The following is a 57671-nucleotide window of genomic DNA, read 5'->3' as shown; positions in this document are numbered from 1 at the left end:
AGCGACAATCCAATCAGCCCAGTGGCGCTACCTTTAACACCCGGTACTTTGGATTCGATAAAATGCTTTTTGTATCTTAGCTTCTCCTGAGACCGAAACTAATTTAGTTGCTTGTATATAATCTAGATAACAACCATCATTTTTAAAGGGATCTAAATATAAACGCAAGACTCCCGGGCTTTGGCTAACAGAAAAGTGATATAAGCCAACCTCTAAAAAACGTTTTAAATCCTCTTCCTGTGCACGTAACTCGCCATATACTAAATAGCCCCCAGCATCTTTTTCGCCTAACACTTCTGTTTTTAATAACGGTTCATCTTGTAACCCTTTAATGACGGCACGACTATATAATATACGATTAACCGCATCTAAGTTTAGCGCGGTCGCATTCAACGTTTTGATACGTGCCTCTACACCGACACCCACAAATTTAGGTAGTGCAAAAACAGCCAAAATAAACAATAAGATAATGATGACAATCAATTCAAACAGTGGAAATTCGATACGCTTTTTCACTAATTACTCAACCTCTAAACCTGCTATGAATACACACTTACCTTTTTATTATGCGCTGAAATAAAGCTTTTACCATCATTCAAAAAAACAATATCTCTACCTCAGTCAATAAACCCTAATTTTATTACGCTTTTTTATTGGCTCATATGTTGAAAATGAGAGATTTATGCTAAATTACAGCGCATAAATTACCTACCATTTTGGAGCTTTCATGGATCAGTACGCTGTTTTTGGTAACCCGATAAAGCAAAGTAAATCACCTTTTATCCACACACTTTTTGCAACACAAACTGCACAACAACTTGTTTATCGTGCAATAGAGCCTTCAGATGAAGACTTTAAAGTCACCCTAGGCAACTTTTTTTCCAATGGTGGTAAAGGTTGTAACATTACCATGCCCTATAAAGAGCAAGCTTTTCAATTCGCACAACAACTTACCGATCGCGCAACGCTCGCAGGTGCAGTTAATACATTAAAGCTAACCGATGATAATGTAGTTATTGGCGATAATACTGATGGTGCAGGGTTAGTCTTAGACCTTAAAAACAACCATGTTGACCTCAGTGGCGCACGTATTTTATTACTCGGAGCAGGTGGTGCAGCAAGAGGTGTGTGTGGGCCATTGTTGGCAGAATCACCTAAAGAGTTAGTAATTGCTAACAGAACTTTTAGCAAAGCACAGACCTTAGTGTCTATTTTCCAAGGGCTGGGTAATGTTTGTGCCAGTGAGCTTTCGCAATTAGAGGGTGAGTTCGACCTTATCATTAATTCAACGGCATGTAGTATCAATGGCGAGCTTCCCGCAATTAATGATGCGCTTATCCGCCCAGAAACAGCGATATATGACATGATGTATAGTGCACAAGCAACCCCTTTTAATGCATGGGCTAAACAGTTAGGCGCACGCTTAACCATTGATGGTTTAGGCATGTTAGTAGGCCAAGCAGCTGAAAGTTTTGCGATGTGGCGAGGAATCAAGCCCGGTGCAAAACAGGTGTTAACCGAGCTACGACATAATTTATCATAAATAATATTTAACAACAGGAGATACTTATGCAATGCCATCGCGTCAATGAAGTGTTGGAATTACTGAAACCATACTGGTTAAAAAACAAAGAGCTAAGCCTACTTGAAGTATTAGCTTTATTAAGTAAAGAAGCTGGCTTTAAAGAACCTATCGACAAGCTCAGTGATGAAGTGATCATTTACCAACTTAAAATGGATCAAACCGAAGAGGGCGAGATGATTCCGGGCATTAAAAAAGATTGCGAAGATGACTTTCAAACAGCATTGCTAAAGGCACGTGGACTTATTTAAATAGCTCGTTAGACAATCAGCGCTAAGCTAATCAACTGAAGTGGTAAGCGCTATATAACCTCAACCCTGATGAATGCAAGCGTGATAATATTTTGAATCAGACAGCTATGATTTTTTAATATAAAGCGCCATGAGTGTTGCGTAACTGAAGACGAGTTATGGTCACAATAACGGGTTATTATTAGATAATTTACACCAATCGAATTGAGGATGATATCTAAATGTTGCGCAGGAAAAATGACTTAACTCAAGACTAAATTCGACGTATATAGTTGTTTTTTAGAAAACTTCAACGAAGAGATAAGTTACTTTAAGGCGTACAATAGGTCAGCTATTTATTTCATTTGGTATTAACGCAGAAGCCCGCCTAAATAGCGGTGTTGTATCGCTTTGCTTATCCAGAAAAGGGATTATTGACAAAGGTAGATATGATTAAACAAGGAATGAATATGATCTATCCATTAACGCTATTACCGCTAATTGGTGCAACCTTACTCCTCACGGCTTGTAAAGACTCAACCGCTCCCGTTAATAACAATGCAACCGACTTAGACCATATCTATACCTACATAGAACAAACATACCAAGAGCCATTGCAAGATCCTGCTAGTTGCGTCAACTACACCCGTTCTTGCCATGTTGAAGCATTACCTTTTATCGCGATGAGCTACCCTGAAACACAAATCCCGCAGATCATGTCACGTGTTGTTGTCTCACATGATTGGATGGGAGAGCGCTTCGAAGCTCTATTGACTCATCTTCCCAAAGAGATACTCACCTTGCTTGGCTCCGTCACAGCGATAGTCATTGCAGATAATATTCGCCCCTCTTTTTACTGGACAGGCTCTGGTGCTATCTATCTTGATCCAGCTTCGTTATGGTTAACCAATGAGGAAAAGCTCACTATTGACCAAACTTCCGATTACCGAGACGAATTAGGCGCAAATCTGAGCTATGATTTTTTCCATCGCTTCGTTAAACAGGGGCAAGCAGCCTACCGCACGTACTCATTAAGCAACAGCGAAGAGCGAACTCTTGATGATATTATTATTCCAATGGCGAGCTTACTCTTTCATGAATTAGCACATGCTAATGATTTTATGCCCGCTTCATTAATGGTTTCGCTACATTTAGATCAAACAACACGATCCGAAATTGCACGTTTTTCTGTGTTGCGGTTAAATCAACAATTAAAGCAACGCTATCCAATTGTCGATAGCACTCTCATATCACAGGCAAAAATATTATATACCGGGACAACGGCTACTGAAGAGGAAACACAGCACAGTGCTAGCTATCTTGGTGACTTAATGTCACAGGAGGGGGCAAATCATCTTTATGCCTACTCGCATCAAGCCGAAGATGTCGCAATGTTATTTCAAGCAACCATGCTCAACTATTATTATGGTATTGAGATGGACAGCGCCTTTGTAATAAAACCACAGAACGACAGTAATTATTGTGAAGACTATATTGTGGGCTGGGGGCAACGTAACCGTATCGCCGATCCAATGAGTAAACAACGAGCACAATTTGTGAGTGAGCAGTTATTAACAGATTTAGATTTATCACCTTTTTTTGCACAACTCACTCCACCACAAACATTTCCTGATTTAACCAATTGGTGCAATATTAGCCTTTCCTCAACCGATGAAAGCAACTCATTTAGCGAATCCACTTTAACCGACAATGACAGCAACTCAATAAAAGCAAAATCAAGTCGTCAGCAGGTAAATAGTGAACTGCTTAGACATCATCATCACGGTGTGATCACATCCTTTAACTAATTACTTTAGAATTTCCTAATATAAACTTATAATAATCATTCAATCGCTTGTTAGGTATCGAAAAATGACTGAACGCATCAAAGTAAAAGAGATCAAAACATCGACACAATCAAATGTTGATCGCTATAACCCAAGTAATCGAATCTATGTTCGTGCTGTTTATGGTTTATATCAAAAACTCCGCCGTTATACTGGCTGGGGACTGATTATTCTTTTTTTAGCCTTACCCATGATTCGTTGGAATGGGCACCAAGCCGTATTGTTTGATATTGCCAAACAACAGTATCATATTTTTAACCTCACTCTTTTCCCACAAGACTTAACGCTCTTAGCATGGATATTTATTATCGCAGCCTTTGGGTTGTTCTTCATTACCACCTACTTAGGTCGAGTTTGGTGCGGTTATACATGCCCACAAACTGTCTGGACCTTTATCTTTATCTGGTTTGAAGAACGTTTTGAGGGCACTGCAAATAAACGTAAACGACTTGATCAAATGCCTTGGAATGCCAACAAAATATGGCGAAAAGCAGCCAAGCATACGGGCTGGATAACTGTTTCTTTACTAACCGGTCTGGCATTTAGCTCTTACTTTGTCCCGGTTAACGAGCTTTATTTCGACTTTTTAACCTTTAATGCCGGTTTTGCAACAACAGCAAGCGTACTCTTTTTTGCAACCATTACTTATGCAAATGCAGGTTGGATGCGTTCAATCGTATGTACTCATATGTGCCCTTACGCGCGTTTCCAGTCCACTATGTTTGATAAAAATACGTTTATTGTTGGTTACGATGCAACACGTGGTGAAAAACGTGGTCCGCGTCGTCGCAAAGCAGATCCAAAAGAGCTTGGATTAGGCGACTGTGTTGACTGTGACCTATGTGTACAAGTTTGCCCAACAGGTATTGATATACGTGATGGCTTGCAATATGAGTGTATCAACTGTGGCGCATGTATTGATGCTTGTGATGAAACGATGGAGAAAATGGGGTATGAAAAAGGTCTAATCTCTTATACTTCTGAACAAAAACTAGAAGGCAAAGAAACTCACGTGTTACGCCCTAAGATTATCGGTTACGGTTTAATGTTACTGGTAATGGTCGGTATGTTTATCACTAATTTGGTGAACCTAAGTAGCGCAGAATTGGAGATTTTACGTGATCGTACAGCCCTTTATCGTGAAAATAGTGAAGGTTTAATAGAGAATACCTACACACTTAAAGTTCTCAATAAAACCGTTGAAACACAAACATATGATCTTTCTTTCTCAGGCCTTGAAGATGCACAATTAATTGGCCCTAAACAAATCATTATCAAATCGGGAGAGATATTAACGCAGCCAATCTCTATTGCAGTCGATGCTTATGGGATGAAAGAGAAAAAAGTAATGCTGACAATTAAACTCACCAGTAGCACAGGCGATGTAGAAGAGATTGAGCAACAAAGTCCTTTCTTTACTGGCTCCTAATTTACAAATCATTTGCGCAATATCAAAATGGAGCTTAGGCTCCATTTTCTTTTTTAGGATACTCTATGACCGACTCAAATTTTAGTTACCTCTCCCTTACCCCTGAATTACAGCTCGATGCACTTGCAAGTATCGGTATTTATCCAGAAACAGGCCTGATGCAACTCAACTCTTATGAAAACCGTGTGTCACTCTTTACCGATGAAAATAGAATTAGATATGTGGTTAAGTTTTACCGCCCGAAACGTTGGAGTGAAGCACAATTACTAGAGGATCATAGTTTTAGCTTGGCATTAAAAGAACAAGGAAATTGCTTATCGGCACCCGTATCTATCGAGGGAAAAACGCTGTTTCTGTTTGAAGGCTATTACTTTGCGTTATTTAAAAGTCTTTCTGCACGTAGTCTGGAGGGGGATAACCTTGATCACCTTTATGAAGTGGGCGTTACACTTGGAAAATTACACCGAAGTAGTAGTGAGCAATCAAACTTCACATCACGAGAAATATTGGATGTCGACACCCTGCTAACTCAGCCTATTAAACAACTTAAACAAAGCGAACTCATTCCAGCTATGATTCGTGATGACTTATTTATTGCGCTTGATAACGTGGCACAACAAGCTGCAGATTTATATGAAAAGCAATCGTTTAACGCTATTCGTTTACATGGAGATTGCCATGCAAGTAATATTTTAATGGATAACGATACCCCCTACTTAGTTGACTTTGACGATTGCAAAATGGGCCCTGCTGTACAGGATATTTGGATGTTGTTAAGTGGAACAACACAGGAAAAACAGCTTCAATTGTCCACTGTTTTAGAAGGTTACGAACAAGAATTTTCATTTAATGCTACAGAATTAGCCCTCATCGAACCTCTTCGCAGTATGCGTATCATCCATTACGTGAGCTGGATCAACAAACGTTGGTCAGATCCTGCTTTTCCATTGAACTTTCCATGGTTTACCACTGACCAATACTGGCAGGAATTGTTACAATCACTGCAACAACAGATCATTAATATGCAAGCACCATCATTATCCACTCAGCCTGCTTATTAACATTACTTATTAAAGGGAATAAAAATGAAAAAGTTTTTCGCAATTTTCGTAGCATTAGTATTGCTACCACTTTCAATTCAAGCGGCTGATTTTGAAGAGGGAAAGCACTACACCGTTGTTAAAGAGACAGCCACAGCAAAGCCTGAAGTACTTGAGTTTTTCTCATTTTATTGCCCGCACTGTTTTAAATTTGAACCACTAATGGCGCAAATAGAAGCAAAAGTTGGTGATAATGTTGAAGTCAGCAAAAACCATGTTAACTTTTTAGGTAAAGAGATGGGCGCGCAGTTAACAACCGCCTATGCAGCAGCTGATTTATTAGATGTGAAAGAGAAAGTAGCTAGCCTTATTTTTGATCGACTTCATACACAAAAGAAAGCAATTAATGGCGAAAAAGACATTCTTGCAATCTTTGAAAAAGCAGGCATCTCTAATCCAGAAGCAAAAGGAGCAATGGCAAGCTTTCCAGCGGCTGGCATTGCGTCACAGATGAAGCGTAATACAGAAACCTTTAAAATTCGTGGTGTACCTGCCATCATTGTTAATGGTAAATACCAAGTAATTAATAACTCAGTTAAAAGCACTGATGAATTTGTTGAACTAGTCGATTTTTTAACCAAAAAAACGGACTAAAGTAGTGACGCCAATCAGTGATGACATAAAACTGACTGGCGCATTCCTTCAAAAATGATATAAAGCAATAGGGTCACTTCGGTGGCCATTTTTGTGCCCACTGATATTTAAAGTTATAATGCGTGCACATCGATAAATGGAGTATTGTCTTTGAAAACCGTATTTAATACTGCCGCGCAAATCAAATCAGAGTTGCGCGATTTACATGCTAGAAAAGGCTCTAATAAAGCACAGATTGTTGCTATTAGTGGCATTGAAGGTGGCGGTAAACGAGCATTAACACAAAAAATTGCTAATGCCTTACAATTAGATGGAATTTCCGTTGCTATCGTACATAGCGATGACTGGGAAGCGGCTGCGAATGTACGTTTTAACGTAATGAATAGCCCTGAGCAATATTACCTTAATGCTTATCGTTTAGATGAAATGGTTGAAGAACTTATTTTGCCATTAAAGTTGTTTGGTAGTATTAAAGCTTCGGTGACACTGGATGATGTAATGAATCCACGTACAGTGGATTATGACTTTGAAAAAATTGATATCATTCTTATCGAAGGCGTTTACCTTCTACAAAGTGCTTATTTAGAGTTATACGACTATAGCATTTGGGTCAAAAGTGATTTTGACGCGGCCTTTGCGAGATTAGACAGTCAAGTCGACATAGAGCAATCACAAGAAGCATTGGTAAATTTGTTTGAAGGATTAATCAAACCCGCAGCCCAATACCATATATTTACCGATGATCCGCAGGGATGTGCGCAAGCGATTTATATCGAAGAAGAAAAAGCAGATAATGACAACCAAGCAAAAACTTAACCACACTGCCTATATGCAATTTGAACGTGCGCAATGGTCTGCATTGCGCAATAATGTCGCATTGACCCTTTCCGAACAAGATCTCGAACAGCTACAAGGTATAAATGAATCGCTCTCCCTTGATGAGGTAGTAGATATCTATTTACCATTATCTCGGTTATTAAACCTATATGTAGAAACACAACAATATCGACATACTGTCCGTGATAAGTTTTTAAATAGCAGTAACGATCAAGCCCCTTATATCATTGGTATTGCTGGCAGTGTAGCGGTAGGAAAAAGTACCACTGCTCGTATATTACAAGCACTACTGTCGCGTTGGCCACAACACCCAAAAGTCGCATTGGTCACCACAGATGGTTTTTTACGCCCCAATCAAGAATTAGTCGCGCGTAATTTAATGCATAAAAAAGGGTTTCCCGAGAGCTTTGATATCAAAGCGTTAGTGAATTTTGTAGCCGCATTAAAATCAGGCAAAGAATCAGTAACAGCCCCTATCTATTCACACTTAACTTACGATATTCTACCCGATAAAAAGCTTGCTGTAGAAAAGCCTGATATCGTTATTTTAGAGGGGTTAAACGTATTACAAACAGCGATCAATTACCCCAAACACCCACACCGTGTCTTTGTCTCTGATTTTGTTGATTTCTCTATTTTTGTAGATGCAGATACTGATCTACTCAAAAGATGGTATATACAACGTTTTCTTAAGTTTCGCGAAGGTGCTTTTACTGATCCTAACGCCTACTTCCATAGTTACTCAAAAATGAGTGAGTCGGAAGCAATTGAAATAGCGGGAAAGATTTGGGATGAAATCAATGGATTAAATTTACAAGAGAACATTCGCCCCACTCGCGATCGCGCCAATCTTATTCTAAAAAAAGCGACAAGCCACCAAGTATCAAGTGTCAAATTGCGCAAGTAACAGCGACCTCCCCCTTTTATTCAAGGCGTCATCAGTTGCGCCTAACCTTAACTGCTTCTGGTGATGTTACAGCACTTCTATAAGCCATATACGCCACAAATTGTATGACAATATAAAAAATGCTATTATCGGCGCCTTTCATGAAAATAATAAATTACACGGATTTAATATTTATTTTCCCTTAGTCAAACATACTCATTTATAAATCTTAGTGAACAACTTACTTCTTTTTATAAATGGGCATATAGGAAAATTTATGCTCACTCTATTTAATAGTATTAACGGCGTTCTTTGGGGGCAAATACTTGTCTACCTACTCATTGGAACCGGTATCTACTTTACTGTTCGTTTAGGTTTCATTCAATTCCGCCACTTTTTACACACCTTCACAGTAATGCGCAGTAGTCGCAAATCAGATAAAGAAGGTATCTCTTCTTTTCAAGCACTTAGTACCAGTTTAGCGGCACGTGTCGGTACAGGTAATTTAGCTGGTGTTGCCATTGCAATAACCGTTGGTGGCCCAGGTGCAATCTTCTGGATGTGGCTGATTGCACTGCTCGGTATGGCAACAAGCTTTGCAGAGAGCACACTCGCACAGGCTTATAAAGTACATGATAAAGAAGGAAGTTTCCGCGGAGGACCAGCTTATTACATGGAGCGAGGCTTAAATGCACGCTGGATGGGAAGCTTATTTGCTATCTTACTTATTATCGCCTTCGGTTTAGTATTTAATGCTGTACAAGCAAATTCAATAACCGCCGCTCTGCATGAGTCATTTCAATTCGATAAAGTGATCATCACCATCACATTAGTCATTATTTCAGCATTAGTTATTTTTACTGGTATTCGAGGTATTGCTAAAGTAGCTGAAAAGATTGTCCCCACTATGGCCTTTGCATACCTTTTAGTCGCAGTGATAGTTGTGCTCATGAATATCACTGAAATACCCGCCATTATTAAACTGATTATAGATTCCGCATTTGGTTGGCAAGAAGCCGCTGGTGGCGCCTTTGGGGCAATGGTAATGACCGGTATTCAACGTGGCCTATTCTCTAATGAAGCGGGTATGGGTAGTGCTGCAAATGCAGCCGCAACGGCTTCTCCATACCCTGCACACCCTGCTTCTCAAGGTTATGTACAGATGTTAGGTGTATTTATCGATACCATTGTCATTTGTACTGCTACGGCGTCTATTATCTTACTTTCAGGTGGGTTAGAGTCATTCTCTGGTATGGGTGGTATCGAAATCACACAACGTGCACTTGATGCTCAAGTTGGTGACTGGGGGGGGCAATTTGTGGCGATTGCATTGTTGTTTTTTGCATTCACTTCTTTAATTGCAAACTACTCCTATGCCGAAACAAATCTAGTATTTCTAATGCATAAAAATACTCGTGGTTTAATTTTCCTACGCATTGCCGTGTTAGGCATGATTATATTTGGTGGCTTGCAAAGTAATGATGTTATTTGGGCTTTAGCCGATGTTTCTATGGGGCTAATGGCAATGGTTAACCTGACCGCTATTTTATTACTGTCTAATGAAGTAATTAAATTAGCGAAGGACTATAACGAACAGTTAAATGCAGGAAAAGTACCGACTTTTGACCGTACTAAAATGCCAGCGTTAGATAAAAAGTTAGAGCCCGGTATTTGGGAGAAAAAATAGATACAAAAAAGGCGCTTAAAGCGCCTTTTTTATTGTCGATAATCTTAAATATTGTTAACAAAGAAACTAAATAATGATTTCTTTTAATTTAGGATCTTTACGATCAAGATAATGAATCGAATGAATACGACGTACGGTACGTGATTTACCGCGTACTAATAAGGTTTCTGTTGTTGCCATGCGTCCATCAACTGATACACCTTCAACTAAATCGCCTTTCGTAATACCAGTTGCAGCAAAAATAACATTGTCATTTTTTACCATATCTTCAAGCTTTAATACTTTATTAACTTCGATGCCCTGAGCTTCACAACGACGCACTTCTTCTTCACCGATCTTAATGTTCTCTTCCGTTGACTCTTTTACCATTGGACGAGGGATCAAGCGTGCTTGCATATTGCCATCTAATGCACGTACTACTGCTGCAGAGATAACCCCCTCTGGTGCACCACCGATACAATACAACACATCAACTTGGTTATCAGGCATACAAGCCAGCACTGAGATAGCAACATCACCGTCAGGAATTGCAAATACACGGCACCCTAACCCTTGCATATCTTTAATTACACGATCATGACGAGGTTTCGCTAGTGTCGCCACAGTTAACTCAGTTAATGGTTTACCTAGTGCAAATGCAATCGCTTTTAAGTTTTGTTCAAGCGATAGTTCTAAGTCGATAGCATCTTTAGCATTTGGGCCAACAATTAGTTTTTCCATGTACATATCTGGTGCACGTAAAAAACTGCCTTTTTCTGCAACCGCTAAAACAGCCAGCGCATTAGATTGCCCCATGGCGGTCATACGAGTACCTTCAATCGGGTCAACCGCGATGTCTACAGCATCGCAACCCGCTTTGCCCGTACCCACATGCTCACCAATATAAAGCATCGGTGCTTCATCAATTTCACCTTCACCAATAACGATTTCACCATCGATATCGATTTGATTGAAGATAAGGCGCATCGCCTCAACAGCAGCACCATCGGCAATATTTTTATCACCACGGCCTAACCATTTATAACCCGCTAGTGCAGCGGCTTCTGTTACTCGAGAAAATTCAATTGCTAATTCGCGTCTCATTATTTGAGCTCCCAATTCGAAAATCTGTTTTTCAAAATATACCGTAAATGCTCAAGGTTAACCCAGTTACGCAATGCTCAACATAGTCAATCTATAGAGAGACTATTAACAATGAATAGGGTTTAAACCTGGAATAATTACAAAATTCTTTGTGTCGCTAGTCACTAATAATAGTCCATCACGACAATTGTCAGACATTATACCTAGATCCGTTAAAAATGCAGATGTATCTTCATGCTTGATGACACCCTGCAATATCAACAATCCTTTGTTGGGCCGTCACCATATTCAGCTAAATAACGACCTGCTAAGCAGAAACAACTTTCTTTACTGCTGTACCGAATTTAATCATTGCAAGTTTGATCTCATCTTCACTAATGTTTAAAGCCGGAGCAAAACGAATCACATTTGCACCTGCGACTAATACTAGTAAACCTTGCTCAGCACTTGCTAAGAAGAAGTCTTTAGCGCGCCCTTGATATTGTTCATTTAGAACCGCACCCAATAATAAACCTGCACCACGTATCTCTTCGAACACATTAAATTGCTGATTAATATCAGTTAATAAACTACGCAATAACTGTTCTTTCTGTTTAACACCATTAAGCATTTCTGGCGTATTGATAAGATCAAATGCTTTGCTTGCTACCGCACAAGCAAGTGGATTACCACCAAAGGTAGTCCCATGTGTTCCAACCGTTAAGCAACTTGCCAATTTAGTCGTCGTTAACATCGCAGAGATTGGAAAACCTGCCCCTAATGCTTTTGCCGAAGTGACTACGTCAGGCACAACATCAAGTCCCATATAAGCAAACAAGTGCCCAGTACGGCCCATTCCTGTTTGCACTTCATCTAAAATCATTAACGCATTATGTTTATTACATAAAGCACGTACTGCAATAGCAAACTGATTACATATTGGTAATACGCCACCTTCACCTTGCAATGGCTCTAAAATAACCGCACAGGTTTTATCAGAAATAGCAGCTTCTAAGGCAGTTAAATCATTATATTCAAGATGAGTGATATCGCCTGGCTTAGGACCAAAACCATCAGAGTAGGTTGACTGTCCACCCGCCGTAACAGTAAAAAATGTACGACCATGAAAACCTTGGTAGAAAGCAATAATCTCGGTTTTATCGGCACTGAAATTATCCTGTGCATAACGACGAGCGAGTTTTAGTGCAGCTTCGTTCGCTTCAGCACCCGAATTGGCAAAAAACACTTTTTCTGCAAAAGTATTATCCACTAACTTTTGTGCTAATTGTAATGCAGGCTCATTGGTATAAATATTACTCACATGCCAAAGCTTCTGTGCTTGTACTGTTAACGCATCAACTAATTCTGGGTGTGCGTGACCCAATGCATTAACTGCGATGCCACCAGTTAAATCTAAATACTCGTTATCTTCTTGGTCCCACACTCGAGAGCCTTCACCACGTACCGGGATCATAGATAGTGGCGCATAATTTGGCACCATTAATTGATCAAAAAGCGGACGAGTGATTTGTGTGTTTGACATAAGAAGATCCTTTTTAAATGATTGAAAAGATATAAATTAACAGCTAATGAAATACCCATGATACTTCAAGATTCAAAGTCAGCAAGAAAAATTGTGCCAACATGCTAGGCATAAAATTGAAGGGTCGTTATTCAACATAGATATTTTATAACAAAACAGATTGGTGCAATTTAACTTGCCCTATGGGGCAAGCTTGAGCTAACAAATGTATAAATGGGACCAAGTTAAATTTTAACTTGTTGAATAAAGTTCTGGAGGAGCTGTAACCCTTGCTCAGACATAATACTTTCAGGATGAAATTGTACCCCTTCCAGTGCTAAGCTTTTATGCCTAATTGCCATAATTTCATTACTTTCAACAACCGTTGCACTGATTTCAAAGCAGTCAGGTAATGTCTCAGGTTTTACCACTAGACTATGGTATCGGGTCACATCTAATGGATTATTAAGGCCATAAAAAACTCCTTTACCATCATGCTCGATGAGCGAATTTTTACCATGTTTAACTTGCTTTGCACGCACTACATCCCCACCAAATACTTGAGCGATACTTTGATGCCCTAGGCACACTCCTAATAATGGTATTTCACCAGCAAAACGCTCAATTGCAGCTAATGAAATACCTGCTTCATTTGGCGTACAAGGACCTGGCGAGATAACTAGGTGCTCAGGTTGTAAGTCGGCGATCTCCCGCAGACTAATTTGATCGTTTCTTTTTACGATAACATCTTGTTTTAATTCTCCAAAGTATTGAACTAAGTTATAAGTGAAAGAATCGTAGTTATCGATCATCAATAGCATGAAAGGGTTAGCCTGTATCTGTCAGAATAAACAGGCATTCTAACTTAACGAGGCGCCCAATCAAGGCGCTTTATAAAAGCATATGCTGATCTTTTTACAGATTAAGCACGTATATTTGTAAATAGGTATAGACTTGCCATGAGACGGAGAAAATAACATGAAAATATTAATAATTGGTTCCTCTGGTTTAATTGGCAGTGCATTAGTTCCCTACTTAGAAAAACAAGGTTATGAGGTTGGACGTTTGCTCCGCCACAAACAAGATCATCAGCCTTATTGGATGATTAGCCCACTATGCTTCCATTTAAAACAGTTTTCCCACCCCGATATCATTATCAATTTAGCAGGTGAGAACATTGCTGATGGTCGTTGGAATGAGAAAAGAAAACAACAACTCATACGTAGCCGTATCGAAACAACACAACTTATTACTGAACAATTTAAAAATAATCCTCCATCATTATTCATTAATGCCTCAGCTATTGGTTTTTATGGGGAAAGAGGCTCACAACCTCTAGATGAAACCAGTAAAGTTGGTGAAGACTTTGTTTCTCAACTTGCGGAACAGTGGGAGGCTAGTTGTAGTGCAATCGAATCATCCGATACTCGTTTAGTAAAAATTCGTACAGGTATCGTGTTAAGTAAAGCAGGTGGGGCATTACCTAAAATGTTGCCTGCATTTAAATTTGGCTTAGGTGGAAAAATAGGCTCTGGTGAACAGTATATGAGTTGGATAGACATTAATGATTTTTGTCATGCTATTCAGTTCATTATCCAACATGAAACATTAACCGGTCCGATTAATCTGGTTTCTCCTAACCCTGTTGACAATCAGACTTTCAGCAAAGCATTGAGCAAGCAATTATCACGTCCCTGCCTATTTCCACTGCCCGCTTTTATGGTCAACATACTCTTTGGAGAAATGGGAAAAGAGCTATTACTCGCAAGTACAAGGGTTAAGCCACAAAAGCTTTTACAAGCAGGGTTTCAATTTGAATACGAACGGCTACAGGATAGTTTAAATAAACAGTTAAAATAAAGTATTAAAGAGGTGTTTATAGGGGAAATTATTTTCTTTCAGGCAAAGGAAAGGGCAGCCTAAGCTGCCCTAATTTTAGTCACTCTATCCAATCCGTGATAGTTGATGCTCCCTGCTTACATCCGTTTGACTAATTGCCTTCAAGGCATCCACTTCCCATTCCTTTGGGTTCTTCCTTTTATACATCCGTATAAGATAAACGTCATGTTTATCAATCATCTCCCTTTCCTTAGGAGGTGTCCTTCACTTGTCATCCTGACTAATAATAACCATCCTAGTTATTATATTCCCTTCATCCTGAAAGGTGTTCCTTAACTACATCCTGTAGTTTGTTCCTTTGTTGTCCTTAACGATAAAACATCCTGTTCTATCACTTCTCATCCTGAGAATGTCCAACTTGTCATCCTGACTTGTAAAAATTTGATTCGTTATCGCTTTACATCCTGTAAAACCGTATCTCCTCTCTACGGAATAAATAATACCCGTTTACACAATAAGATATTTGCTCATAAGCAGATAATGTTCGGTCTAAATAACATCAAAAAACAATATTCACAAATAAAACAATAACTTAAATTCATTTGTTTTTTTTCTATAGTGAAATTAATTTTAAATTAGCACGATAACCCTAGCTTGTAATGGTCGATCTCTTACACGTTATTTTGAGGCTAAAAATTAGTTGTGATCTAGCTAACACTAGGGCCTGTTGATCTTTCGAGTTTGTTTTGGCAACAATTTGTTGGCTATTGCTGTAATGACTTCGTCAATACCATGCAATACAAAATAAAAAGCCATTTTGCTTTTATACAAGGCAGAACCTATGAAGTGTGGTTATTCCACATCAGCAGGCGAAAACGCAGTAAAAATGGTCTGAAAATGTTGCCCGACGGGTTGAATACGGCTCTGTTCCTTGCTCTATTTGATTACGTCAAACAGTACGCAAAACGAAAAGACGTTTTGCTATCCGTTAGAAGAAATTCCTCTAAGAATGAACAAGCTACATTCATAAAACAACCAATTGAATTGTTTATGCCAATGGAATTTTAAAAATGATACAGATCGAATGAAGTATATGAACTAAATTTTACGCATGAAAAGTAACTTAACCCCAGGCGAAATTTGACGTGAATGGTGTTCCCTTTGCGAAAATTTCAACCTATAAATCATAATTATAAATGAGTAGGTGGGATAACAATGAAAATTATTATTAAAGCTTACAAGGTACAATAAAATAAGTTTTGTAAAAAGAGTTATTAATAAGAGAAGGTATTTATATGAAAAGAAAATTATTTTACAGGAAATGAAAAGGGCAGCCGAAGCTGCCCTTAATTTAGTCACTCTATCTTAATCCGTGATAGTTGGTGCTCCCTGCTTCGCATCCTTTTGACTATGCCTATCTAGGCGTCCACTTCCCAATCCATTGGGCACTTCCATTTTTACATCCGTATTAGATAAACATCCTGCTTATCAATCATCTCCCTTTCCTTAGGAGGTGTCCTTCACTTGTCATCCTGACTAATAATAACCGTCCTAGTTATTATATTCCCTTCATCCTGAAAGGTGTTCCTTAACTACATCCTGTAGTTTGTTCCTTTTGTTGTCCTTAACGATAAAACATCCTGTTCTATCACTTCTCATCCTGAGAATGTCCAACTTGTCATCCTGACAATGTAATCCGATGTTACCTACATCCTGTAAGCGACGTCGTGTTTACGAAATAGATAATACGCCGTTAACAAGAAAATTAACGATACAAAAACAGTTAAAAGTAATTCACAAAAACATCAAAACAAACAAACACATAAAAATCAACAACTTAAACCAAAACCATTTAAATGTAGGGTAGATAATATTTCTTTTTAAACACGATATCCTTATTGATCAATGGTCGATCTCTTACAGCCACTTTTTAAACAAAAAAGATCTTTATCAAAATAGGTAGCAATTGACAGTACATGCTTATAAAAATTGAAATAAATTTACTATCAGTAGCTAAATATAATAAACAGATAGTCACAATAGAGCGATATATACAGATTTTAGAAGGATATCAATGGTATTGAAGAAGAAGCCTAGGGCCTGTTGATCTCTCAACTTAATTTTAAAACAACCCTGTGGTTATATGCTGCAATTAAATAGGTCAATAGCAAATAATTCCAATTCCGTTAGTATAGTGAGCAAATATTACGCAGGAAAAAGGAGTTAGTTCAAAGCGAAAATTGATGCAAATGGTTGTTCCCTTTACGAAATTTTTAACCCTGAAATAGCTTCTTTTAACCAGTAAGATTGATCAGTTATTTAGTTGATTTTGTATAATACAAGATAAAGTCTTATTTGACTGCTTATACAAGGCAAATACTACATTGTGTTTGTTATCGCACATCAATCTGGTTGGTGTAAAAAAGTGACTTAGTTCAAGGCGAAATTTAACGTAACTGTTTTTCTCTTTATGAGAATTCAACGAAGAGATAAGCTTTTTAATTCTTTTGGTATTAGTTTAAAAGTATTAATTGATAGGATCTTAAAGAGTGGAGCATAATAAAGCGGTGAAATAAAAAATCCCAGCCTAAGCTGGGATTTAATAATGACTTTAATAAATAAAGTGATTAGAAGTTGTAACGAATACCTGCAACTAATGAATCTTCTGCACCATCAAGATTGTTTACTGCGTATGAAATGTAAGTACGGATAGATTTGTTGAAGCGGTACTGTGCTTCTAATGCAAAGAAATCTTCTGTATCTGTATCTTCTACGTCAGCCATACCAAGCATACCGATTAAACGGAACTCTTTAGTGAATTTGTATTGAACAGTTGCTTCTAATGAAGTGAAGTCATTGTTTGCATCAGCAGAACCCATTGCATATGTTGCAGCAACGTATAATTTGTCTAATGTGTAAGCAGCACCTAATGTTGCTTGATCAAACTCATCTTGGCTAGAGAAAGATGCACCTAGGTCTAGACCAAAGTCAAAACCGTAAAGTGCAGAGATACCGTAAGCATCTTCATCAGAATCTGCATCATCAGCTGTAAAGTTAGCTTGTACTGTTAATGCGTCAGCAAAAGTACCAGAGTATAAGAAAGTGTTGCTTTGCTTATCTGAAGAAGAATCAGCAATTTGTTGAATACCTGAATGTACAGATGCAATATCCGTCATATCAGAGATTTGTACGTTTGAAGTATCTTGCTTACCGTAAGAAAAATCACCTACTTGAGTACCAAAACCAGCGAATAGGTAACGGTTTGATAGTGAGCTATCTGGCTTAATTTCATATTCCATGAAACCAAAACCTGTTAGGTTTTCAGAGATTTGTGTTTTACCGTTAAAGTTAATACGTGCACGGCTTTTATCTTTAACTGTTTGATCACCTGTATCAACAAACTCACCACGAACTTCAGCACGACCGCCGATTTTCATAGTTGTTCCATCATTATCGTATACAGTTGCAGCGCCAGCTGTTGCAGAAACTAGGCCAGATAAAATTGCAGTAGCTAATAGAGTTTTTTTCATGATTCTTCCGTGTTTAATTTAAAAGTTATTATTATGTAAATTCGGTTCAATTATGTTTAGCAGCTATACCGATTAGCAAATTGCTATTCATCGCTGTTGACAAAAAGAAGCTTAGAGCTTGTTCATGACAAAAATATGACAACCTTTCAAATTCTGTCAAAAAGTGATCTAAGTTCAATTTCGAAGCCGATATTAATGATAACTGTTATCAATATCAAGGTAATTTAACAAAGAAATGAAAAAAAATAGTATTTTAACTACTTATCATGGAACTTATCCGTTATTTACCAATACAAAAACTAGAAAATATACGCCCTAAAAGATCATCCGAACTAAACTCTCCCGTGATTTCACTTAAATACTGTTGCGTTAAACGTAACTCTTCAGCTAACAGCTCTCCCGCTTTATACTCTTCGAGTTGGACCTTCCCTTCCTGCAGATGACGTTCAGCATTATCAATGGCTTCTAAGTGGCGACGACGTGCCATAAACCCACCGCCTGTCGAGCCTTGATAGCCCATGATATCTTTTAAATGCTCTTTAAGTGGGGTTAAGCCTAAACCTGTTTTAGCTGAAATTCTGTATACGGGATGATGATGATCTTCAGTGACCTCTAATGCCTCACCAGTTAAATCCGCTTTATTACGCACCACCGTTAACCCTACGGATTCAGGTAATTTATCGATAAAATCAGGCCAAATTTCATGCGGATCAGAAGATTCGGTGGTTGTCGCATCCAGCATAAATAAAACGCGATCAGCACTTTTTATCTCAGCCCATGCGCGTTCAATACCTATTTTCTCAACTTCATCAGCACCTTCACGAAGTCCTGCGGTATCAATAATATGTAGTGGCATACCATCAATATGGATATGTTCGCGCATCACATCACGTGTTGTGCCTGCAATATCAGTCACAATCGCACTCTCTTTGCCTACAAGGCTATTTAGTAGGCTTGATTTGCCCGCATTCGGACGACCCGCAATGACCACTTTCATGCCATCACGTAATATAGCCCCTTGTTTTGCTTGTGCTTTTACTGACTCAAGGTTATCGATAATCTGATATAGATCGGTCGCTATTTTGCCATCGCTTAAGAAATCAACCTCCTCTTCAGGGAAGTCGATGGATGCTTCTACATAGATACGTAAATGAATTAAGCTTTCTACCAGATCATGAATTTTATGAGAAAATTCTCCCTGCAATGAATGCAGGGCACTTTTCGCTGCTTGCTCCGAAGTAGCTTCAATTAAATCGGCAATTGCCTCTGCTTGTGCTAAATCAAGCTTATCATTCATAAAAGCACGTTCAGAAAACTCACCAGGGTTTGCACTACGAATGTTTTTAATGGTGAGAATTGCTTTAATCAACATATCCATCACTACTGGTCCGCCATGTCCCTGAAGCTCTAATACATCCTCTCCTGTAAAGGAGTTTGGCGCTTTAAACAGCAGGGCGATACCTTGGTCTAATACATCGCCTTGATGATCATTAAAAGGTAAGTATTCGGCATAGCGAACTTTAGGCACCTTACCCAGTATAATTTTTGCCACTGCCTCAACATCAGGACCCGAAACTCGAATGATGCCTACGCCACCACGGCCAGTTGCTGTTGCCTGTGCAACAATAGTATCTGTTACTTCGATCATAATAGTGTTTCCTGTTGAGTCCGATTAAGCGCTACCTGCTAAAGCACAGGTCAATAATTGATAGTGTAATTATACCAAACGAATTAAAAAGCTGATCAGTCTTACTTGTTAAAATTTACCCTACCTGTGTTGTGAGTTTTGAAGGGAGGGAAAGAAACTAACTTCTGCATCTCACGCCTTGGTAGTTTAAATTTTTCCTGCGCAATACTAGATCATACCAAATCCACTAAATAACTGATCAATCTTACTGGTTAAAAGAAGCTATTTCAGCGTTAAAAATTTCGCAAAGGGACAACCATTTGCATCAATTTTCGCCTTAAACTAACTCCTTTTTTCTGCGTAATATTTGATCACTATATTAGCGGAATTGGTATCACTTTCTAAATTCCATTGGTATTAAACAGGATAAAGTTTGCACCTATCCTGATTCCTAAAAGCAAAAAGGCGACTAATAAGTCGCCTTTTAATTACTGTAGAGTCAGAAGCTTACTTCTTCTCACTCAACCCTTGCTTCTCAAACTGCTTATAAATATAAGTCTGTTGAGCAAGGGTAACAATATTACTTACTAGCCAGTAAAGTACTAGGCCTGCAGGGAACCATAGGAAGAAGAACGTGAAGATAACTGGCATAAACTTCATGATTTTCTGTTGCATTGGATCTTGCACAGTCGTTGGAGACATCTTTTGAATAAAGAACATACTCACACCCATTAAAATAGGCAGTACGTAGTATGGGTCTTGTACCGATAAATCTTGAATCCATAACATAAACGGTGCATGGCGCAGTTCAACCGACTCCATTAATGACCAGTATAGAGCGATGAAAATAGGCATCTGTAAAAGAATAGGGAAACAACCACCTAATGGGTTAACTTTCTCTTTCTTGTACATCTCCATCATCGCTTTAGATACTTTTTGACGGTCTTCACCGTAGCGATCACGTAACGCTTGAATCTTAGGTTGAAGAAGACGCATCTTCGCCATTGAAGTGTATTGCGCTTTAGTTAATGGGTATAAAAGCCCTTTAACGGTAAACGTAATTAAGATGATTGCCACACCCCAGTTACCTACAATACCTTGGAAGAATAACAGTAATTGGAACAGTGGTTGTGCGATAAACCATAACCAGCCGTAGTCTACCGTTAAATCTAAGTGTTTAGCGACCTGTGACATTTCATCCTGCAATTTAGGACCAACCCATAGATTGGTTTCAATGTTTGCAGTGCTATTGGCATTAATTGTTTGTAAAGGTGCTTTAAAACCAATTGTTGCATCCCTACCTTGTGAAACAATACGACTATATAGAACATTACTCTGATCTGGTGAAGGTACCCAAGCAGAAACAAAGTAATGTTGCAGCATCGCTACCCAACCGCCCTCTGTTGTCTTAGTCAGTGGCCCATCTTTCATATCATCAAAAGAGTACTTTTGATAACGCGTATCACTCGTCGAGAAAGCACCACCACGATAAACAGGCATCATCATGTTAGTACCTGTATCTTTGATCGTCTCTTTTAATTGCCCATATAATTGAACATTTAATGCTTCTGCGCTGTTATTTTGAATCTGGTAATTAACATTAACCACATATTCGCCACGTTTAAGCGTAAAGGTTTTGATAAATATATTACCGTTTGCATCAACATACTTGAGAGACGTAGATACTGCATCTTGCCCCTCAGTAATCACAGCACTTTCTATACTTGCGTTATAAACAGGGCGACCATTTTTGTTAGCATCAGGTCCTTGTTGGCCAATTAACCCACTCTGTGCGATATAAGTAAAGCCATTACCACTGTCTAAAATACGGAAGGGTTCGCCAGAATCCAACTCTGTATTATGTTCAAGTAGATCAGCAGAGATAACATCACCACCCTGCAATGAGATAGCAAGGCGAAGTGTATCATTTTCTAAAGTAACCGATTTGCTAGTTACTGACTGTGTCGATACTTCATTCACTGCAGCTGTTTCAGTCGATGCAGGTACATCAGCACTAAAATTACTGCTTGAAGGTACTGAGTCACTGGTGTTTGCTGTTTGTTCAGTCGTTTGCGCGGCAGCAACTGGCTGAGGATTTTGATCTGTCACCCATGCTTGATAAAGCAAAAAGCTTACAAACAGTAGGGCAAGTAACAATAAATTGCGTTGGGATTCCATAACGTTTACTAATCTCTTTTATTAATTGAATCTGTTTTTTGACAACTTTTATGACAACAAGTAGGCACAGGATCGTAACCACCTTCACTTAAAGGTTGGCATCTTATAAGACGTTTGCCTGCTAGCCAACATCCTTTTACTAATCCGTGTAATTTTATCGCCTCGATCGCATAATGTGAACAGCTTGGTGTAAAACGGCATCGTGGGCCAATCATCGGACTGATAATTAACTGATAACCACGAATGAATTTAATGACTATCCACTGCAACGCTGCACTAATTTTCGCCATAATTTATCCAAAACTTTATTAATTTCTTGATTTGATAAATCCGCAATACCCGCTTTTGCAATGACAACAATATCAATTGCAGGAAGTTGGTGTTGTTGATGGCGGAACTGTTCTCTTACTACACGACGGATACGATTACGCCCAACAGCAAGTTTAATATGCTTTTTAGGTATAGCCATGCCAATTCGAGGATGATCTAAGGTGTTTTTTCGAGCGAGAAGAGTTAGATGCGGTGAGACTGCTGGAATAGCATTCTTAAAAACAGGTTGAAAATCTTCAGGAGTTAACAGACGTAACTCCCGAGAATACGAATAATTTTCCACGTCTGGGAAATTATGCGCTTAAGCTTGCGCGGCCTTTAGCACGACGACGAGCTAGTACGTTACGACCATTTTTAGTCGCCATACGAGTTCTGAAACCGTGTGAACGCTTACGCTTAAGATTACTTGGTTGAAAAGTACGTTTCATGCTCTTTTCCACTTATGTTAAGTACTGTACAGTAGCTAATATTTTCACTTTACAACGTTAAATTAACTTAAAAAGTTAGCTTAAAGAATAAAATTAAAAGGTTAGCCGATTAAAAAGAGAGCGAATTCTATGTATTGATTGACTAAAAGTCAATCACAGATACCTCTTTCACGCACATTAAATAATTCCCTTAAAAAGCATTCGCTTAAATAAGGTAGATATTAATTGCTTGCCATACTCGAAAGTTTGGGTGGGTGGATTATATAGAAGCACCATTAATAAGCAAGGATCTATCGGTGATCTTTGTATATTTGTTTAAATTTACGACATAGTAGGAAGCGCCACTGTTTAGCATTTATATAGCCCCTCTAATCACAATGACTTTAATGATCTATTTTTGCAAAAAGATCGCAGGATCTTGTGGATTGATCTCGATCTTGTCTGTAGAATTATCCGCCCTGAATTTCACAACTGGAGTTAGTCATGTCCCTCGCTATTTGGCAAGAGTGCTTAGCACAATTAAAAGATGAATTGTCAAAGAGTGACTTCAGTACATGGTTGCGCCCATTACAAGCCGGATACGCTAATTCCGTGCTATCGCTATACTCTCCAAACAAATTTACTAGCGATTGGGTACGTAATAACTTTATGGAAATTATCGAAAATAAAGTAAAGTTACTCGCACAAGTTGAAGATCCAAACCACAGTATTCAGATCCGCTTATTAGTTGGTAAACCAGAATCGACTGAAACGGCACCAACAGCGACACCAATTGCACCTCAATTAAATACCAATCACCCTTGGCAAGGCGTCAGCAAAGCGGATCCGGTTGCACATAAAAGTAATCTCATTAAACGTTTTACCTTTGATAACTTTGTTGAAGGTAAATCGAATAACTTTGCGATTGCTACGACACAGCAAATTGCTGAAAATCCGGGTGGCGTTTATAACCCACTGTTTTTATATGCGCATCCAGGTTTAGGTAAAACACATCTATTACACGCAGTAGGTAATGCGATTGTTGCCGAAAACCCTGACAGTAAAGTTGTTTATATTCGTTCAGAACGCTTTGTACAGGATATGATCAACGCAATTCGTAATAACACTATCGAGCAATTTAAAGAGTATTACGCTTCGTTAGATGCGCTACTTATTGATGATATTCACTTCTTTGCCGGTAAAGAACGCTCACAGGAAGTATTATTTCAAACCTTTAACTCTATGTTAGATGGCCATCAACAGGTTATTTTAACCAGTGATCGCTTCCCTAAAGAGATTGAAGGTATCGATGAACGTTTGCGTACTCGTTTTGGTTGGGGACTGTCGATTCCAATCGATCCACCGGAGCTAGAAACGCGTGTTGCAATCCTAATCAGCAAAGCAGAAGAGCGTGGTTTAACATTGCCTGATGATGTGGCCTTCTTTATTGCTAAACGTCTCACTATTACCGATGTACGTGTACTAGAAGGGGCGATTGCTAATATTTCAGCGAAAGCACAATTTACAGGACAAGATATCACTATCTCGTTAGTGCAAGATGCACTGCGTGATATGCTTGCTGTACATACCAAACAGACCACGATTGATAACATTCAAAAAGTAGTGGCAGAACATTACCGTATTAAAATTTCCGACATGGCTTCAAAACGCCGTACACGAACCGTTGCTCGCCCACGTCAAATTGCCATGGCCTTAGCAAAAGAGTTAACACAGCATAGTTTGCCAGAAATTGGTGAAGCTTTTGGTGGTCGCGACCACACAACAGTTTTACACGCTTGTCGTAAAGTGGCAGAGTTACGTAATGAAAATAACGATATTCAAGAAGATTACAAAATCCTGATCCGCACACTTTCGATGTAAAGGTTACCTAATCATGAAATTTTCCATCTCACGTGAAGCTTTCTTACGCCCACTGCAATTGGTTGTGGGATCAGTAGCTGGCGGACGACCAGCATTGCCTATTATGGGTAATATATTAATAGAAGTGAAACAGGGCCTATTAAGCTTAACGGGAACCGATTTAGAAGTTGAGTTAATTACTCAAATCGCACTCGAACAACCTTCAGTGGATGGAGTGATCACCGTCCCTGCACGTAAATTATTAGATATTTGCCGCGGTTTATCAGACCCCTGTGAAATTACCTTTGAAGTGAAAAATGAAAAGGTCACCATTCGCTCTGGGCGAAGCCGCTACTTACTCTCTTCGTTACCAGCTATCGATTTTCCAAACATTGAATCATGGAACAGCTTACTTGAACTCACTGTTATGCAGGGTGAATTTAAAAAACTTATCGAATTTACCCAGTTTGCAATGGCAAGCCAAGATGTTCGTTATTACCTTAATGGTATGTACTTTGAGGCGAGTGAAAACAGCTTACGCAGTGTTGCAACGGATGGACATCGTTTAGCTTCCTCTGCAATAACATTACCAGAAAAGATTGAAGCACAATCAATTATCGTGCCACGAAAAGGTGTGTTAGAACTGGTTAAACTATTAGATAACGAGCAAGATAACGTTACTCTTCAAATAGGTCAGAATAATTTACGAGCAATTATTGGTGGCTTTATTTTCACCACTAAATTGGTTGATGGGCGTTTTCCTGATTATCGTCGTGTTATTCCACGTAATGGCGATAAAGAGCTACTTGCAAGTCGAGATTCTTTAAAGCAAGCATTTACCCGTGCTGCTATATTATCAAACGAGAAATTTCGAGGCGTGCGTTTAACGCTCTCTGAAAACCTCTTACAAATTACTGCAAACAATCCAGAACGTGAAGAGGCAGAAGAGTATATTGATGTTAGTTATCAGTCTGAGCCTCTCGAAATAGGCTTTAACGTTAGCTACGTTTTAGATGTATTAAATACACTTAAAAGTGATCAGGTTAAAATCACACTAAGCAGTTCAGACCACAGTACATTAATTGAGTCTACCGATAGCGATGACTCACTTTATGTACTTATGCCAATGCGCCTTTAATACACTATCAGATACATAAAATTGCCTCTATTAACGGAGTTTTTTGATGTCACTTTCTAAATTAGTCATCCATCAATTCCGTAATATTAACCATGCAGAGCTTACCTTTAATAATAAAATTAATATTATTGTCGGTGACAATGGTAGTGGTAAAACCTCCCTATTAGAAACGATCTACTTTTTAGGGTTAGGCCGCTCTTTCCGTAGCCACTTAACCAGCCGCATTGTGCAGCACGATCATAAAGAATTTACAATTTTTAGTGAGGTCATGCAGGCAAATTTAGCCACACCAATCGGCCTACAAAAATCTAAAAATGGCGATACCACACTTAAGATAAATGGTGCTATTGCAAAAAAATTATCTGATCTAACTCACTATTTACCCATACAATTAATTACTCCTGAAAGTAGTACTTTATTATCAGGAAGCCCCAAAAACAGGCGTGCTTTTCTCGATTGGGGAGTTTTTTACCATGATCCTCTCTTTTATCACAATTGGGCACGTATAAAGCGACTATTAAAACAGCGTAATGCCGCTTTAAAGCAATGTAAAACGTACAATGAGTTGCAACTGTGGGATAATGAACTTTGTCTTTTAAGTGAGAAAATTAGTACACAGCGACAAGCATATTTTGAACAGTTGTTAGTACTTATAAAAAGCACCTTAAATGATTTTTTACCCGACTTTGATATTAGCTGTCAGTTCTTTTGTGGGTGGGATAGAAACAATAAGTCGTTAGCTGAATATTTACGTGATAACTTTCCACGCGATAGTCAACTTGGTTACACAACAGCAGGGCCTCAAAAAGCGGATATCCGTTTTAAAATAGGAGCATTTCCTGTTGCAGATGTGTTATCACGTGGACAACTAAAATTGTTTGTATACGCATTACAACTTGCACAGGGCTTATTTTTAAATAGCATAGATAAAAAACAGTGTATTTTTCTAATAGATGATTTTAGTTCTGAGCTTGATCAGAACAAACAACAAATATTAGCAAAACATATTGCAGAGTCAGGCGCTCAACTGTTTATCACTGTTATTGAACCTGATAATATCGATAAACTTTTTACGCAAAAAAACAGCGTGTTTCACGTGGAACATGGTCAGATTACAGAACAACTAGAAAACTAATAGGTGAAAGCTTTATGACTGAAAATAGTTATGATTCGTCAAGTATTAAAGTACTAAAGGGGTTAGACGCAGTTCGTAAACGCCCAGGTATGTATATTGGTGATACCGATGACGGTACTGGTCTACATCATATGGTGTTTGAGATTCTTGATAACTCAATCGATGAAGCATTAGCAGGTCACTGTAGCGATATTATTACCACTATCCATACTGATGGTAGTGTCTCTGTTCGCGATGATGGACGTGGTATTCCAGTTGATATCCATGAAGAAGAAGGCGTTTCAGCAGCAGAAGTTATTATGACAGTACTTCACGCTGGCGGTAAATTCGATGATAACTCATATAAAGTATCAGGTGGTTTGCATGGTGTAGGTGTTTCTGTTGTAAACGCACTATCTAAAAAACTACGCTTAACGGTTAAACGTCACGGTAAAATTCACCAACAGTCATACACACATGGTGAGCCAGATGCGCCACTTGAAGTGATTGGAGAGTCTGAGAATACTGGTACAGAAATTCGTTTTTGGCCAAGTGAAGAGACTTTCTCAGATGTACTTTTCCATTATGATATTCTCGCTAAAAAATTACGTGAGCTGTCATTCTTAAATTCAGGTGTTTCAATTAAGTTAATTGATAAGCGTGAAGAAGGTAAATCTGACCACTTCTGTTATGAAGGTGGGATAAAATCTTTCATCGAGTTTTTAAATAAAAACAAATCACCAGTCCACCAAAAAATCTTCCACTTCTCAGTAGAAGGCGAAGATGACATTAGCGTTGAAGTTGCTATGCAGTGGAATGATGGTTTCCAAGAAAACATCTACTGTTTCACTAACAACATTCCACAACGTGATGGTGGTGCGCATTTAACAGGTTTCCGTGGTGGTTTAACACGTACTTTAAATGCCTACATGGAAAAAGAGTTAGCAAAAGTTAAGAATGCGAAGAATAAAACAGCCACTGAAGGCGGTGATTCTCGTGAAGGTTTAACAGCGGTTATCTCTGTTAAAGTTCCCGATCCAAAATTCTCTTCACAAACTAAAGACCGTCTTGTTTCATCTGAAGTACGTCCTATTGTTGAAAGTGCAATGGGTGAGAACTTACAAGACTTCTTAATGGAAAATCCAACAGAAGCTAAAATCATCACCTCAAAAATTATCGATGCTGCTCGAGCGCGTGAAGCTGCCCGTAAAGCACGTGATATGACACGTCGTAAAGGTGCTTTAGATTTAGCAGGTTTGCCAGGTAAATTAGCAGATTGTCAGGAAAAAGATCCGGCACTTTCTGAACTATACATTGTGGAAGGGGACTCTGCTGGCGGTAGTGCTAAGCAGGGTCGTAACCGTAAAAACCAAGCTATTTTACCGTTAAAAGGTAAAATTCTTAACGTAGAAAAAGCACGTTTCGATAAAATGTTGTCTTCACAAGAGGTTGCAACACTGATCACCGCACTAGGTTGTGGTATCGGACGTGATGAATATAACCCAGAGAAAACACGTTATCACCGCATCATTATCATGACCGATGCCGATGTCGATGGTTCTCACATCCGAACACTGTTATTGACCTTCTTCTATCGTCAAATGCCAGAACTGATTGAAAATGGTTATATCTATATTGCCCAGCCTCCACTTTACAAAGTGAAAAAAGGCAAGCAAGAAACCTACGTTAAAGATGAGTTAGAGTTACAAACGTATTTAACTACCTTAGCAATGGAAAACTCTTCACTGCATGTAAACCCAGATGCACCAGGTATCTCAGGTCTTGCACTTGAAGGGCTAATTCAACGTTACCGTAGTGTACAAGACACAATTAACCGATTAAAACGTCGTTACCCATCAGTAATTTTAGATAAGCTTATTTACAAGCCACAACTAACAACTGAGCAACTTGCCAATAAAGAACAGGCAACTGCATGGACTAATGATATCGTTGAGACTTTAAACGCAGAAGATTTTGAAGGCACAATTTACAGTGCAGATATTGAAAAATCTGAAGATGAGTTAAGCCATAATATTATCTTCACTATCCGTAAACATGGTGTGGAGTCTTATTATACTTTTGATGAAGAATACTTCGGCTCAGATGGTTATAAAGCGGTTGCTTCTGTTGGTGCTGAAATTTCAGGGCTATTGGAAGAGGGCGCTTATATCCAACGTGGTGAACGTAAACGCGAAGTAAGCCACTTTATTGATGCTGTGAACTGGTTGATGAACGAATCAAAACGTGGCCTTTACATTCAACGATACAAAGGATTAGGAGAGATGAACCCTGATCAGCTTTGTGACACAACGATGGATCCAAATACACGCCACATGTTACAAGTACGTATTGAAGATGCAGTTGGCGCTGACCAACTATTCAGCACGTTAATGGGCGATCACGTTGAACCACGTCGTAACTTCATTGAAGATAATGCATTACGTGTAGAGAACTTAGATATCTAATTAATAGCTAAGCTTCACTAACAAACCAAAACCAGCTCTCGTGCTGGTTTTTTTGTATCTCCATTTAAAAAACTCATCCTGATCAGTAAAAGCATTAAAGTATTTTTAATGTACGGTGCTATAAATTTTGCGTAATTCGAGGTGAATTTTCGCTGCAACAACTGATTATGGTTAGATAACTTAACAAAAATGTTCGCGGAAATAGCGTTATTGTATTGCCTGCTTATTCAAAACTTAAGTTAAGCGATAAAAAAGTTGATTAACTATTTAGTGGGACTGGAATTACAACTGAAATATTTCCGCAGCAGTTGTTACGTATGATTTTAAAAAACTAAAATTGGGCGTACTTTATGTCAATAAACTTCCTCACGAAATTAATCACCACAAGCATCGCCATCCTATTATTATTTATCAGTATCTTTATCGTATGGGCTTGGCAGGCAATGGACAGACCCTATCAAATTAATAACGAATATCATCAAATAAAATCTACCTTAAACCAAAATATCGCAATTCCGTTGGAGCAATACCTCAACTCTGGTGATGCAGGGATACTGCTACATGCTGAAAAACAGCTTAACGAGTTAAAAAAACAACCTATTAATTGGCTATCAAAAAAACAATTAAACACGATAAACCAAACAATAACTCATCTAGAAACTGCGATTCAAGAGGCTAGGGCGGCTGGAAAATTAGCAGCACAACCAGAAGCGCTTTTAGTAAATAATGAATTAGAGAGAAGAAATATTATTGATGACTTTATTAATATTCTCAGTAAGTCATCCGAACCTTTGACTGTTAAAAGTGAATACCAAACAATCTTGTTAACTGTCAGCCTACAACTCCAGAAAGTTGGGCATTTAAGGCAACGTTATATAAGTGATAACAATGAGTCCATCAAAGCGACATTGCTCGATGCTAATAATGATATTAAAAAGAGCGTCAAATCGCTGTATCAGCTACCTGATTTAGGCGTAATAGAAAGCGAAGAAGTTGATGAGTTTAGCTTTGATGATCCTGAAGTTATCGATTTAGCGCTACTAAATATTGACGAACTATACAGCCTCAGTAATCGATATGAAAAAGAGTTAGTCAATACGATTAACATGCTAAAAGCGGTAACAGAAAGTCGTCTAGATCTCAGTAAAAGCTTTGATAATTTAACTAATAATTTCGCACAATTTGCTTCTGTAGTTGAATTACAAAAACAACAAATTACAAACAAAGTGAAAATAATCGGTGCAATCGCGCTTTTACTTTTTATTATCATGATAACTTTAATGGTTGTTTTACAACTAAAAAGCCTCGCTTTTATAAGACAGCTAACGCCCTTTTTTAACCGCCTTGCCAGTGGCGATTTTAGTCAATCACTTAATATTGAAAGCCAACTTTCTGAAATTAAAAGTGTTAAGAAACGCAGTTTGCACCTTCAAGAGTATTTAGCAACATTGACTAATTCACTACAACAACAGTCACAGCAGGCATTAACTGCGAGCAATGAGCTACAAAAACGCACTCAACAAGCCAACCAAAGCAGTGAATTACAACGTCAACAAACAGAGCTAGTGATTGTCGCAATCGGACAATTATCTAATTCATTTAATGAAGTCACTCAAAATGCATCTGAAACTTCTCAACAAACCGATAAAGCAGTTAAATTAGTGAGTAAAGCTGATCAGGCCCTTGATATTGAAGCCGGCAAAACAAGACAGCTTGCAGATAACATTCTTTCTTTAAGCAAATTAGTAGAAAAGTTGAGTACTGATACCCATTCTATTAATAATGTATTGGATGTGATTAATAATGTATCCGAGCAAACTAATTTACTGGCACTAAATGCAGCCATAGAAGCAGCAAGAGCAGGTGAGCAGGGCCGAGGCTTTGCTGTAGTTGCAGATGAAGTGCGTGCCTTAGCTATTCGCACAGCTGACTCTACTGGTGAGATACAAGCGATTATCAACCAACTAACCAATACTGCAAAACAGGCTAATGATTATGTTTTACAGCAGAGTCGTGTAGCAACTGATTGTGCCGAACATAGCTTAGCTGTAAAGGTTGAATTAAAATCCGTTGCAGAGATAATTGATAACATATACGTGTATAACAGCAGTATCGCCTCTGCAACTGAAGAGCAGGCGATGACCATCAATGAAGTCGCTCAAAATACTAAAACGATTGAACAACACACTCAAAAGGTCACCAGAAACATGCAAAAAATCGATGACTCTAGTGACATGATCAAAAGCATTAGTGAGGTTTTGAATAGCCTAGTAACACAATTAAAGCGATAAGAATAACCTATCTATAATTTGGGGTAAGAATGGTTAAACATTTTCTTCGAATGATTATTTAAGCCCCTAGCAAGGGTAAATGCTTTATTTTATGGTATCGAAGTGACAGTGATAAACAGTGTTTTAATGGTTCCCAAGGCACGTCAGCATTCAAATTGAATACTAAAGCACGTTTCCCTTCGAAGATAAATACATCTCCATATAGCTCTTTGAAAGTATCAATTAAAGAGGTTTTGCAATTAAAATAAATACAAAATTGATCGGGATATTTACTTTTCCAATCAAATCTTACAGTGCTTCCCTTTTTACTAAGATAACTTGGCTCTCCCCATTTCAAAGTTTCTTGCAGATCATCGATACCGTGATACTCAGCGACTTCAAAAATAGTTTCACGTAATAATAATAATACCTGCTTCGCCCTGTGCGGGTATTGGTCAAACTTTAGTTGTACTGATAACTCCATATAATATCCATACCTGTTTCACGTGGAACATATGTACTTGGTCAATTTTAGAAATATAAACCAACAATATTTTTAAATTGGCATCCATAAACCGAGTATTCATAAATAATTATGTAAGTATGATTTCACTTTATTACAACTTCTCGGATAAATAACTAAAACAGTAAAATTATTAACTTTTGCACCACGGCACAGCATATTCTTTATAGACAGAAAGCTGTGGCTTTAATTGTTCACAGTAATCAATAATATTACCTAAAGAAAATAATTTATGGCTAGGGAAATGTTTGCCATTAACGCCATAAACAACACTCCCACAGTGCCGGCAAAATGATTTTTGAGAGCGATCATTAAAGTGATAATGTGATATACAAGCGATACCACTTTTAACTTTAAAATTTTCTTCCGCTACCACAACCCAACTACTGTAATCACTGCCTTGTAATTTACGACAATTTTGACAGTGGCACTGAATAACAGTAGTTACTGGTAAAGTCGCTACCCAAGTTACTGCTCCACAATGACACTTACCGTTAGCTTTTTCCATGAAAGGCTCCTTTTACTTAATAAGCTATCATAGATGGCATATTATATATGTTAAAGATCATATTAAGAGTCGCTAATGCCGTATACCAAACAACATAAAGATAAAACTCGCCAACGGATCCTCAGGAGTGCTTTTCAACTCTTTACAACAAAAGGTTTTGAGTGTGTCACCATTAACGACATAATGAAGAATTGTGGATTAACCCGCGGTGCTTTCTATGCTCATTTTGATAGTAAAGTAATGTTATATAGTAAAGCTATCGAACTCGCAGCAAACAATAGTCAATTAGCACAGTTAAAACCAATTCAAATTTCAGATCAAAAATGGCTGATCCAATTATTAGACTTCTACTTAAGCATTGAACACGTAAAAGGTGAAAGGGCCTGCCCATTGGCCTTTTTAGTTACTGATGTTGTGACTCAAAATAGCGAAGCAAAAATAGCTTACTCGAAAACTTATAAAGGTATGAACGATTTAATATATTACTATGCTAACAAATACTCTCACTGTAGTAAGGCACAAGTAATGGCAGTCACAGCGATGATTATTGGTACTGTTGCAATCGCTCGAACAATGGATATTGAAGACGATATTTCTACTCTATTGTGCTCTACTCGAAAAGAAGCAGGTAAACTATTGGGGGGGATCTAAGTAGATAATTTAGTTTTTATCTACGTTTTAACCTTTATATTTCTTGTTTATCACCATGGCTTGGTGGGGCTGAAGTAACTATAAAGTTCAACTCATGTTCACTTTCGTTACATAGTTGATGTGCGGTACCGGCTTCAATATGTACACCTTCACCAGCTTTAAGAGTTAATGTTTTATTCTTAAGCTTCATCGTAGCAAGGCCGGAAATAATATAAAAGAACTGTTCTGCATTTTGGTGATAGTGATTAGATTCACAACAACCGGCTAGCATTCGTTCTTGTATAACACTTAGTTGTTTTGATTTTACTAAATGCCAACCATCACAGTTATCTCCCCACTGATAATGAATAGCAGTGCTCTTTTCAATTATATCCATCAAACACCTTCAATTAGCAGATGTTGTACCAGTTGAAAATAGTGGCCTTTTTCACCAAAATTATTACTGGCTTCTTGAAGTGGTAACCAATTCATCTTTCGGGCTATCGCTAGGCTTGCTAAGTTATCATTAGCTATAAAAACCTGAAAATGGCTAATATCGAAGGATTTACTGAGCTCATTTAAAACTAGCTCACAGGCTAATTGTATATAACCTTTCCCCCAGTATTTTTGGCGTATAAAATAGCCAAAATCCATTATACCATCGATTTTTTTCATACCACAAAAGCCCACAAATTCATCTGTTGCAGATAAGGCAACTACATAACGATAAGCAGTTGTCATCTCAGTGTTAAACCACTTCTCCGCTTCTAATCGAGAAAGCGCTTTTCTCGGTCCAATAAAACGCATCACCTCGGCATCTAATAGCAATTCAAATACGTAGGGTTTATCTATCGCCTTAAGCTTACGAAGATGTATTATTGGTGGCATCTACTTAATCCAACTCTGATTTACACATGCTTTAACTAAAAATGGTCGTCTTGTAATACCTTATTTTTCTAAATATGAATTACTTAGCATTATCTTTTCGTACATGCATCGAACTGGTATCAATAATGCTAATTTTACAGCCTAACAACAAGCTTATAATTAAGCCTACAACGATAAAACCTGACAGGAAAACCATCGCAACTAAGAACCAGAGTAGTTGTAAATCAAAGATAGTTACGTTGCTTTTATTTTCTAAGACTAATTTTCTCGATGTTAAGAAGTACAAAATACCTTTACCATCAACTTTAAACTCTTCTTTCATTTTTATTCTCCATGATAGTTTCACGTGAAACACTATGACCTATTTTTAAGCTTGAATCACTATATAGAGTAAACTTAACTTTTATAAAGCTCATTAATCTCTTGAGCAAGAATCTCAACACCACGCAAAACGACGTCATCATCCTGAGCATAATTAAGTCGAATACACTGTTGCGTATGTGGCCATTGCTGGTCCAATCCTGGAAAAAAATAATGTCCAGAAACGATTAATAGTCCCTTAGCTTTTAATCGTTTATATAACTCATTAGAGCTTATTGGCAGGTCTTTAAACCATAACCATAAAAACAGCGCACCTTCTGCTTTATGAATTTTAAAATTTGGGGTGTTAATTTTTTCTTGTAATAGAGTAATCGCTTGCTGAGATTTTTTATAATAAAAGGGTTTAATTACCTCATTACTGAGCGTTAAAATCTCCTTAGTTTTTACTAGTGGCAATGTTATTTCTGGTCCGATTCCTCCGGGGGAAAGTGCCATGATACCTGAGAGATTCGACATTGCTTTGATGATAGCTGGATTTGCAATGACAATGCCACAACGAGCCCCTGGCAATCCAAACTTAGAAAGACTTAAACACAAGATAGTATTACTATTCCAAAAAGGGGTGACTTCTTCAAATATAATATTAGGAAATGGTGTGCCGTAAGCATTATCAATAATCAATGGAATATTGTTATCCTGCGCCAATTGATCTAAATGAACAATCTCTTCATCTGTTAACACGTTACCCGTAGGATTAGTTGGACGCGACACACATATAGCGCCAATATCTTTATCAATACTTAATGCATCAAAGTCTACATTATATTTAAATAAGCCATTATCTAACTCGCTTATCTTAGGCCGAACTGCAACAAATGCATCTTCAGAAACACTAGCGTCTGCATATCCAATATATTCTGGTGCAAGTGGAAATAATATTTTTTTCTTTTTACCAGAACTAAAATTCCCCCCTAATAGGTTAAATAGATAGAAAAAAGCGTTCTGACTACCATTAGTTAGCATGATATTTTCACTACTTAAATCCCAATCGTAAAGATCATTAAACAATGTAGCCAAGGCATCAATAAATGTATTCTTACCTTGTGGACCATCGTAATTAGCTAATGTATTTATTAAATTACCTTCGCTCAATAACTGTTGCATTAATTCAGTTAATCGATCATTAATTGCCGGGATAGAGGCAGGGTTACCACCACCTAACATTAGAATATCATCGCCACCTTGTACGCCCGCATTAAGATCATCCATCAATTCCGTAATGCCAGAATGCTGTGTAAATTTATTTCCAAATATTGAGTAGGGCATTTTCTTTCCTAGTTAAATTTTATTGATGTTCCACGTGAAACCGTTAGCTGTTAGCTGTTAGCTGTTAGCTGTTAGCTGTTAGCTGTTAGCTGTTAGCTGTTAGCTGTTAGCTGTTAGCTGTTAGCTGTTAGCTGTTAGCTGTTAGCTGTTAGCTCAAAATATTTTTTCATTAATGAATTAATTTAACTCATAATTAATGACTAACAATAAATCTATTTAATACCAAATCCACTAAATAACTGTTCAATCTTACTGGTTAAAAGAAGCTATTTCAGCGTTAAAAATTTCGCAAAGGGAACAACCATTTGCATCAATTTTCGCCTTGAACTAACTCCTTTTTCCTGCGTAATATTTGATCACTATATTAGCGTTATTGGTATAACCAATAACGTTTCACGTGAAACACTATTGGTTAAATAGATACAAAAAAGCTCAGTATATACTGAGCTTTTAAATAATAAAGTAGGGCTACCTAGTCAAGAAGCCACTCTTTTTATAAAACAGATACATCTGCAACTTGTAAAAATAAATTACGTAATCGATTTAAAAGTGCTAGACGATTCTGCTTAACCGCTTCATTTTCAGCCATCACCATCACGTTATCAAAGAACAGGTCCACAGGCGCACGTAGAGAAGCAAGTTCAAACAAGGCTGCCTCGTAGTCTCCGACTAAAAATAAAGGGCTTAGCTTGCTTTCTAGAGAGCCTAATTTTTCAGCTAATGCTTTCTCAGCATCCTCTTCAAACAAATTACTGTCAACATCGATATTGATTTCGCCTTTTACTTTCGCAAGTATATTTGAAATTCGTTTGTTAGCTGCTGCAATTGGCTCTGCTTCCGGAAGTTCTTGGAACTTAGCAACAGCTTGAATACGTTTTTCAAAATCAACGGGTTTAGTTGGACGACGATCAAGAACAGATTGAATTAGCTCTGCAGTGAAGCCGCTTGCTTGATAAGTTGCACGGAAACGCGCAAATAAGAAGTCAACCACATCGTTCACTACATTATCATTATTTAGCTTACCGACATATTGTGTCTTAGCTATTTCAACTAATTCAACGATATCTAAATCAAGTGTTTTATCTTTAATAATACGTAGTAAACCAATAGCAGCACGACGAAGTGCAAATGGGTCAGCAGCCCCTTTGGGAGCTTGTCCAATACCAAAAATACCGACTAATGTATCTAGTTTGTCTGCTAATGAAACGGCACAAGCAACTAAAGATGTTGGTAATTTATCACCCGCAAAACGTGGTAAATATTGCTCATTTAATGCAACCGCAACTTCTTCAGCTTCGCCGTCAAAACGCGCGTAATACATCCCCATAATACCTTGCACGTCTGGACATTCTAAAACCATCTCAGTCATAAGATCAGTTTTTGAAAGTAGGCCAGCACGTTTTGCATGTGTTGCGTCAGCATCAATTTTTAGCGCAATACTTTCTGCCACATTAGCAATACGCTCAGATTTCTCTTTTAATGTACCTAACTGCTTTTGGAAAAGTACTGTTGAAAGTGACTCAAGACGACTTTCTAAAGTTTTCTTTTTATCGGTCTCAAAGAAGAACTCTGCATCCGCTAAACGAGGACGAACAACTTTTTCGTTACCTTCGATTACTTGTGCAGGATCACGACTAACAATATTCGAAACAAAAATAAAACGTGGTAATAAATTGCCAGCTTTATCTAAAACAGGAAAGTATTTTTGATGATCTTTCATTGTATAGATAAGTGCTTCTGAAGGAACGTCTAAGAATTTCTCTTCAAATGAGCCCGCAAGGGTAACAGGCCATTCAACTAATGAAGTCACCTCTTCAAGTAATCCTTCATCAATCGCAGCAACGCCATTTTCATGCGCAGCAAGCGCTTCAACTTGCTCGCGAATAATCGCTTTACGACGCTCATAATCGGCAATGACTTTACCGCTGTCATCTAAAAGTGCTTCATATTCATCAGCGTGGTTGATGGTTAACTCTGCTTCGCCAAGGAAACGATGTCCACGGATAGTACGATCGGATTGAACACCTAACAATTCACCTTGAATCAGTTTTTGACCGAATAACATACACACAGTATGAACAGGACGAATAAACTGAGTAGCCGTTGCTCCCCAACGCATCGGTTTAGGGATAGGTAACTTAGCTAATGCTTCTGCGGCAATTTCAGGAATGAGTTGCGCAACTTCTTGGCCTTTTACTTCTGCCTTAAACAGTAGCCATTCACCTTTATCAGTAACAAGGCGTTCAGCTTGTGCAACAGTTATACCGTTTGAACGCGCCCAGCCTTCAGCTGCTTTCGTTGCATTCCCCTGATCATCAAAAGCAACACTGACAGCAGGTCCACGTTTTTCTACAATTTTATCAGCTTGAGCTGCTTCTAAATGGCTAACAACCAATGCTAAACGTCTTGGCGATGCAAACCACTTAACACTTTCAAATGCAAGTTCCGCTTTTTGAAGTTCTGCTTCAACGTTGCTAGCAAAAGACTCAGCAAGTTGGCGTAATGATTTCGGTGGTAACTCTTCGGTTCCCAGTTCAATCAGTAAATTTTCTTGTGACATCATTAGCCTCTATTTATCTAAATTTTTACATAGTGGGAAACCAAGCGCTTCACGTTTTGCATAATACGCTTCGGCTACTGCTTTCGATAAAGCACGTACACGTAAGATGTAACGTTGACGTTCCGTAACTGAAATGGCATGGCGTGCATCAAGTAAATTAAAGATGTGCGATGCTTTCATCACTTGCTCGTAGGCAGGTAGAGGCAGATCTGATGCTATCAATTTTTGGCTGTCTTTTTCACATTGGTCAAACTGTGTGAAAAGTGCATCAACATCAGCATGCTCAAAATTGTAAGTTGATTGCTCAACTTCATTTTGATGGAAAATGTCACCGTAGGTCACTTTACCCATTGGACCATCTGTCCAAACAAGATCATAAATGCTTTCAACGCCTTGAATGTACATTGCAATACGCTCAAGACCATAAGTAATTTCACCGGTTACTGGTGCACACTCTAAACCACCAACTTGTTGGAAATAGGTGAATTGCGTTACTTCCATCCCGTTTAACCAGATTTCCCAACCTAGTCCCCAAGCTCCTAATGTTGGAGATTCCCAGTTATCTTCAACGAAACGAATATCATGAATAGAAGTATCGATACCTATCTCTTCAAGTGATTTTAAATAAAGTTCTTGAATGTTTTTAGGTGAAGGTTTTAATACCACTTGGAACTGGTAGTAATGTTGCAGACGGTTAGGGTTTTCACCATAACGACCATCTGTCGGACGACGACATGGTTGTACGTATGCACTACTCATCGGCTCAGGACCAATTGAACGTAAGAATGTTTGTGGGTGGAATGTACCTGCGCCCACTTCCATATCAAGTGGCTGTACGATTGCACAACCTTGTCGAGCCCAAAAATCTTGCAGTGCAAGAATCAGCCCTTGGAATGTTTTTGTATCGAATTTTTGCATGATTTCGGCTTCGAGTTGATTATAAAAATTGATTGATATTATACCTATTCAACGGCATCTATACCACTAACAGTTTAAAGTTGTGACTCTCCGGGCAGATAACTGATAAAACCGACTTTAAATCGCTCCCACCAGCTACTGTACGGCTCTTTATCATAGGTGATGGTTTCACCCGATTCTATTTTCGACCAAATAATGTTGTTATCTACCAACGACAATTCAAATGCAATCTGATTGATGTGGTTATCAAACTGCTCTGCGACATCTTCAGAGAGCGCTTCTGTCTCTAATATCACCCCAATCTCAGTATTCTCATAGAGTGAACGTGGGTCCAAGTTCAATGACCCTATAAATGTCGATTTTCTATCAATCACAAAATATTTTGCATGTAGACTCGCTTTAGACTTACCCCAAATAGAAGATTTTTTGTTGTCCGTTTTGCTAAAAACATAATCAGAAGTAAGCAGTTTACTGTCCATTTCATAAAGTTTTACCCCCATAGCTAAGAGCGCTTTTCGATATTTTCTATAACCCGCATGCACTACCATGACATCGTTTGATTTTAATGAATTAGTTAATACTTTTACTGTGATGCCACGTTTAATTAGATCAGCAAAAAATTCAACACCTTCCTTACCTGGTACAAAGTAAGGAGAAACAATAATCAACTCATTTTCGGCACCATGGATGTAAGGTGCAAGTTGAGGCGCAAGATGATATTGCTGTTTTGATCTTGAAGCAGTTATTTTAGCGGGATCGTCCACTAATATCTTAGCCTCTCCAGTATATATATTGACTTGATTGGTATGTATAAGCTCCATTAAATTATTAGCTTTAAGCTGCTTAACGTAAGCATGTTGTTGTTTATTTTCCCATTTCTGTGTTAGCGCTTGGGAAATCAACTCGGTTGTTTGTGCTTCCCACTCATAGCTTGATAATAACTGAATAGGGTAAGCAAGAGGGCTATTCCAATAGGCATCGAAAGAGTGACTTACTTCAGTCACGACAGGCCCTGTTAGTGCAACATCTAAATCGCCAAAAACGGTATTTTCATCGGCGCCAAAATAAACATCTCCAATATTACGTCCACCTAAAATACTAATACTATTATCCACTGTGAACGACTTATTATGCATACGTCGAGTAATCGCACCGAACTGAAAAACAAACTGACTGGAGCGATTTTTGCCACGAACAAAAGGGTTGAAAAGACGAATATTAATATTGGGGTGTGATGCAAGTGCACTGAGGGTTTTATCTTTGCCTGCCATATCCATGTCGTCCAACAACAAACGAACACGTACGCCACGTTCAGCTGCCTGCCACAATGCCATGGTTAATAAATTTCCACTTAAATCTGAATGGTAAAGATAATACTGAAGATCAACACTGTTTTGAGCACTATTTAATAGTGATAAACGTGCAATAAATGCGTCTGTACCATCATCTAATAACAGCATAGTAACAGCGTTATCAGCAAAGCCTATTTCACGATTAGCTGATATTATTTTTTGCTCTAACTGATTATTTACTAAATTATCAAGTGTATAACTTGGTTCACTGCTATTTTCCGGCAAGCTACTACATGCCGTTAATAAAAAGGCTAAGGCTAGCCCAAGAGACAATTGATACATACCACATTCCCTATGGATAATTTCACATTCTGAATTTGTTATTTTTTTAATGCCTGTGATAACCATTCTATAGGGATTAGTGCCAATATGGAAAAGCCAATAAAAATATCAACATAAAAAAGATGCACATAATGTATCGATAAAAGGAAGGAAATTTAAATTGTATGGTTAAGCGATTTAAATCTCTAGAATATGTTGATCTTTCGAGTTTATTTTTGCAACAATTTGTTGGCTATTGCTGTAATAACTTCTTTAATACCACGCAATGCAAAATTAAAAGGCGTTTTGCTATCTGTTAAACGACACTCGCTTAGAATGACTAAGCTACATTCCGTCTGCCTTAATCAACACGCGCTGTGTTAAACAAAATTTAAACGGCAATGCTATGAATAGATTGACTGGTGGTTGATATCTCTTTAACAGTAGCCAGATTTTCATAAGCGGTATCATTAATATCTTTAGCGACACTTGATTGCTCTTCTACCACAGAAGCTATCAGAAAATGGCAGCGACAATCGTCTCACTTATATTTGATTTTTTCATATTTAGGCATAAAGGTATTATTACTAGCGTAAGATTACTGGAGAGAAGTTTTTAATATACCGAGCAACTTTTTTGCAATGCTAAAGGCAGTTATTATAGTAGGTTCTTAGGCTACAACTAATAATTAAAGGTATCTGCAATGAGTAGTAAAAAACAACAAGAAAGCGACCTTTATCCCGCTATAAAAAGTTACCTAGAAAATATCGGTTATGAGGTAAAAGGTGAAATTGTTAACTGTGATGTTGTAGCTAAAAAAGGAGATGAGGTAGTTATTATCGAGCTTAAATTAACCCTCAATCTAACGCTTTTATTACAAGCAATGGACCGTTTTTCCTTAACCGATATCGTTTATATTGCCATTCCTAAGCAGTGTACAATATACAAAAAACAACATAAGCAGATTAAAAAACTCGTTAAACGTTTAGGTATTGGTTTAATGGTTATCGATATGCAACCAACAAGACACTATGTTGAAGTTATTTTTGATCCACAGGATTACACGCCACGACAAAATAAACGCAAGCAAGGTACGTTATTAAAGGAGTTTACTTTACGCCAGGGCGATACTCAAAAGGGTGGTTCAACACGCCAAAAATCTGGCTTAACGGCATATCGACAACGTTGCATTCGTGTTGCTGAATATCTCATTGATAACCCCTCAGCTAAAGGATCGGATATTAAAAATGCCATTAATGAACCACAAGCGACGCAATTTTTAGCGAAAGATTATTATGGATGGTTTGATAAGGTTGAGCGAGGTATTTACCAGCTGACGGAGAAAGGTAAAAATGAGTTACCCGAATGGCAACTCATGATGCAAAGCTATCAAGGCCCAATAAATTAAAAGTAATGGTAAAGATTGATTTTAAATTGGCTATCGTTCTCTCGCCACTGTTGATATTTTAGGTGACTACGTAATGCCCAGTTGCGCTCAAAGGACCAATTCCAGCCGAGATCAATCTGTGAGTGGTAATCGATATCTGAATCGATTAAATACATAACATTACCTGTTAACGCAATTTTATTAACAGAATTAACCTGCCAAATCGCACCAAACTCAGCACCTAAACCAACTTCGAGTGTGTCGTTGGTAATATCACCAGCATTTAATGCAAAAGAGCCCAATAAATAGGTTTGTAAATGGTTAGGGTCGCCCAGCGATTTGCCATAACCACCTTGTGTAAACCAATGACCACTTTGTTTTGTTGTATCCGCTTGTCGATCATAACCAATACGTAGATTCCAAGCCCAACTGTCAAATATCCGATTATCAACGGCTAACGACATTGCATCAATTAAGTATAACTTTTCTACACGGCTATTTGCATGTTTATCAACACTCGCCTCGATATCTAAAAAGCTAATCTGTGCACCCGGAATAAATCCAGCAGATTGATCCAATAAATCATGATAAGCCATCCTATAGGCAACACTTACGCGATCTTGGTAATGATTAGATCCAGTATAAGCAATACCAAAACGCGATGATGCATGCCCCTTTTCAGGTGAAACCTCTGGCTGTAAAGGTTGTGATAACGGTGAAGGCAACTTGATTTTACTTCTTTTTATCAATAACTTCGTTAACTGTGGTGCTATCTCTTCACGATTTAGGGCTTGATCATAAAATTCAAAATTAAGCCATTCGTAGGCCATTTCTAGAATAGCGGCTTGTTGCTCAGGCGTATAATCAGTACTATCGAGTTCAGCACCTTGCATCACTTCCCGCGCCACTATTAAGTCATGATCCGTTAATTGTTCTGAGTAGTGGTATAGCTTAGTTCCAAAAGCAGCACGGTAATTCGGCTCTTGCAATAATTGACTATCTCTTAAGGCTGCGACGGTATCTGAGGGAATAGCCTGCATCGAAAATTGAGAGGTTAGATCGAGATCTTCTTTTGCAAGTTGTAATAATGCTAATAGTTGATATGAACAGTTTTCATCAATGAAGTAATAATCAAAATCCGCAGATTGTAACTCCCATAAATGTAAAAGTACTTTATCGACCTCTTCTGGTGTCAAATTTAATCGATACTCCCAGATATCACGAGACTCTAAATCGTTGTATTCACGTACCTTTCGGTAGTAGGGCATTAAAGTAAATAGCCCAGGGTAAGAACCCACTAATCCTTTAAATGCATAGGTAGCAGCATTGTCTTGCATATCGGGCTGTGCAGCAAAGTTCACAGCAAATGCAACCAACTCTTTATTACGAGTTTGATCTTTGGCATCGATTCTCAGCAAAGTATGGCCAAACATCGAAGAGGGGTTATTCATAAATGCAGTAGGAAAAACTAACGTCATTCCTGCTGGGTCAATCGTTGTTTGCCATTGTTGCATTTCAGGGCAATCTAACTCTCCCCAATTATTTTCTATTTTAGTTTTTAACCAATTAAAACGGGCAGGAAATCGACAAATGATTTGCTGAGTCTCTTTTGCTGTTAAACCTTTACCATTAAAAGCATCAACTGTGGCGTTAAGTTCAGCTAAGGGATCTTTTTTACCATTTTTCGCAATGAAAAAGGCATTATCATCAACTTCACTTTTCCAATCACTTAATACGGCACTTCGATAGTGACCGAGTTGCAACCAATAACTGTGTTGTGCAAGAGAGGTAATAGTGTTTGATGAGGCCAATACTGGGGTAGATAATAGAGTCAGTAAACACGCTAATATTTTACTATTTTTAGTCATAATACTTAAACAAAAAGCCCCTTACGGGGCTTTTATTATAAAGATATAGAGAAGTGCTTAAGAAAGCGTGTAAGTAGCAAGTTGCGCGTCAGCAGCAAGTAAGCTATTTAAGTTCTCTAAAACCGCTTGTGAAGTAACGTTTTCAGAAGTGAATACGCTTGAGAAGTTAGCTTGAGCAAATTCGTTGAATGCAGCTTTATCTTGTGCAGATACACCCCAAACTTCAGCAAGAGTTGCTAATGTTTCACCTTCACCTTTAGACATATCACGTGCTAGATTGTCCATGTTACCGTCAATGAATAACGCTAATTTTTCCGAAGAAGTAATAGTACCAGTTCCATCACAACCTAAAGTACCGAAAGTAATACCAAAAGTTTGGTTACCAGATGTACCGTTAGTTGTAGCACCTAATACTTTAAATACTTTACCTTCTTTACCAGCAAAAATCATAGAGCCTAGACCACAACCGATGTCTTGGTCAGCCATTGCTTGAGTGAATGGTAATAGAGAGATAGCAGCAATTGCGATTAACTTTTTCATATATATAAATCCTGTAATTATATGTTTGTTGTAAAGATAACTTTTAATTTTAGAAGTTATCTATAGTTTAAGGTTAAAAAATCACCTTTATGTCTATGAAATGACAAGGGCGCAAGATAACACAGATGATGATAGCTAGACAAACAAAGTTATAAAATAATAATGTAAATATAAAAAAACACCCTATTAATATCCATTTAATATATTAAATTTAACGTTATACCAATTCCGCTAATATAGTGAGCAAATATTACGCAGGAAAAAGGAGTTAGTTCAAGGCGAAAATTGATGCAAATGGTTGTCCCCTTTTACGTTAACGCTGAAATAGCTTCTTTTAACCAGTAAGATTGATCAGTTATTTAATGGATTTGGTATTATAAAAGATGATTTTCATAAACCTTAAAAACAATTAGATACAAAAAAGGCGACCTATTGGTCGCCTTTTTAACGAAAGTTAAAATATCTACCTACGTGTTAACTTAATCGCACGTAACTGTGCAACTGCTTGCGCAAGTTGTGCAGTTACCCTAGCAAAATCAATATCCTTACCAGGATTTGATAATTGCTCTTTAGCAGCACGTTTTGCTTCTTCTGCTTTCGCTTTGTCAAGATCTTGACCACGAATAGCAGTATCCGCTAATACCGTAACACCACCGGGCTGTACTTCAAGGAAACCACCTGAGATATAAATGACCTCTTCGCCACCACCTTGCTTAACCAATTGAACCATTCCTGGTTTAATTGCAGTAAGTAGTGGTGTGTGACCAGGCATAATACCTAGCTCACCTTCTTGACCAGATACTGAAAGATGAGAAACACGCCCTGAAAACAGAGATGCTTCCGCACTAACAACATCTAAATGTGTGGTCATTGCTTTAGTCATAGTAACCTCCAGCTATTATAAGCTTTTCGCTTTTTCAACAGCTTCTTCAATTGCACCTACGTATAGGAACGCTTGCTCAGGGATATCATCGTAATCACCGGCGATTAAACCTTTAAAGCCAGCTAATGTGTCTTTAAGTGGTACGTATATACCTGGGTCACCTGTAAATACTTCTGCTACGTGGTAAGGCTGAGTTAAGAACTTCTCAACTTTACGTGCACGTGCAACGATTAGCTTATCTTCTTCAGAAAGCTCATCCATACCTAGAATTGCAATGATATCTTTAAGCTCTTTATAACGCTGTAAAATACCTTGTACACCACGTGCTACATCGTAATGCTCTTGACCAACAACTAATGGATCAAGTTGACGAGAAGATGAATCTAACGGGTCAATCGCAGGGTATAGACCCATAGATGCGATATTACGGTTAAGTACAACTGTTGCGTCTAAGTGAGCAAATGTTGTTGCTGGTGAAGGATCGGTAATATCATCCGCAGGTACGTATACCGCTTGGATAGATGTGATAGAACCCGTCTTAGTAGATGTGATACGTTCTTGAAGAACACCCATCTCTTCAGCAAGTGTTGGTTGGTAACCAACGGCAGAAGGCATACGACCTAATAGTGCTGATACTTCTGTTCCCGCTAACGTATAACGGTAGATGTTATCAACAAATAGTAGTACGTCTTTACCTTCGTCACGGAAGCGCTCAGCCATAGTTAGACCAGTCAGGGCAACACGTAAACGGTTTCCTGGTGGCTCGTTCATCTGACCGTAAACCATTGCTACTTTTGATTTTTCAGGCTCTTCAACGTTTACAACGCCTGCTTCCTGCATCTCAAAGTAGAAATCATTACCTTCACGAGTACGCTCACCAACACCAGCAAAAACAGACAGGCCTGAATGTTTAAGTGCGATGTTATTGATAAGCTCCATCATGTTTACTGTTTTACCAACACCTGCACCACCGAATAGGCCGATTTTACCGCCTTTTGCGAATGGACAGATTAAGTCGATAACTTTGATACCAACTTCAAGTGTTTCATTTGATGCCGATTGCTCTTCGTAAGAAGGCGCTGCACGGTGAATCTCGTAGTGCTCAGTTGATTCAACTGGGCCACACTCATCGATAGGCTCACCCAATACATTCATAATACGGCCTAGTGTAGCCGTACCAACAGGTACTGTGATTGCTTTCTTTGTATCAGTAACTTCTAAACCACGACTTAAACCTTCGGTAGCACCCATGGTGATACAACGAACAACGCCGCCACCAATTTGTTGCTGTACTTCCATAGTAAGGTTTTTTTCAGTCACGTTCAAAGCACTGTATATATTCGGTACACTTTCTTGTGGAAATTCTACATCCACAACAGCGCCGATAATCTGTACGATTTTACCTGAACTCATCTCTGATCCTCTAAAATCTAATTTCTATTTATACCGCAGCAGCACCACCACAAATCTCAGATAACTCCTGAGTAATTGCAGCTTGTCGTGCTTTATTGGCAACAAGTTGTAAATCATCAATCAAGTCACTTGCGTTATCGGTTGCAGCTTTCATTGCAATCATACGTGAAACTTGTTCACACGCTAAGTTTTCAACTACCGCTTGATATACTTGAGACTCTACATAACGCACAAATAGCGTATCCAATAATTTCTTCGGATCACCTTCGTAGATGTAGTCCCATAGATGTGAAGATACTGCTTCATCATCTTCTGCTTTTGGCAGTGGTAATAGTTGATTGATAGTAGGTTCTTGTACCATGGTACTTACGAATTTATTGTTCACTACATATAAACGATCGAGCTGTTCAGTGTCGTAAGCATCTAACATTGTTTTCACCGAGCCGATTAAATCATCAACCTTTGGTGAATCACCTAAGCCTGTAGCTTGTGCAATAATATTAGCGCCTAAATTACCGAAGAAACTAGTTGCTTTAGAACCGATAACGGTTAAATCAACTTCCACACCCGCTTTTGAGTGTGCTTCCATCTCTTTAATAACTTCTTTAAACAAATTAATGTTTAAACCACCACATAATCCACGATCACTTGAAATGACAATATAACCAACACGCTTTACTTCTCGCTCGAGAACATAAGGGTGCTTGTATTCAAGTTTACCAAGTGCGATATGACCAATCACTTTGCGCATAGTTTCTGCATAAGAAAGGGTGCTTTCCATGCGGTTTTGCGCACGACGCATCTTTGATGCAGCAACCATTTCCATGGCGCCAGTGATCTTTTGAGTGTTTTTTACACTCGCGATCTTATTTCTAATTTCTTTATCGCCGGCCATCTCTAACTCCTAATTAATGCTTAATTAACGACTAATGCCGTTAATTAATTACCAGGTTTGCGTTGCAACGAAAGATTCTAAAAGCGACTTGAATTGCCCTTCAATCTCTTTGTTGTAATCACCAGATTCATTAATTTGAGCATAGAATTCAGCATGCTCATTTTTAGCGTAAGAGATTAAAGATGATTCAAAGTCTAATACTTTTTCAACATCGACATCGTTTAAGAAGCCTTTCTCTGCAGCAAATAGTGATAACGCTTGTTCAACAACTGACATTGGAGCATATTGCTTCTGCTTCATTAACTCAGTTACTTTTTTACCATGGTCAAGCTGAGCACGTGTTGCATCATCTAAGTCAGATGCGAACTGTGCAAACGCCGCTAATTCACGGTATTGCGCTAGTGCAGTACGGATACCACCAGAAAGCTTTTTAATCACTTTACACTGAGCAGCACCACCAACACGAGATACAGAGATACCTGGATCTACGGCTGGACGTACGCCATTATTGAATAGTTCAGTCGTTAAGAAGATCTGACCATCAGTAATAGAGATTACGTTTGTTGGTACGAATGCAGATACGTCACCAGCTTGTGTTTCAATGATTGGTAATGCTGTTAATGAACCCGTTTTACCTTTCACTTCACCTTTAGTAAAGGTCTCAACGTAGTGCTCGCTTACACGAGAAGCACGCTCAAGAAGACGTGAGTGAAGGTAGAAAACGTCACCAGGGTATGCTTCACGACCTGGTGGACGTTTAAGCAGTAGTGAAATTTGACGGTAAGCAACAGCTTGCTTAGAAAGATCATCATATACAATCAGTGCATCTTCACCGCGGTCACGGAAGTATTCACCCATTGAACAACCTGCATATGGTGCTAGGTATTGTAGTGCAGCAGCTTCTGAAGCAGATGCAACAACAACGATAGTATTTTCTAATGCGCCATGCTCTTCAAGTTTACGCACTACGTTTGCAATTGTTGATGCCTTTTGGCCAATCGCTACGTAGATTGAGTATAAACCTGTTGATTTTTGGTTAATGATTGCATCGATTGCAATAGCAGTTTTACCTACTTGACGGTCACCGATGATAAGCTCACGTTGACCACGACCGATTGGAATCATTGAATCGATTGATTTCCAACCAGTTTGTACTGGTTGATCAACTGATTTACGATCGATTACACCTGGTGCGATCACTTCGATAGGAGAGAAACCATCGTTTTCGATTGGTCCTTTACCATCAATAGGCTCACCCATTGTATTTACAACACGACCAAGAAGACCTTTACCTACTGGTACTTCAAGAATACGACCAGTTGATTTTACCTTTTCACCTTCTTTAAGGTCACGGTAAGGTCCCATTACTACTGCACCTACTGAGTCACGCTCAAGGTTAAGTGCCATAGCAAAGCTGCCATTCGGTAATTCGATCATCTCACCTTGCATACATTCAGCAAGGCCGTTGATGCGAATAATACCATCGCTTACAGAAACGATTGTACCTTCATTTCGCGCTTCGCTTACCGCTTCGAATTTTCCAATTCGTTGCTTGATAAGATCGCTAATTTCAGTGGAATTCAGTTGCATGCTAATTTCCCATTAAGATTGTAAAGTATTTGAAAGGCGGTTTAGTTGACCAATAGCAGAGCTATCAATCACTAAGTCACCCGCAGTAATTACCATTCCGGCAACTAGCGACTTATCAATACTACAATTTAGGTTTACTTTTCGTGCGAGGCGTTTTTCAAGCGATTCACTTATCTCTGTTTTCTGTTTGCTAGATAACGCATATGCGGATACGACATCAACGTCGACCTGCATATTTTGTGCTGTTTCTAACTCAGAAAACAATAAAGCGACGCGAGGTAAAACACTCAAACGTCCATTTTCAGCCATTACTTTAATGAAGTTTTGACCGTGCTCATCGAGCTGATCATCACATACACTAAGAAATAGGTTCACTAACTCTGTTGCTGTTTTATCACGTGTTAATAGCTCAGCCATCACCGGGTTGTTAACCACTTCAGCAGAGAACTGCAACATGGTTGACCAGCTATCGATACACTTATTATCAACAGCAAATTCAAAAGCAGCTCTTGCATAGGGACGAGCTACGGTAGTCAATTCAGACATAAGCTCAATCCTTATAGTTCAGTGACCAATTTATCAATAATGTCGCTATTTGCGTCTTTATCAATAGAACGCTTAATAATTTTTTCTGCACCAGCGATTGCTAGAGTTGCCACTTGATGACGTAACTCTTCACGTGCGCGATTGCGTTCAGCTTCAACTTCAGCATTACCTTGCGTAATAATCTTATTACGTTCAGTTTCACCTTCTGTTTTTGCTTCATCGACAATTTGTGCACCACGTTTATTTGCTTGTTCAATAATTTCAGCAGCTTGCGCTTTCGCTTCTTTTAATTGTTCAGCAACTTTAGCTTGTGCTAATTCAAGATTTTTTCCTGCACGTTCCGCTTGTGTTAGACCGTCTTGAATTTTCTTCTGACGCTCTTCGATCGCCGCGATAAGTGGCGGCCACACAAACTTCATGCAGAACCAAACAAAAAACGCAAAGGAGATTGCTTGGCCTAATAGGGTTGCGTTGATATTCATAACGGCTCCTTAATAATCTAGTTAATTAAGATCCGATATTACGCTGGTAGTTGAGCTAGGAACGGGTTTGCAAATACAAAGAATAATGCAACACCAACCGCAATCATAGAGATCGCATCAAGTAGACCAGCTACGATGAACATTTTAGTTTGTAGCGCAGGACCTAATTCTGGTTGACGAGCTGTCGCTTCTAGGAATTTACCACCTAAGATAGCGAAACCTACAGCTGTACCAAATGCAGCAAGACCAATCATAAGTGCAACAGCGATAGCCGTAGAGCTGATAATAATATCCATTTTTTTCTCCGAAAAGTATTTAAATTATTGAAATTGATTAATAAAATTTTTTTTTAAAACTAATGATCTTCATGTGCCATACTGAGGTAGACAATAGTCAACATCATAAATATAAAGGCCTGTAGCACGATAACCAGGATATGGAAGATAGCCCACGGCACAGAAAGTGCAGCTTGCGTCCACCAAGGCATCAATGCAATCAGAATAAAGATCAGCTCACCTGCGTACAGGTTACCAAACAAACGAAGCGATAATGAAATCGGTTTCGCTATTAGTGCAATTGTTTCCAATAAGAAGTTTACTGGAATAAATGCCCAATGATTAAAAGGTTGCATAGTTAGTTCTTTCGTAAAACCACCTATTCCCTTAACCTTGATAGAGTAAAAAACAATCAATGCAAATACACTTAGCGATAAGCCAAACGTAATATTCATATCTGTTGTTGGTACTATCTTAAGGTAAGGAACCCCTAATAATTGCTTGGCGGCTTCAGGTACAAAGTCAACAGGAATTAGATCCATCAAGTTCATTAGGAAGATCCAAACGAAAATGGTTAGAGCTAATGGTGCTATAACAGGGCTTCGACCATGAAAAGAGTCTTTAACCGAGTCATTGACAAATTCAACCATCATTTCAACGAAACATTGAAGTTTGCCAGGCACACCCGTTGTTGCTTTACGTCCAATCTTGTAAAAAGCTAATAAGAAAAGAACACCTAAGCCAACTGAAAACAGGAGTGAGTCAATATGCCAAGTCCAAAAACCAGCATCCGAACACGCATAATTAAATGCAAATTCACCATCTACCGTACACATTTTTGCGTTAGTAAGGTGATGTTGGATATATGCTGAAGAAGTTAATACTTCATCTTTAGCTGTCATTTTTCATCCCGTTATTATTGTAAAAAAAGAGAGGAGCTAGCCACTGAGATGCTACCAATAATGCAAATGATACATAAAACGGTGCTAATAATACCGTTCCATATTTCAAAAATACTATGAGTAAAACCACAGTTAAAAAAAGCTTGATAGCCTCTCCCGCGTAAAACCCCCTAAGCACTAACTTTGTTTGTCTGGCACCTGCATGGGCAAATGTCATTATTACAAAAATAGCATTAGGAAGCACAAAAGTGATTCCTCCGGCTAATGCTGAATATCCAGCTTTAACAGAAAAAAACACTGTTGAAATCAGCGCTATCACTAGCACAAATAACAATTGAAAAGCCATCAATTTCAGCCCCGACTTCTGACTTTTTTTTGCTAGTTTATCAACCACTATGATTCCCTTTTATTATTTAATTTGTGACAAAAAAGTTTCTTTTATTAACAACTTTAATGACCCAGATTAAAACATGCGCAAATTATACCGACAAAGTGACCCAATGCAATATTTCAGCGCACTTCTTCGATACGTTTTACGGCTTATGTCTTAGTTTTAAAAATTTAAATTTTTGTTAAATTTGTAACACGAATTAATGCGTGATTTAGTTTTGATATCAGTTATTACTGTCATTTTTATCAACAACAGCCATTAAAGCATTTAAATCAGAGAGAGAGTCATAACTTATAACCAGTTTACCTCCTCCCTTTTTGTCTGCTTTAGCGCTAACTTGCAAACCAAACTTATCTTGAAAGGTATTCACAACATTTATAAAATCATCACAAAGAGGTAGCTCTACATTGACTTTTTTTACCTCGTTAGATTTTTTTACCAGTTTTTCAGTTTCCCTTACTGATAACCGTTTTTTTGCAACAATTGCAGCAAATTCAGCCTGTTTTTCATCTTCACAACTCAATAAAGCACGTGCATGGCCCATTTCAATGTCACCTTTTTCAAGTAACACCTTTACATCTGTATTTAAATTGTTCAAACGTAATAAATTACTAACCGTGGTTCGCGATTTACCAACCGCACTTGCAACTTCATTATGAGTCAGCTCAAACTCTTCAAGTAAACGCTTGTAAGCGATCGCTTCTTCCATCGCATTAAGGTTTTCACGCTGAATATTTTCAATCAATGCAATCGCAATCGCAGCATTATCTTCAACATTTTTAATTAAACAGGGAACCATTTCTAAGCCAACACTTTTAGCGGCACGCCAGCGTCGTTCACCGGCAATAATTTCATATTTTTGATGACCGGTTTCTCTAACTACGAGCGGTTGGATAATTCCTTGTACTTGAATAGAGTGTGCCAACTCTTCAAGTGCTTGCTCTGACATATCTCGTCGAGGTTGATATTTACCAGGCTCAAGCAACCCTACATCAATGTCTTGTAACGCACCTTTTACTTCATCGATAAGTTGTTGTGTTTTTTCTGCATTGAAATCGTGAGAGACTTGTTTATTACGATTTACCGTACTGCTACTTAATAATGAGTCTAAGCCTTTACCTAAGCCTCTTTTTTTTCCTAACATGATTTTATCCTACGGAAGCACTTTCAATACTGGCTTCTTTAAACTGCTCTTCTCGGCGCAACATCTCCCCTGCAAGAGCAAGGTAAGCTTTAGCGCCGTTTGATGATTTATCGTAATACATAACTGGGGTGCCAAAACTAGGTGCCTCAGCAAGACGAATATTGCGGGGAATGATAGTGCGATAGACTTTTTCACCAAAATGTTTTTTTAATTGATCAGAAACATCCGAAGAAAGACGATTACGTGGGTCATACATTGTACGCAGAATCCCCTCAATCTTAAGATCTTCATTAACCACAGAAGCAAGCTTACTGATCGTATCAATCAATGCTGTTAGCCCTTCTAAAGCATAATATTCGCATTGCATAGGTACTAAAACTGAATCAGCAGCACTCATTGCATTAATAGTCAGCATATTCAAAGAAGGGGGGCAGTCTATGAAAATGTAATCATAGTGATCTTTATAGTTTTTTAACGCATTACGCAGGCGCATTTCACGTGAAAATAGTTCCATCAACTTAACTTCAGCAGCCGTTACATCACTGTTAGCAGCCACTAGATCGTAACCACCCGAAGTACTCTTTTCGATAACTTTATCTAGGGGAAGATCATCAATAAGGAGATCATAAGCACTATGCGCAACTTCGTACTTATCAATACCGCTGCCCATGGTTGCATTACCCTGTGGATCTAAATCAATCACTAACACTTTACGCTTTGTAGCGGCCATGGAGGCAGCTAGATTTACGCAGGTTGTTGTTTTACCTACGCCACCTTTTTGATTTGCAACTGCAATTACTTTACCCACGAATACCTACTTAAATAGTTAATTATGCAACAAGCTCTACCTTTACTAAGCAACGCTCGCCTTCAAGGTTAGGCACTTGTAATGCGATAGACTCAATAAACTTGAACTGTTTATCGAGTATATTTATCTCTTGCTCAGGAAATTGGCCTTTTAACGCAAGGAAGTGTCCAGTTTTATTAGGTAAGTGTTTACACCAATAAAGCATATCTTCCAAGGATGCGAAGGCACGACTTAGGACTACATCAAATTTTTCTTCAGGTTGATACTCTTCAACACGACTTTGTACGAATTCGACATTTTTAAGACCAAGCTCTAATACAGCTTGACGAATAAAGCGAAGCCTTTTACCTAAACTATCTAATAAAACAAATTGTTTATCTGGATTCAAAATAGCTAATGGTAAACCAGGTAGCCCTGGACCTGTACCTACATCAATAAGACGTTTACCTTGCAGGAAAGGAGATACAACGATGCTATCCATGATGTGTTTAATGAGCATTTGCTGTGGATCTCTAACTGAAGTGAGATTATATGCTTTATTCCATTTAGCGAGTAGTTCAACTAATTGAATTAACTTATTTTGTTGTTCTATTGGAAGCGATAATTCAGTCTCATTTAACATCGCTTGAAGTTGTGCTAATAAACTCATTTTAAACTGCCTTTCGCTTTAAACCATTTTTCTTTAAATATATTAATAATATAGAGATCGCAGCAGGAGTGATCCCTGAAATACGTGAGGCTTGACCGATACTTTGTGGCTTAATATCATTCAATTTAACCACTACTTCATTTGAGAGCCCTTTAATTTCAGAGTAATCAAGCTCTACAGGTAGTACTGTATCTTCATAACGCTTTAATTTAGCAATTTCATCTAGTTGTCTATCAATATAGCCTTGATACTTAATCTTAATTTCAACTTGCTCTGCCGCTTGTTTATTTTCAACCGCAGGGCCTAAGCCTTCTACATTCATAAGATCAATATAATTAACTTCAGGGCGACGAATCATCGCTTCTAATGTACTTTCACGTTGCATTGGTTGTTTCAATAATGCATTAATCTCTGTCGCATTAACTGAATTAGGATTTACCCATTGTTCCTTTAAGCGTTGACACTCTTTCTCAATGATCTCCTGTTTTTCAGAAAAAGCTTGCCAACGAATGTCATCAACCAGGCCTAATTCACGTCCTTTTTCAGTTAAACGTGCATCAGCATTATCTTCACGTAATAACAAACGATATTCAGCACGGCTGGTAAACATACGGTAGGGCTCTTTAGTACCTAACGTTGATAGATCATCAACAAGCACACCGATATATGCTTCATCGCGACGAGGACACCAACCTTCTTTGTCTTGTGCTTGAAGCGCTGCGTTCATACCAGCTAATAAGCCTTGTGCACCTGCCTCTTCATAACCTGTTGTGCCATTAATTTGCCCTGCAAAAAAGAGACCATCAATAAATTTACTTTCTAAACTAGATTTAAGATCGCGCGGATCAAAGTAATCATATTCGATGGCATATCCAGGTCGTGTAACAAATGCATTTTCAAACCCATTCATTGAACGAATGAAGTCTATTTGTACATCAAAAGGTAAACTAGTCGATATACCATTAGGGTAGACTTCATGCGTTGTTAACCCCTCAGGCTCAACAAAGATCTGATGTGAGTTTTTATCGGCAAAACGCATGATCTTGTCTTCTATCGAAGGGCAGTAACGAGGGCCAATGCCATCAATAACTCCTGCATACATAGGACTTCTATCTAAGTTGTTACGAATAATGTCATGCGTTTTTTCATTTGTATGAGTTATATAACAAGGAATTTGTCGTGGATGCTCACTGGCTTTTCCTAAAAATGAGAATGTAGGAATTGGTGTATCGCCATGTTGTACTTCAAGTTTTGAAAAATCGATAGAGCGAGCATCAATACGTGCAGGCGTTCCAGTTTTTAAACGACCCATACGGATAGGTAAATCTTTTAATCGATCAGCTAGACCTATCGAAGCAGGATCACCAGCACGCCCACCACTGTAATTTTTCATACCAATATGAATCAGACCATTTAAGAAAGTTCCAACAGTTAAAACGACTGTTCTAGCAGAAAACTTAACGCCCATTTTGGTAATTACACCTGTAACACGGTCATTCTCTACAATTAAATCTTCGACTTCTTGCTGAAAAATTTTCAAGTTTTCTTGGTTTTCTAATTTTTCTCGAATAGCCGCTTTATACAATAAGCGATCAGCCTGAGCACGTGTTGCGCGAACGGCAGGTCCCTTACTAGAGTTAAGTGTTCTAAATTGAATACCACCTTTATCAATCGCATTAGCCATAAGACCGCCTAATGCATCAATCTCTTTAACAAGATGTCCTTTCCCGATACCACCAATGGCAGGGTTACAAGACATTTGCCCTAGAGTTTCAATGTTATGTGTTAACAACAATGTATTCATGCCCATACGAGCAGAGGAAGCGGCTGCTTCTGTTCCTGCATGGCCACCGCCAATAACAATCACATCAAAATGTTCGTGGTAATTCATTACTCATCCAAAATTACAGTTAAAAATAAAAAACATATTTTACCTACTTCCACAGAAATAAGACACTACTAAGATCGAAACAATAGTATTAGTAGTATATATAGATCTTTAAAGATCTTTTATTACTATACTTATTAAGTAATTGAAAATCTGTGTAAAAAGGTTATTAGATCTTAAAGATCAGGATCTTAAGTTGGATCCTGATCTGTGTGCAGTTGTGGATCTAATTGCGTTTAACTAGGGGATACTTTAGCTAGTTATACACAGTCATAATTAACCACAGGTTTACACATAGTTTAAACATAATCCATTAAGTAGTTATAAATGCTTTATACACAAAAGGCTGTGGGTAACTTAATTTATATTTAATCAATTATTTCATTTAGATCTTCGATCAAGGTAGGGATCCAAGTTTCCATTTTATCTTCAGGCATAGCATGCTCAACAACATCTATCTCAAGACGCTCACCAATTCGTGTCGCGCCCATCTCTTCTAAAATATAATCAAAGTTTTTTGCCGCTTCACAAAAGGTATCGTAACTAGAATCGCCAATACCAACAATTGCATAACGAACACCATCTAATACCGAATTAACAGATTGTAACTGCTCAACAAAATCTTTAAAGTTTTCTGGGTAATCGCCAGCACCATGTGTAGACAGACAAACCAACCATATTTGCTCTTCTTGTAAAGACATATCATTAAGATCTGGTTGTAAATGTAGTGCAGTATCAAAAAAAGATTCTTCTAATAAAGCTTGAGCTGCTTCTGCAACATATTCTGTACCACCTAATGTACTTCCGACTAATATCTGAATTTGACTCATTGTATTCTCCAATAAAATTTTCTCTACTATATAGGTAAAAATAAAATAGGGAACAAAGTAGACATGATTGATGAAATTAAGCTCACATTGTTTAGTTATTATTCACTCAGTCATTAAATTGAAATAATTAGTAATTAACGCTTGCTAATGTGATCTCAATCCCTATAATGCGACCCCACAGACACGGACGGCAACGCAAGTTACCAACCAAGTCCGAAGCAACAAGCTCAATGAGTTTGAGTCATAAAAAACATTTTAAAGTAATTTAAAATAAACGATTGACAAGCTTCAAAGGTACGGAATTATACGGATGGGAAGATGACACGTCTGAAACCCATTCCCCAAATGACACCAGTTAC

General features: G+C 38.2%; 52 protein-coding genes. 17 read left to right on the top strand and 35 right to left on the bottom strand.

Annotation, left to right across the window (positions count from 1 at the left end; all coding sequences use genetic code 11):
* Window positions 1-33: 33 nt before the first annotated feature.
* Window positions 34-516, bottom strand: coding sequence for a hypothetical protein (locus tag CW745_RS12880; RefSeq protein ID WP_101109102.1), 483 nt, complete (start codon window positions 514-516; stop codon window positions 34-36).
* A gap of 211 nt (window positions 517-727) precedes the next feature.
* Between CW745_RS12880 and aroE the strand changes: the two genes are divergently transcribed.
* The 9 genes from aroE to CW745_RS12835 all read left to right on the top strand — a co-directional run bounded on the left by aroE (window position 728) and on the right by CW745_RS12835 (window position 10192).
* The gene (aroE, locus tag CW745_RS12875; protein ID WP_101109101.1) at window positions 728-1543 is read left to right on the top strand and encodes a shikimate dehydrogenase; all 816 of its coding nucleotides are present in this window, start codon (window positions 728-730) and stop codon (window positions 1541-1543) included.
* 26 nt (window positions 1544-1569) lie between these two features.
* Window positions 1570-1833, top strand: coding sequence for a YihD family protein (locus CW745_RS12870; protein WP_101109100.1), 264 nt, complete (start codon window positions 1570-1572; stop codon window positions 1831-1833).
* A gap of 449 nt (window positions 1834-2282) precedes the next feature.
* The gene (locus tag CW745_RS12865) at window positions 2283-3620 is read left to right on the top strand and encodes a hypothetical protein (RefSeq protein WP_101109099.1); all 1338 of its coding nucleotides are present in this window, start codon (window positions 2283-2285) and stop codon (window positions 3618-3620) included.
* 64 nt (window positions 3621-3684) lie between these two features.
* Entirely contained in the window at window positions 3685-5088 is a 1404-nt protein-coding gene (ccoG, locus tag CW745_RS12860; protein ID WP_101109098.1) for a cytochrome c oxidase accessory protein CcoG, read from the top strand.
* 65 nt (window positions 5089-5153) lie between these two features.
* Window positions 5154-6149 carry a serine/threonine protein kinase gene (locus CW745_RS12855; RefSeq protein ID WP_101109097.1) on the top strand — a complete coding sequence of 332 codons (996 nt, stop codon included), beginning with the start codon at window positions 5154-5156 and terminating at the stop codon, window positions 6147-6149.
* A gap of 24 nt (window positions 6150-6173) precedes the next feature.
* Window positions 6174-6782 (top strand): thiol:disulfide interchange protein DsbA/DsbL, encoded by a 609-nt coding sequence (locus CW745_RS12850; protein ID WP_101109096.1) that lies wholly within the window; start codon window positions 6174-6176, stop codon window positions 6780-6782.
* Window positions 6783-6932: 150 nt separating this feature from the next.
* Entirely contained in the window at window positions 6933-7598 is a 666-nt protein-coding gene (locus CW745_RS12845; protein WP_101109095.1) for a uridine kinase, read from the top strand.
* Window positions 7576-8526: a type I pantothenate kinase gene (coaA, locus tag CW745_RS12840; RefSeq protein ID WP_101109094.1), complete on the top strand. Its 951-nt coding sequence runs from the start codon at window positions 7576-7578 to the stop codon at window positions 8524-8526. The genes CW745_RS12845 and coaA overlap by 23 nt, the downstream gene beginning before the upstream one ends.
* A gap of 256 nt (window positions 8527-8782) precedes the next feature.
* Window positions 8783-10192, top strand: a complete 1410-nt coding sequence (locus CW745_RS12835) for an alanine/glycine:cation symporter family protein (protein WP_101109093.1) — start codon at window positions 8783-8785, stop codon at window positions 10190-10192.
* A 66-nt stretch (window positions 10193-10258) separates the two neighbouring features.
* Here CW745_RS12835 and glpX read toward each other — a convergent pair whose 3' ends face one another.
* From glpX to CW745_RS12820, 3 genes are all read right to left on the bottom strand, one after another.
* Window positions 10259-11275 (bottom strand): class II fructose-bisphosphatase, encoded by a 1017-nt coding sequence (gene glpX / locus CW745_RS12830; protein ID WP_101109092.1) that lies wholly within the window; start codon window positions 11273-11275, stop codon window positions 10259-10261.
* A gap of 307 nt (window positions 11276-11582) precedes the next feature.
* Window positions 11583-12797 carry an aspartate aminotransferase family protein gene (locus CW745_RS12825; RefSeq protein ID WP_101109091.1) on the bottom strand — a complete coding sequence of 405 codons (1215 nt, stop codon included), beginning with the start codon at window positions 12795-12797 and terminating at the stop codon, window positions 11583-11585.
* A 224-nt stretch (window positions 12798-13021) separates the two neighbouring features.
* The gene (locus CW745_RS12820) at window positions 13022-13597 is read right to left on the bottom strand and encodes an aminodeoxychorismate/anthranilate synthase component II (protein ID WP_101109090.1); all 576 of its coding nucleotides are present in this window, start codon (window positions 13595-13597) and stop codon (window positions 13022-13024) included.
* A 157-nt stretch (window positions 13598-13754) separates the two neighbouring features.
* Between CW745_RS12820 and CW745_RS12815 the strand changes: the two genes are divergently transcribed.
* Window positions 13755-14636: a TIGR01777 family oxidoreductase gene (locus CW745_RS12815; RefSeq protein ID WP_101109089.1), complete on the top strand. Its 882-nt coding sequence runs from the start codon at window positions 13755-13757 to the stop codon at window positions 14634-14636.
* A 2606-nt stretch (window positions 14637-17242) separates the two neighbouring features.
* On the opposite strand, the gene CW745_RS12805 is transcribed toward CW745_RS12815, so the two are convergent.
* From CW745_RS12805 to rpmH, 6 genes are all read right to left on the bottom strand, one after another.
* Window positions 17243-18145 (bottom strand): porin, encoded by a 903-nt coding sequence (locus tag CW745_RS12805; protein ID WP_101109087.1) that lies wholly within the window; start codon window positions 18143-18145, stop codon window positions 17243-17245.
* 280 nt (window positions 18146-18425) lie between these two features.
* Window positions 18426-19793: a tRNA uridine-5-carboxymethylaminomethyl(34) synthesis GTPase MnmE gene (mnmE, locus tag CW745_RS12800; protein WP_101109086.1), complete on the bottom strand. Its 1368-nt coding sequence runs from the start codon at window positions 19791-19793 to the stop codon at window positions 18426-18428.
* A 486-nt stretch (window positions 19794-20279) separates the two neighbouring features.
* A complete protein-coding gene (gene yidC / locus CW745_RS12795; RefSeq protein WP_101109085.1) occupies window positions 20280-21950 on the bottom strand; it encodes a membrane protein insertase YidC in 1671 nt (556 codons plus the stop codon).
* 8 nt (window positions 21951-21958) lie between these two features.
* Window positions 21959-22240, bottom strand: a complete 282-nt coding sequence (gene yidD / locus CW745_RS12790; RefSeq protein WP_101109244.1) for a membrane protein insertion efficiency factor YidD — start codon at window positions 22238-22240, stop codon at window positions 21959-21961.
* On the bottom strand, window positions 22207-22563 hold the full coding sequence (gene rnpA, locus CW745_RS12785; protein ID WP_101109084.1) for a ribonuclease P protein component: 357 nt from the start codon (window positions 22561-22563) through the stop codon (window positions 22207-22209). Before rnpA ends, yidD begins: the two co-directional genes overlap by 34 nt.
* A gap of 10 nt (window positions 22564-22573) precedes the next feature.
* Window positions 22574-22708: a 50S ribosomal protein L34 gene (gene rpmH, locus CW745_RS12780; protein ID WP_101109083.1), complete on the bottom strand. Its 135-nt coding sequence runs from the start codon at window positions 22706-22708 to the stop codon at window positions 22574-22576.
* A 483-nt stretch (window positions 22709-23191) separates the two neighbouring features.
* Here rpmH and dnaA point away from each other — a divergent pair, with 483 nt between their 5' ends.
* The 5 genes from dnaA to CW745_RS12755 all read left to right on the top strand — a co-directional run bounded on the left by dnaA (window position 23192) and on the right by CW745_RS12755 (window position 31555).
* Window positions 23192-24568 (top strand): chromosomal replication initiator protein DnaA, encoded by a 1377-nt coding sequence (gene dnaA / locus CW745_RS12775; RefSeq protein WP_101109082.1) that lies wholly within the window; start codon window positions 23192-23194, stop codon window positions 24566-24568.
* A gap of 13 nt (window positions 24569-24581) precedes the next feature.
* Window positions 24582-25685 carry a DNA polymerase III subunit beta gene (gene dnaN, locus CW745_RS12770; protein ID WP_101109081.1) on the top strand — a complete coding sequence of 368 codons (1104 nt, stop codon included), beginning with the start codon at window positions 24582-24584 and terminating at the stop codon, window positions 25683-25685.
* A 46-nt stretch (window positions 25686-25731) separates the two neighbouring features.
* Window positions 25732-26820, top strand: a complete 1089-nt coding sequence (recF, locus tag CW745_RS12765; RefSeq protein ID WP_101109080.1) for a DNA replication/repair protein RecF — start codon at window positions 25732-25734, stop codon at window positions 26818-26820.
* Between the two features lie 14 nt (window positions 26821-26834).
* Entirely contained in the window at window positions 26835-29264 is a 2430-nt protein-coding gene (gene gyrB / locus CW745_RS12760; RefSeq protein WP_101109079.1) for a DNA topoisomerase (ATP-hydrolyzing) subunit B, read from the top strand.
* Window positions 29265-29614: 350 nt separating this feature from the next.
* Window positions 29615-31555 carry a methyl-accepting chemotaxis protein gene (locus CW745_RS12755; RefSeq protein WP_101109078.1) on the top strand — a complete coding sequence of 647 codons (1941 nt, stop codon included), beginning with the start codon at window positions 29615-29617 and terminating at the stop codon, window positions 31553-31555.
* Between the two features lie 58 nt (window positions 31556-31613).
* On the opposite strand, the gene CW745_RS12750 is transcribed toward CW745_RS12755, so the two are convergent.
* Together CW745_RS12750 and CW745_RS12745 are read right to left on the bottom strand one after the other, a co-directional pair.
* Window positions 31614-32018 carry a DUF1801 domain-containing protein gene (locus CW745_RS12750; RefSeq protein ID WP_101109077.1) on the bottom strand — a complete coding sequence of 135 codons (405 nt, stop codon included), beginning with the start codon at window positions 32016-32018 and terminating at the stop codon, window positions 31614-31616.
* Window positions 32019-32190: 172 nt separating this feature from the next.
* A complete protein-coding gene (locus CW745_RS12745) occupies window positions 32191-32565 on the bottom strand; it encodes a GFA family protein (protein WP_101109076.1) in 375 nt (124 codons plus the stop codon).
* A 75-nt stretch (window positions 32566-32640) separates the two neighbouring features.
* On the opposite strand from CW745_RS12745, the gene CW745_RS12740 reads away from it, so the two are divergent.
* Window positions 32641-33216 carry a TetR/AcrR family transcriptional regulator gene (locus CW745_RS12740; RefSeq protein ID WP_101109075.1) on the top strand — a complete coding sequence of 192 codons (576 nt, stop codon included), beginning with the start codon at window positions 32641-32643 and terminating at the stop codon, window positions 33214-33216.
* Window positions 33217-33250: 34 nt separating this feature from the next.
* Here CW745_RS12740 and CW745_RS12735 read toward each other — a convergent pair whose 3' ends face one another.
* The 7 genes from CW745_RS12735 to CW745_RS12705 all read right to left on the bottom strand — a co-directional run bounded on the left by CW745_RS12735 (window position 33251) and on the right by CW745_RS12705 (window position 40842).
* Window positions 33251-33592: a cupin domain-containing protein gene (locus CW745_RS12735; protein ID WP_101109074.1), complete on the bottom strand. Its 342-nt coding sequence runs from the start codon at window positions 33590-33592 to the stop codon at window positions 33251-33253.
* Window positions 33592-34083, bottom strand: a complete 492-nt coding sequence (locus tag CW745_RS12730; RefSeq protein ID WP_101109073.1) for a GNAT family N-acetyltransferase — start codon at window positions 34081-34083, stop codon at window positions 33592-33594. Before CW745_RS12730 ends, CW745_RS12735 begins: the two co-directional genes overlap by 1 nt.
* A gap of 79 nt (window positions 34084-34162) precedes the next feature.
* The gene (locus CW745_RS12725; RefSeq protein WP_101109072.1) at window positions 34163-34405 is read right to left on the bottom strand and encodes a hypothetical protein; all 243 of its coding nucleotides are present in this window, start codon (window positions 34403-34405) and stop codon (window positions 34163-34165) included.
* Window positions 34406-34479: 74 nt separating this feature from the next.
* On the bottom strand, window positions 34480-35730 hold the full coding sequence (locus CW745_RS12720; protein WP_101109071.1) for a valine--pyruvate transaminase: 1251 nt from the start codon (window positions 35728-35730) through the stop codon (window positions 34480-34482).
* 493 nt (window positions 35731-36223) lie between these two features.
* Entirely contained in the window at window positions 36224-38290 is a 2067-nt protein-coding gene (gene glyS, locus CW745_RS12715) for a glycine--tRNA ligase subunit beta (protein WP_101109070.1), read from the bottom strand.
* A 9-nt stretch (window positions 38291-38299) separates the two neighbouring features.
* Window positions 38300-39208, bottom strand: a complete 909-nt coding sequence (glyQ, locus tag CW745_RS12710; protein ID WP_101109069.1) for a glycine--tRNA ligase subunit alpha — start codon at window positions 39206-39208, stop codon at window positions 38300-38302.
* 74 nt (window positions 39209-39282) lie between these two features.
* A complete protein-coding gene (locus tag CW745_RS12705; RefSeq protein WP_193755606.1) occupies window positions 39283-40842 on the bottom strand; it encodes a phospholipase D family protein in 1560 nt (519 codons plus the stop codon).
* A 682-nt stretch (window positions 40843-41524) separates the two neighbouring features.
* Here CW745_RS12705 and CW745_RS12700 point away from each other — a divergent pair.
* The gene (locus tag CW745_RS12700) at window positions 41525-42229 is read left to right on the top strand and encodes a DUF2161 domain-containing phosphodiesterase (protein ID WP_101109067.1); all 705 of its coding nucleotides are present in this window, start codon (window positions 41525-41527) and stop codon (window positions 42227-42229) included.
* On the opposite strand, the gene CW745_RS12695 is transcribed toward CW745_RS12700, so the two are convergent.
* The 16 genes from CW745_RS12695 to mioC form a co-directional block, all read right to left on the bottom strand.
* Window positions 42226-44076 (bottom strand): DUF4105 domain-containing protein, encoded by a 1851-nt coding sequence (locus tag CW745_RS12695; RefSeq protein WP_101109066.1) that lies wholly within the window; start codon window positions 44074-44076, stop codon window positions 42226-42228. The two genes, CW745_RS12700 and CW745_RS12695, sit on opposite strands and share 4 nt — an antisense overlap.
* 57 nt (window positions 44077-44133) lie before the next feature.
* Window positions 44134-44616 carry a DUF3015 domain-containing protein gene (locus CW745_RS12690; protein ID WP_101109065.1) on the bottom strand — a complete coding sequence of 161 codons (483 nt, stop codon included), beginning with the start codon at window positions 44614-44616 and terminating at the stop codon, window positions 44134-44136.
* A 463-nt stretch (window positions 44617-45079) separates the two neighbouring features.
* Window positions 45080-45499, bottom strand: a complete 420-nt coding sequence (locus CW745_RS12685; RefSeq protein WP_101109064.1) for a F0F1 ATP synthase subunit epsilon — start codon at window positions 45497-45499, stop codon at window positions 45080-45082.
* 15 nt (window positions 45500-45514) lie between these two features.
* The gene (atpD, locus tag CW745_RS12680) at window positions 45515-46912 is read right to left on the bottom strand and encodes a F0F1 ATP synthase subunit beta (RefSeq protein WP_101109063.1); all 1398 of its coding nucleotides are present in this window, start codon (window positions 46910-46912) and stop codon (window positions 45515-45517) included.
* A 28-nt stretch (window positions 46913-46940) separates the two neighbouring features.
* The gene (gene atpG, locus CW745_RS12675) at window positions 46941-47807 is read right to left on the bottom strand and encodes a F0F1 ATP synthase subunit gamma (protein WP_101109062.1); all 867 of its coding nucleotides are present in this window, start codon (window positions 47805-47807) and stop codon (window positions 46941-46943) included.
* A gap of 48 nt (window positions 47808-47855) precedes the next feature.
* Window positions 47856-49397 carry a F0F1 ATP synthase subunit alpha gene (gene atpA, locus CW745_RS12670; RefSeq protein ID WP_101109061.1) on the bottom strand — a complete coding sequence of 514 codons (1542 nt, stop codon included), beginning with the start codon at window positions 49395-49397 and terminating at the stop codon, window positions 47856-47858.
* Between the two features lie 12 nt (window positions 49398-49409).
* Window positions 49410-49943 (bottom strand): F0F1 ATP synthase subunit delta, encoded by a 534-nt coding sequence (atpH, locus tag CW745_RS12665; protein WP_101109060.1) that lies wholly within the window; start codon window positions 49941-49943, stop codon window positions 49410-49412.
* A gap of 11 nt (window positions 49944-49954) precedes the next feature.
* A complete protein-coding gene (atpF, locus tag CW745_RS12660) occupies window positions 49955-50425 on the bottom strand; it encodes a F0F1 ATP synthase subunit B (protein ID WP_101109059.1) in 471 nt (156 codons plus the stop codon).
* 38 nt (window positions 50426-50463) lie between these two features.
* Complete coding sequence (atpE, locus tag CW745_RS12655; protein ID WP_101109058.1) at window positions 50464-50721, bottom strand: F0F1 ATP synthase subunit C; 258 nt, start codon at window positions 50719-50721, stop codon at window positions 50464-50466.
* A 59-nt stretch (window positions 50722-50780) separates the two neighbouring features.
* On the bottom strand, window positions 50781-51602 hold the full coding sequence (gene atpB / locus CW745_RS12650) for a F0F1 ATP synthase subunit A (RefSeq protein WP_101109057.1): 822 nt from the start codon (window positions 51600-51602) through the stop codon (window positions 50781-50783).
* Entirely contained in the window at window positions 51592-51996 is a 405-nt protein-coding gene (locus tag CW745_RS12645) for an ATP synthase subunit I (protein WP_101109056.1), read from the bottom strand. The genes atpB and CW745_RS12645 overlap by 11 nt, the downstream gene beginning before the upstream one ends.
* A 220-nt stretch (window positions 51997-52216) precedes the next feature.
* Entirely contained in the window at window positions 52217-53137 is a 921-nt protein-coding gene (locus CW745_RS12640) for a ParB/RepB/Spo0J family partition protein (protein ID WP_101109055.1), read from the bottom strand.
* 4 nt (window positions 53138-53141) lie between these two features.
* On the bottom strand, window positions 53142-53945 hold the full coding sequence (locus CW745_RS12635; protein ID WP_101109054.1) for a ParA family protein: 804 nt from the start codon (window positions 53943-53945) through the stop codon (window positions 53142-53144).
* A gap of 22 nt (window positions 53946-53967) precedes the next feature.
* Entirely contained in the window at window positions 53968-54594 is a 627-nt protein-coding gene (gene rsmG, locus CW745_RS12630) for a 16S rRNA (guanine(527)-N(7))-methyltransferase RsmG (RefSeq protein ID WP_101109053.1), read from the bottom strand.
* 1 nt (window position 54595) lies between these two features.
* Complete coding sequence (gene mnmG / locus CW745_RS12625; protein ID WP_101109052.1) at window positions 54596-56485, bottom strand: tRNA uridine-5-carboxymethylaminomethyl(34) synthesis enzyme MnmG; 1890 nt, start codon at window positions 56483-56485, stop codon at window positions 54596-54598.
* 365 nt (window positions 56486-56850) lie between these two features.
* Complete coding sequence (gene mioC / locus CW745_RS12620; RefSeq protein WP_101109051.1) at window positions 56851-57312, bottom strand: FMN-binding protein MioC; 462 nt, start codon at window positions 57310-57312, stop codon at window positions 56851-56853.
* Window positions 57313-57671 lie beyond the last annotated feature (359 nt).

Origin of the sequence: Psychromonas sp. psych-6C06 (assembly GCF_002835465.1) — a bacterium.
Classification (GTDB): Bacteria; Pseudomonadota; Gammaproteobacteria; order Enterobacterales; family Psychromonadaceae; genus Psychromonas.
This window is presented reverse-complemented; position numbering and strand designations above follow the sequence as displayed.

What these genes read in the sequence shown, in the direction of transcription:
- aroE (WP_101109101.1), top strand. Translation starts at nt 728, where the DNA reads ATGGATCAGTACGCTGTTTTTGGTAACCCGATAAAGCAAAGTAAATCA.
- CW745_RS12870 (WP_101109100.1), top strand. Translation starts at nt 1,570, where the DNA reads ATGCAATGCCATCGCGTCAATGAAGTGTTGGAATTACTGAAACCATAC.
- CW745_RS12865 (WP_101109099.1), top strand. Translation starts at nt 2,283, where the DNA reads ATGATCTATCCATTAACGCTATTACCGCTAATTGGTGCAACCTTACTC.
- ccoG (WP_101109098.1), top strand. Translation starts at nt 3,685, where the DNA reads ATGACTGAACGCATCAAAGTAAAAGAGATCAAAACATCGACACAATCA.
- CW745_RS12855 (WP_101109097.1), top strand. Translation starts at nt 5,154, where the DNA reads ATGACCGACTCAAATTTTAGTTACCTCTCCCTTACCCCTGAATTACAG.
- CW745_RS12850 (WP_101109096.1), top strand. Translation starts at nt 6,174, where the DNA reads ATGAAAAAGTTTTTCGCAATTTTCGTAGCATTAGTATTGCTACCACTT.
- coaA (WP_101109094.1), top strand. Translation starts at nt 7,576, where the DNA reads ATGACAACCAAGCAAAAACTTAACCACACTGCCTATATGCAATTTGAA.
- CW745_RS12835 (WP_101109093.1), top strand. Translation starts at nt 8,783, where the DNA reads ATGCTCACTCTATTTAATAGTATTAACGGCGTTCTTTGGGGGCAAATA.
- glpX (WP_101109092.1), bottom strand. Translation starts at nt 11,275, where the DNA reads ATGAGACGCGAATTAGCAATTGAATTTTCTCGAGTAACAGAAGCCGCT.
- CW745_RS12825 (WP_101109091.1), bottom strand. Translation starts at nt 12,797, where the DNA reads ATGTCAAACACACAAATCACTCGTCCGCTTTTTGATCAATTAATGGTG.
- CW745_RS12820 (WP_101109090.1), bottom strand. Translation starts at nt 13,597, where the DNA reads ATGCTATTGATGATCGATAACTACGATTCTTTCACTTATAACTTAGTT.
- CW745_RS12815 (WP_101109089.1), top strand. Translation starts at nt 13,755, where the DNA reads ATGAAAATATTAATAATTGGTTCCTCTGGTTTAATTGGCAGTGCATTA.
- CW745_RS12805 (WP_101109087.1), bottom strand. Translation starts at nt 18,145, where the DNA reads ATGAAAAAAACTCTATTAGCTACTGCAATTTTATCTGGCCTAGTTTCT.
- mnmE (WP_101109086.1), bottom strand. Translation starts at nt 19,793, where the DNA reads ATGATCGAAGTAACAGATACTATTGTTGCACAGGCAACAGCAACTGGC.
- yidC (WP_101109085.1), bottom strand. Translation starts at nt 21,950, where the DNA reads ATGGAATCCCAACGCAATTTATTGTTACTTGCCCTACTGTTTGTAAGC.
- yidD (WP_101109244.1), bottom strand. Translation starts at nt 22,240, where the DNA reads ATGGCGAAAATTAGTGCAGCGTTGCAGTGGATAGTCATTAAATTCATT.
- rpmH (WP_101109083.1), bottom strand. Translation starts at nt 22,708, where the DNA reads ATGAAACGTACTTTTCAACCAAGTAATCTTAAGCGTAAGCGTTCACAC.
- dnaA (WP_101109082.1), top strand. Translation starts at nt 23,192, where the DNA reads ATGTCCCTCGCTATTTGGCAAGAGTGCTTAGCACAATTAAAAGATGAA.
- dnaN (WP_101109081.1), top strand. Translation starts at nt 24,582, where the DNA reads ATGAAATTTTCCATCTCACGTGAAGCTTTCTTACGCCCACTGCAATTG.
- recF (WP_101109080.1), top strand. Translation starts at nt 25,732, where the DNA reads ATGTCACTTTCTAAATTAGTCATCCATCAATTCCGTAATATTAACCAT.
- gyrB (WP_101109079.1), top strand. Translation starts at nt 26,835, where the DNA reads ATGACTGAAAATAGTTATGATTCGTCAAGTATTAAAGTACTAAAGGGG.
- CW745_RS12755 (WP_101109078.1), top strand. Translation starts at nt 29,615, where the DNA reads ATGTCAATAAACTTCCTCACGAAATTAATCACCACAAGCATCGCCATC.
- CW745_RS12750 (WP_101109077.1), bottom strand. Translation starts at nt 32,018, where the DNA reads ATGGAGTTATCAGTACAACTAAAGTTTGACCAATACCCGCACAGGGCG.
- CW745_RS12745 (WP_101109076.1), bottom strand. Translation starts at nt 32,565, where the DNA reads ATGGAAAAAGCTAACGGTAAGTGTCATTGTGGAGCAGTAACTTGGGTA.
- CW745_RS12740 (WP_101109075.1), top strand. Translation starts at nt 32,641, where the DNA reads ATGCCGTATACCAAACAACATAAAGATAAAACTCGCCAACGGATCCTC.
- CW745_RS12735 (WP_101109074.1), bottom strand. Translation starts at nt 33,592, where the DNA reads ATGGATATAATTGAAAAGAGCACTGCTATTCATTATCAGTGGGGAGAT.
- CW745_RS12730 (WP_101109073.1), bottom strand. Translation starts at nt 34,083, where the DNA reads ATGCCACCAATAATACATCTTCGTAAGCTTAAGGCGATAGATAAACCC.
- CW745_RS12725 (WP_101109072.1), bottom strand. Translation starts at nt 34,405, where the DNA reads ATGAAAGAAGAGTTTAAAGTTGATGGTAAAGGTATTTTGTACTTCTTA.
- CW745_RS12720 (WP_101109071.1), bottom strand. Translation starts at nt 35,730, where the DNA reads ATGCCCTACTCAATATTTGGAAATAAATTTACACAGCATTCTGGCATT.
- glyS (WP_101109070.1), bottom strand. Translation starts at nt 38,290, where the DNA reads ATGTCACAAGAAAATTTACTGATTGAACTGGGAACCGAAGAGTTACCA.
- glyQ (WP_101109069.1), bottom strand. Translation starts at nt 39,208, where the DNA reads ATGCAAAAATTCGATACAAAAACATTCCAAGGGCTGATTCTTGCACTG.
- CW745_RS12705 (WP_193755606.1), bottom strand. Translation starts at nt 40,842, where the DNA reads ATGTATCAATTGTCTCTTGGGCTAGCCTTAGCCTTTTTATTAACGGCA.
- CW745_RS12700 (WP_101109067.1), top strand. Translation starts at nt 41,525, where the DNA reads ATGAGTAGTAAAAAACAACAAGAAAGCGACCTTTATCCCGCTATAAAA.
- CW745_RS12695 (WP_101109066.1), bottom strand. Translation starts at nt 44,076, where the DNA reads ATGACTAAAAATAGTAAAATATTAGCGTGTTTACTGACTCTATTATCT.
- CW745_RS12690 (WP_101109065.1), bottom strand. Translation starts at nt 44,616, where the DNA reads ATGAAAAAGTTAATCGCAATTGCTGCTATCTCTCTATTACCATTCACT.
- CW745_RS12685 (WP_101109064.1), bottom strand. Translation starts at nt 45,499, where the DNA reads ATGACTAAAGCAATGACCACACATTTAGATGTTGTTAGTGCGGAAGCA.
- atpD (WP_101109063.1), bottom strand. Translation starts at nt 46,912, where the DNA reads ATGAGTTCAGGTAAAATCGTACAGATTATCGGCGCTGTTGTGGATGTA.
- atpG (WP_101109062.1), bottom strand. Translation starts at nt 47,807, where the DNA reads ATGGCCGGCGATAAAGAAATTAGAAATAAGATCGCGAGTGTAAAAAAC.
- atpA (WP_101109061.1), bottom strand. Translation starts at nt 49,397, where the DNA reads ATGCAACTGAATTCCACTGAAATTAGCGATCTTATCAAGCAACGAATT.
- atpH (WP_101109060.1), bottom strand. Translation starts at nt 49,943, where the DNA reads ATGTCTGAATTGACTACCGTAGCTCGTCCCTATGCAAGAGCTGCTTTT.
- atpF (WP_101109059.1), bottom strand. Translation starts at nt 50,425, where the DNA reads ATGAATATCAACGCAACCCTATTAGGCCAAGCAATCTCCTTTGCGTTT.
- atpE (WP_101109058.1), bottom strand. Translation starts at nt 50,721, where the DNA reads ATGGATATTATTATCAGCTCTACGGCTATCGCTGTTGCACTTATGATT.
- atpB (WP_101109057.1), bottom strand. Translation starts at nt 51,602, where the DNA reads ATGACAGCTAAAGATGAAGTATTAACTTCTTCAGCATATATCCAACAT.
- CW745_RS12640 (WP_101109055.1), bottom strand. Translation starts at nt 53,137, where the DNA reads ATGTTAGGAAAAAAAAGAGGCTTAGGTAAAGGCTTAGACTCATTATTA.
- rsmG (WP_101109053.1), bottom strand. Translation starts at nt 54,594, where the DNA reads ATGAGTTTATTAGCACAACTTCAAGCGATGTTAAATGAGACTGAATTA.
- mnmG (WP_101109052.1), bottom strand. Translation starts at nt 56,485, where the DNA reads ATGAATTACCACGAACATTTTGATGTGATTGTTATTGGCGGTGGCCAT.
- mioC (WP_101109051.1), bottom strand. Translation starts at nt 57,312, where the DNA reads ATGAGTCAAATTCAGATATTAGTCGGAAGTACATTAGGTGGTACAGAA.